The 53,006-nt window shown below is 63.8% G+C and carries 67 protein-coding genes (2 of these 67 cut by a window edge); 27 read left to right on the forward strand and 40 right to left on the reverse strand.

Translation table 11 applies throughout. The annotated features are described in order from the left end of the window. From OPU69_RS15855 to OPU69_RS15995, 29 genes are all read right to left on the reverse strand, one after another. On the reverse strand, positions 1-166 hold the 5' portion of the coding sequence (locus OPU69_RS15855; protein ID WP_498512342.1) for a hypothetical protein. The gene continues 113 nt to the left of window position 1, outside the view; only the first 166 of its 279 coding nucleotides appear in the window; the start codon lies at positions 164-166; its stop codon lies off the left edge, out of view. Beyond that, on the reverse strand, positions 163-735 hold the full coding sequence (locus OPU69_RS15860; protein WP_498512344.1) for an MT-A70 family methyltransferase: 573 nt from the start codon (positions 733-735) through the stop codon (positions 163-165). The genes OPU69_RS15855 and OPU69_RS15860 overlap by 4 nt, the downstream gene beginning before the upstream one ends. Next, positions 732-887, reverse strand: coding sequence for a hypothetical protein (locus OPU69_RS15865; protein WP_498512346.1), 156 nt, complete (start codon positions 885-887; stop codon positions 732-734). Before OPU69_RS15865 ends, OPU69_RS15860 begins: the two co-directional genes overlap by 4 nt. A 67-nt stretch (positions 888-954) precedes the next feature. Next, entirely contained in the window at positions 955-1,566 is a 612-nt protein-coding gene (locus tag OPU69_RS15870; RefSeq protein ID WP_498512348.1) for a hypothetical protein, read from the reverse strand. Next, positions 1,563-2,240: a DUF7168 domain-containing protein gene (locus OPU69_RS15875; RefSeq protein WP_498512350.1), complete on the reverse strand. Its 678-nt coding sequence runs from the start codon at positions 2,238-2,240 to the stop codon at positions 1,563-1,565. The genes OPU69_RS15870 and OPU69_RS15875 overlap by 4 nt, the downstream gene beginning before the upstream one ends. Further along, positions 2,237-2,503 carry a hypothetical protein gene (locus OPU69_RS15880; protein WP_498512352.1) on the reverse strand — a complete coding sequence of 89 codons (267 nt, stop codon included), beginning with the start codon at positions 2,501-2,503 and terminating at the stop codon, positions 2,237-2,239. The genes OPU69_RS15875 and OPU69_RS15880 overlap by 4 nt, the downstream gene beginning before the upstream one ends. After that, the gene (locus OPU69_RS15885; protein WP_498512354.1) at positions 2,500-2,667 is read right to left on the reverse strand and encodes a hypothetical protein; all 168 of its coding nucleotides are present in this window, start codon (positions 2,665-2,667) and stop codon (positions 2,500-2,502) included. The genes OPU69_RS15880 and OPU69_RS15885 overlap by 4 nt, the downstream gene beginning before the upstream one ends. After that, positions 2,664-4,739: a phage portal protein family protein gene (locus tag OPU69_RS15890; RefSeq protein WP_498512356.1), complete on the reverse strand. Its 2,076-nt coding sequence runs from the start codon at positions 4,737-4,739 to the stop codon at positions 2,664-2,666. Before OPU69_RS15890 ends, OPU69_RS15885 begins: the two co-directional genes overlap by 4 nt. A gap of 5 nt (positions 4,740-4,744) precedes the next feature. Beyond that, complete coding sequence (locus OPU69_RS15895; protein ID WP_498512358.1) at positions 4,745-6,304, reverse strand: terminase large subunit domain-containing protein; 1,560 nt, start codon at positions 6,302-6,304, stop codon at positions 4,745-4,747. Further along, positions 6,301-6,720 (reverse strand): hypothetical protein, encoded by a 420-nt coding sequence (locus OPU69_RS15900; RefSeq protein WP_498512360.1) that lies wholly within the window; start codon positions 6,718-6,720, stop codon positions 6,301-6,303. Before OPU69_RS15900 ends, OPU69_RS15895 begins: the two co-directional genes overlap by 4 nt. Continuing rightward, complete coding sequence (locus tag OPU69_RS15905) at positions 6,717-7,055, reverse strand: ubiquitination-like system serine protease family protein (protein ID WP_498512362.1); 339 nt, start codon at positions 7,053-7,055, stop codon at positions 6,717-6,719. Before OPU69_RS15905 ends, OPU69_RS15900 begins: the two co-directional genes overlap by 4 nt. After that, positions 7,052-7,294, reverse strand: coding sequence for a DUF2312 domain-containing protein (locus OPU69_RS15910; protein ID WP_446653077.1), 243 nt, complete (start codon positions 7,292-7,294; stop codon positions 7,052-7,054). Before OPU69_RS15910 ends, OPU69_RS15905 begins: the two co-directional genes overlap by 4 nt. 13 nt (positions 7,295-7,307) lie before the next feature. Further along, positions 7,308-7,841: a phage protein Gp27 family protein gene (locus OPU69_RS15915; protein WP_446653078.1), complete on the reverse strand. Its 534-nt coding sequence runs from the start codon at positions 7,839-7,841 to the stop codon at positions 7,308-7,310. A 1-nt stretch (position 7,842) separates the two neighbouring features. After that, positions 7,843-8,133, reverse strand: coding sequence for a hypothetical protein (locus OPU69_RS15920; RefSeq protein WP_446653079.1), 291 nt, complete (start codon positions 8,131-8,133; stop codon positions 7,843-7,845). Then, positions 8,130-8,528, reverse strand: coding sequence for a hypothetical protein (locus tag OPU69_RS15925; RefSeq protein WP_498512365.1), 399 nt, complete (start codon positions 8,526-8,528; stop codon positions 8,130-8,132). The genes OPU69_RS15920 and OPU69_RS15925 overlap by 4 nt, the downstream gene beginning before the upstream one ends. Before the next feature lie 107 nt (positions 8,529-8,635). Continuing rightward, positions 8,636-9,136 carry a hypothetical protein gene (locus OPU69_RS15930; RefSeq protein WP_498512367.1) on the reverse strand — a complete coding sequence of 167 codons (501 nt, stop codon included), beginning with the start codon at positions 9,134-9,136 and terminating at the stop codon, positions 8,636-8,638. Between the two features lie 3 nt (positions 9,137-9,139). Then, positions 9,140-9,847 carry a regulatory protein GemA gene (locus tag OPU69_RS15935; RefSeq protein ID WP_498512369.1) on the reverse strand — a complete coding sequence of 236 codons (708 nt, stop codon included), beginning with the start codon at positions 9,845-9,847 and terminating at the stop codon, positions 9,140-9,142. Continuing rightward, positions 9,844-10,155 carry a LexA family protein gene (locus OPU69_RS15940; RefSeq protein ID WP_498512371.1) on the reverse strand — a complete coding sequence of 104 codons (312 nt, stop codon included), beginning with the start codon at positions 10,153-10,155 and terminating at the stop codon, positions 9,844-9,846. The genes OPU69_RS15935 and OPU69_RS15940 overlap by 4 nt, the downstream gene beginning before the upstream one ends. Next, positions 10,152-10,367 carry a hypothetical protein gene (locus tag OPU69_RS15945; RefSeq protein WP_498512373.1) on the reverse strand — a complete coding sequence of 72 codons (216 nt, stop codon included), beginning with the start codon at positions 10,365-10,367 and terminating at the stop codon, positions 10,152-10,154. Before OPU69_RS15945 ends, OPU69_RS15940 begins: the two co-directional genes overlap by 4 nt. Next, positions 10,367-10,672, reverse strand: a complete 306-nt coding sequence (locus OPU69_RS15950; RefSeq protein WP_498512375.1) for a hypothetical protein — start codon at positions 10,670-10,672, stop codon at positions 10,367-10,369. The genes OPU69_RS15945 and OPU69_RS15950 overlap by 1 nt, the downstream gene beginning before the upstream one ends. Further along, positions 10,669-11,253, reverse strand: coding sequence for a host-nuclease inhibitor Gam family protein (locus OPU69_RS15955; RefSeq protein ID WP_498512377.1), 585 nt, complete (start codon positions 11,251-11,253; stop codon positions 10,669-10,671). The genes OPU69_RS15950 and OPU69_RS15955 overlap by 4 nt, the downstream gene beginning before the upstream one ends. Before the next feature lie 2 nt (positions 11,254-11,255). Beyond that, positions 11,256-11,474, reverse strand: a complete 219-nt coding sequence (locus OPU69_RS15960) for a hypothetical protein (RefSeq protein ID WP_498512379.1) — start codon at positions 11,472-11,474, stop codon at positions 11,256-11,258. After that, positions 11,471-11,614, reverse strand: a complete 144-nt coding sequence (locus OPU69_RS15965) for a hypothetical protein (protein ID WP_498512381.1) — start codon at positions 11,612-11,614, stop codon at positions 11,471-11,473. Before OPU69_RS15965 ends, OPU69_RS15960 begins: the two co-directional genes overlap by 4 nt. Next, positions 11,602-12,018, reverse strand: a complete 417-nt coding sequence (locus OPU69_RS15970) for a hypothetical protein (protein WP_498512383.1) — start codon at positions 12,016-12,018, stop codon at positions 11,602-11,604. Before OPU69_RS15970 ends, OPU69_RS15965 begins: the two co-directional genes overlap by 13 nt. 2 nt (positions 12,019-12,020) lie before the next feature. After that, positions 12,021-12,653, reverse strand: a complete 633-nt coding sequence (locus OPU69_RS15975) for a hypothetical protein (RefSeq protein WP_498512385.1) — start codon at positions 12,651-12,653, stop codon at positions 12,021-12,023. Next, positions 12,650-13,468 carry an AAA family ATPase gene (locus OPU69_RS15980; protein WP_498512387.1) on the reverse strand — a complete coding sequence of 273 codons (819 nt, stop codon included), beginning with the start codon at positions 13,466-13,468 and terminating at the stop codon, positions 12,650-12,652. Before OPU69_RS15980 ends, OPU69_RS15975 begins: the two co-directional genes overlap by 4 nt. Positions 13,469-13,492: 24 nt before the next feature. After that, a complete protein-coding gene (locus tag OPU69_RS15985) occupies positions 13,493-15,319 on the reverse strand; it encodes a DDE-type integrase/transposase/recombinase (RefSeq protein ID WP_498512389.1) in 1,827 nt (608 codons plus the stop codon). Then, positions 15,316-15,972, reverse strand: a complete 657-nt coding sequence (locus OPU69_RS15990) for a hypothetical protein (protein WP_498512391.1) — start codon at positions 15,970-15,972, stop codon at positions 15,316-15,318. The genes OPU69_RS15985 and OPU69_RS15990 overlap by 4 nt, the downstream gene beginning before the upstream one ends. Further along, positions 15,969-16,178: a helix-turn-helix domain-containing protein gene (locus OPU69_RS15995; RefSeq protein WP_498512393.1), complete on the reverse strand. Its 210-nt coding sequence runs from the start codon at positions 16,176-16,178 to the stop codon at positions 15,969-15,971. The genes OPU69_RS15990 and OPU69_RS15995 overlap by 4 nt, the downstream gene beginning before the upstream one ends. A 3-nt stretch (positions 16,179-16,181) precedes the next feature. Between OPU69_RS15995 and OPU69_RS16000 the strand changes: the two genes are divergently transcribed. Further along, complete coding sequence (locus OPU69_RS16000; RefSeq protein WP_498512395.1) at positions 16,182-16,901, forward strand: LexA family transcriptional regulator; 720 nt, start codon at positions 16,182-16,184, stop codon at positions 16,899-16,901. A 155-nt stretch (positions 16,902-17,056) separates the two neighbouring features. Further along, complete coding sequence (locus OPU69_RS16005; protein ID WP_498512397.1) at positions 17,057-17,680, forward strand: putative phage head morphogenesis protein; 624 nt, start codon at positions 17,057-17,059, stop codon at positions 17,678-17,680. Between the two features lie 394 nt (positions 17,681-18,074). On the opposite strand, the gene OPU69_RS16010 is transcribed toward OPU69_RS16005, so the two are convergent. Together OPU69_RS16010 and OPU69_RS16015 are read right to left on the reverse strand one after the other, a co-directional pair. Next, positions 18,075-18,830 (reverse strand): hypothetical protein, encoded by a 756-nt coding sequence (locus OPU69_RS16010; RefSeq protein ID WP_498512399.1) that lies wholly within the window; start codon positions 18,828-18,830, stop codon positions 18,075-18,077. A 3-nt stretch (positions 18,831-18,833) separates the two neighbouring features. Then, positions 18,834-19,274, reverse strand: coding sequence for a hypothetical protein (locus tag OPU69_RS16015; protein ID WP_498512401.1), 441 nt, complete (start codon positions 19,272-19,274; stop codon positions 18,834-18,836). 160 nt (positions 19,275-19,434) lie between these two features. Between OPU69_RS16015 and OPU69_RS16020 the strand changes: the two genes are divergently transcribed. The 18 genes from OPU69_RS16020 to OPU69_RS16105 all read left to right on the forward strand — a co-directional run bounded on the left by OPU69_RS16020 (position 19,435) and on the right by OPU69_RS16105 (position 37,519). Continuing rightward, entirely contained in the window at positions 19,435-20,442 is a 1,008-nt protein-coding gene (locus tag OPU69_RS16020) for a hypothetical protein (protein ID WP_498512403.1), read from the forward strand. A gap of 75 nt (positions 20,443-20,517) precedes the next feature. After that, the gene (locus OPU69_RS16025) at positions 20,518-20,850 is read left to right on the forward strand and encodes a DUF2190 family protein (protein WP_498512405.1); all 333 of its coding nucleotides are present in this window, start codon (positions 20,518-20,520) and stop codon (positions 20,848-20,850) included. A gap of 88 nt (positions 20,851-20,938) precedes the next feature. After that, on the forward strand, positions 20,939-21,880 hold the full coding sequence (locus OPU69_RS16030; RefSeq protein ID WP_498512407.1) for a hypothetical protein: 942 nt from the start codon (positions 20,939-20,941) through the stop codon (positions 21,878-21,880). Between the two features lie 87 nt (positions 21,881-21,967). Continuing rightward, positions 21,968-22,324: a hypothetical protein gene (locus OPU69_RS16035; RefSeq protein WP_498512409.1), complete on the forward strand. Its 357-nt coding sequence runs from the start codon at positions 21,968-21,970 to the stop codon at positions 22,322-22,324. Then, positions 22,324-23,025: a phage protein Gp36 family protein gene (locus OPU69_RS16040; protein ID WP_498512411.1), complete on the forward strand. Its 702-nt coding sequence runs from the start codon at positions 22,324-22,326 to the stop codon at positions 23,023-23,025. Before OPU69_RS16035 ends, OPU69_RS16040 begins: the two co-directional genes overlap by 1 nt. Continuing rightward, positions 23,022-23,525, forward strand: coding sequence for a phage virion morphogenesis protein (locus tag OPU69_RS16045; RefSeq protein WP_498512413.1), 504 nt, complete (start codon positions 23,022-23,024; stop codon positions 23,523-23,525). The genes OPU69_RS16040 and OPU69_RS16045 overlap by 4 nt, the downstream gene beginning before the upstream one ends. Beyond that, positions 23,522-23,938, forward strand: a complete 417-nt coding sequence (locus OPU69_RS16050; protein ID WP_498512415.1) for a phage tail terminator protein — start codon at positions 23,522-23,524, stop codon at positions 23,936-23,938. Before OPU69_RS16045 ends, OPU69_RS16050 begins: the two co-directional genes overlap by 4 nt. Further along, a complete protein-coding gene (locus OPU69_RS16055) occupies positions 23,938-24,270 on the forward strand; it encodes a hypothetical protein (RefSeq protein WP_498512416.1) in 333 nt (110 codons plus the stop codon). The genes OPU69_RS16050 and OPU69_RS16055 overlap by 1 nt, the downstream gene beginning before the upstream one ends. Beyond that, a complete protein-coding gene (locus OPU69_RS16060) occupies positions 24,263-25,201 on the forward strand; it encodes a phage tail tube protein (RefSeq protein WP_498512418.1) in 939 nt (312 codons plus the stop codon). The genes OPU69_RS16055 and OPU69_RS16060 overlap by 8 nt, the downstream gene beginning before the upstream one ends. A gap of 99 nt (positions 25,202-25,300) precedes the next feature. Further along, complete coding sequence (locus OPU69_RS16065; RefSeq protein WP_498512420.1) at positions 25,301-25,687, forward strand: hypothetical protein; 387 nt, start codon at positions 25,301-25,303, stop codon at positions 25,685-25,687. Positions 25,688-25,728: 41 nt separating this feature from the next. Continuing rightward, positions 25,729-26,028 carry a DUF1799 domain-containing protein gene (locus OPU69_RS16070; protein WP_498512422.1) on the forward strand — a complete coding sequence of 100 codons (300 nt, stop codon included), beginning with the start codon at positions 25,729-25,731 and terminating at the stop codon, positions 26,026-26,028. After that, positions 26,025-29,669, forward strand: coding sequence for a hypothetical protein (locus OPU69_RS16075; protein WP_498512424.1), 3,645 nt, complete (start codon positions 26,025-26,027; stop codon positions 29,667-29,669). Before OPU69_RS16070 ends, OPU69_RS16075 begins: the two co-directional genes overlap by 4 nt. Further along, a complete protein-coding gene (locus OPU69_RS16080) occupies positions 29,666-33,724 on the forward strand; it encodes a hypothetical protein (RefSeq protein ID WP_498512426.1) in 4,059 nt (1,352 codons plus the stop codon). The genes OPU69_RS16075 and OPU69_RS16080 overlap by 4 nt, the downstream gene beginning before the upstream one ends. Positions 33,725-33,749: 25 nt before the next feature. Continuing rightward, positions 33,750-35,312, forward strand: coding sequence for a tail fiber domain-containing protein (locus OPU69_RS16085; RefSeq protein WP_498512428.1), 1,563 nt, complete (start codon positions 33,750-33,752; stop codon positions 35,310-35,312). Further along, positions 35,309-35,680 carry a hypothetical protein gene (locus tag OPU69_RS16090; protein WP_498512430.1) on the forward strand — a complete coding sequence of 124 codons (372 nt, stop codon included), beginning with the start codon at positions 35,309-35,311 and terminating at the stop codon, positions 35,678-35,680. Before OPU69_RS16085 ends, OPU69_RS16090 begins: the two co-directional genes overlap by 4 nt. After that, complete coding sequence (locus tag OPU69_RS16095; protein ID WP_498512432.1) at positions 35,677-36,432, forward strand: hypothetical protein; 756 nt, start codon at positions 35,677-35,679, stop codon at positions 36,430-36,432. Before OPU69_RS16090 ends, OPU69_RS16095 begins: the two co-directional genes overlap by 4 nt. A gap of 47 nt (positions 36,433-36,479) precedes the next feature. Next, positions 36,480-36,764 (forward strand): DUF7940 domain-containing protein, encoded by a 285-nt coding sequence (locus OPU69_RS16100; RefSeq protein WP_498512434.1) that lies wholly within the window; start codon positions 36,480-36,482, stop codon positions 36,762-36,764. Continuing rightward, positions 36,761-37,519: an N-acetylmuramidase family protein gene (locus OPU69_RS16105; RefSeq protein ID WP_498512436.1), complete on the forward strand. Its 759-nt coding sequence runs from the start codon at positions 36,761-36,763 to the stop codon at positions 37,517-37,519. The genes OPU69_RS16100 and OPU69_RS16105 overlap by 4 nt, the downstream gene beginning before the upstream one ends. Positions 37,520-37,836: 317 nt before the next feature. On the opposite strand, the gene hisF is transcribed toward OPU69_RS16105, so the two are convergent. The 4 genes from hisF to hisB are packed head-to-tail and all read right to left on the reverse strand — an operon-like array spanning position 37,837 to position 40,538. Next, positions 37,837-38,604, reverse strand: coding sequence for an imidazole glycerol phosphate synthase subunit HisF (hisF, locus tag OPU69_RS16110; protein ID WP_498512438.1), 768 nt, complete (start codon positions 38,602-38,604; stop codon positions 37,837-37,839). Beyond that, entirely contained in the window at positions 38,601-39,335 is a 735-nt protein-coding gene (gene hisA / locus OPU69_RS16115; RefSeq protein ID WP_273303936.1) for a 1-(5-phosphoribosyl)-5-[(5-phosphoribosylamino)methylideneamino]imidazole-4-carboxamide isomerase, read from the reverse strand. The genes hisF and hisA overlap by 4 nt, the downstream gene beginning before the upstream one ends. Then, the gene (hisH, locus tag OPU69_RS16120) at positions 39,332-39,952 is read right to left on the reverse strand and encodes an imidazole glycerol phosphate synthase subunit HisH (RefSeq protein WP_498512440.1); all 621 of its coding nucleotides are present in this window, start codon (positions 39,950-39,952) and stop codon (positions 39,332-39,334) included. Before hisH ends, hisA begins: the two co-directional genes overlap by 4 nt. Next, positions 39,945-40,538 carry an imidazoleglycerol-phosphate dehydratase HisB gene (gene hisB / locus OPU69_RS16125; protein ID WP_060976967.1) on the reverse strand — a complete coding sequence of 198 codons (594 nt, stop codon included), beginning with the start codon at positions 40,536-40,538 and terminating at the stop codon, positions 39,945-39,947. The genes hisH and hisB overlap by 8 nt, the downstream gene beginning before the upstream one ends. A gap of 119 nt (positions 40,539-40,657) precedes the next feature. Here hisB and OPU69_RS16130 point away from each other — a divergent pair, with 119 nt between their 5' ends. The 4 genes from OPU69_RS16130 to gmk all read left to right on the forward strand — a co-directional run bounded on the left by OPU69_RS16130 (position 40,658) and on the right by gmk (position 43,734). Continuing rightward, positions 40,658-41,131, forward strand: coding sequence for an SspB family protein (locus OPU69_RS16130; RefSeq protein WP_498512443.1), 474 nt, complete (start codon positions 40,658-40,660; stop codon positions 41,129-41,131). A gap of 34 nt (positions 41,132-41,165) precedes the next feature. Continuing rightward, a complete protein-coding gene (gene fumC, locus OPU69_RS16135; protein ID WP_498512445.1) occupies positions 41,166-42,563 on the forward strand; it encodes a class II fumarate hydratase in 1,398 nt (465 codons plus the stop codon). A gap of 69 nt (positions 42,564-42,632) precedes the next feature. Further along, positions 42,633-43,016, forward strand: a complete 384-nt coding sequence (locus OPU69_RS16140) for a hypothetical protein (RefSeq protein WP_498512447.1) — start codon at positions 42,633-42,635, stop codon at positions 43,014-43,016. A 61-nt stretch (positions 43,017-43,077) separates the two neighbouring features. Further along, positions 43,078-43,734, forward strand: coding sequence for a guanylate kinase (gene gmk, locus OPU69_RS16145; protein ID WP_060976964.1), 657 nt, complete (start codon positions 43,078-43,080; stop codon positions 43,732-43,734). A gap of 6 nt (positions 43,735-43,740) precedes the next feature. Here gmk and OPU69_RS16150 read toward each other — a convergent pair whose 3' ends face one another. From OPU69_RS16150 to OPU69_RS16170, 5 genes are all read right to left on the reverse strand, one after another. Beyond that, positions 43,741-44,397, reverse strand: a complete 657-nt coding sequence (locus OPU69_RS16150; RefSeq protein ID WP_498512449.1) for a DUF4197 domain-containing protein — start codon at positions 44,395-44,397, stop codon at positions 43,741-43,743. A gap of 134 nt (positions 44,398-44,531) precedes the next feature. Next, the gene (locus OPU69_RS16155; protein ID WP_060976962.1) at positions 44,532-45,332 is read right to left on the reverse strand and encodes an SDR family oxidoreductase; all 801 of its coding nucleotides are present in this window, start codon (positions 45,330-45,332) and stop codon (positions 44,532-44,534) included. A gap of 2 nt (positions 45,333-45,334) precedes the next feature. Beyond that, positions 45,335-46,477, reverse strand: a complete 1,143-nt coding sequence (locus tag OPU69_RS16160; RefSeq protein WP_060976961.1) for an acyl-CoA dehydrogenase family protein — start codon at positions 46,475-46,477, stop codon at positions 45,335-45,337. Between the two features lie 109 nt (positions 46,478-46,586). Next, positions 46,587-47,723, reverse strand: coding sequence for an acyl-CoA dehydrogenase family protein (locus tag OPU69_RS16165; RefSeq protein ID WP_498512452.1), 1,137 nt, complete (start codon positions 47,721-47,723; stop codon positions 46,587-46,589). Between the two features lie 138 nt (positions 47,724-47,861). Next, positions 47,862-49,043, reverse strand: coding sequence for an acyl-CoA dehydrogenase family protein (locus OPU69_RS16170; RefSeq protein ID WP_498512454.1), 1,182 nt, complete (start codon positions 49,041-49,043; stop codon positions 47,862-47,864). A 313-nt stretch (positions 49,044-49,356) separates the two neighbouring features. Between OPU69_RS16170 and OPU69_RS16175 the strand changes: the two genes are divergently transcribed. The 3 genes from OPU69_RS16175 to OPU69_RS16185 all read left to right on the forward strand — a co-directional run. Beyond that, a complete protein-coding gene (locus tag OPU69_RS16175) occupies positions 49,357-50,790 on the forward strand; it encodes an MFS transporter (RefSeq protein WP_498512456.1) in 1,434 nt (477 codons plus the stop codon). 26 nt (positions 50,791-50,816) lie between these two features. Further along, positions 50,817-52,106 (forward strand): acyl-CoA dehydrogenase family protein, encoded by a 1,290-nt coding sequence (locus OPU69_RS16180; protein WP_498512458.1) that lies wholly within the window; start codon positions 50,817-50,819, stop codon positions 52,104-52,106. Between the two features lie 171 nt (positions 52,107-52,277). Further along, positions 52,278-53,006, forward strand: the 5' portion of a protein-coding gene (locus tag OPU69_RS16185; RefSeq protein ID WP_498512460.1) for a Zn-dependent alcohol dehydrogenase. 354 nt of this gene lie beyond the right edge of the window; the window shows 729 of its 1,083 coding nt (coding positions 1-729); it begins with the start codon at positions 52,278-52,280; its stop codon lies beyond the right edge, outside the window.

Raw genomic sequence — 53,006 nt, forward strand, 5'->3', positions numbered from 1 at the left:
GCTCCGTTTCGATCTCAGCCAAGCTCTCGAGAAGGCTCGCCAGCGAATAGGAATCGGAGGTTTCAAGCTCGATCCGAATGACGGTTTTCCCGCGTGGCCCACTCGTCGTGCTGGCGCTGTATTTCTTGAGCAGTGTGCGCTCGGGATCCCAATGAATAAAGCTCATGACACACCTCCAAACTTCTCGACCTGGTTGCCCCATGCTTCCCAGCCAGGCCGCTTAGTCCTGGCGAACAGCTCGATGCGCGGGCGATCGCCGAACAGGCGGACAATGTCGTCGGCGATGCGATCGGGCTTGCGGCTGTGTTCGCGGCGCGGCTCGACGACCAGCTGGCGGACGCCGGCATCAAGGCGCGGCAGGCTGCCGGTCATGCCGAGCAGGCAGATTTCCGGGTTGGCGCGGGTGTAATAGCCGGTGCTCATGGCATAGCCTTCGCCCGACGGGTTGAGCTTTGCCCAGGTGAACCCGACCGTCGCATAGCGGAAGCCCCAGCGGCGCAGCGTTTCGAACGCTTTGTCGAGCAGCGGATCAATGGCCCACAGAAAGCAGGCGCAGTTGCGGCTGGCCAGCTCGCCCACTGGCAGCGCTGCGATCTCCTCCCAAGGCATGGTGTCATAATGCTGGTTGGGATTGCGATCCTCGCCCTTTTCCGACCAGTTGTCGAAGCTCCAAGGCGGATCGGCATAGATGATTTCGAAGCCGAACATCGGGAGATGGGCGAAGGGGCTCGTCACGCCGCGATCGTCCAGGATATGTGGACGGCGTAAGGAGCCGGCACGCGCTGCACCCGGCTGGCTCGTTCAAGCCGCTTCATCTGTCGCAAGACCCATGGGGTCTCCACCCGGAAGCCTTTCGATCGGAGCCAGTTTTTGATGACATAGGTCATGATGGGGCCTCCCCGTTCGCTGATTACGGCAAGGATATCGTCATCGGTGGGTAGGGCGTTGGTGAGATCAGCCGACGACATTGATGTTGCCCCTAATCACGCTGAAACTGATCGCTGCGATCCAAGGGTTAGCGTCCCATGCGCCCTCGCCGTTGATGCTGTCCCAAAGATCGCGATACCAGTCGATCGGGAACACCAATCCAGCTGGCCAACCCTCTGCAATTGCACCCGCCTCGCTAATGTCCTGCAGCCGCTCGACACGAACATCGGTGACAGTCAGGGTGAGGCGGCTGGCCCATTTCGGCATATGGCGGGCGTGGCGATATCGTCCGTGAACATCGCAGTTGTCGCGATCATTCTCGTACCAGACCGGAGTATAGCCACCGCCAACCATCTGGCTCGGCTTCAATTCGTCGGCGACCTTGCTGGTGCGCCATGCCTCGCGGACCCATAGCCGATCGCCGACTTTGTAATGGACCGGCAAATGGTCATGACGGAAGTCGCACCAACAGCCATCTTCCCGGCGAAAGTGCCAGTCGTAACCGGGAGTGTCGCTAGGGCCGAACTCACTGAACCGCCGATAGCCGGTCAGTTTTAAGACCCGCCGCGTCTGGGTCTTGCGACCTGCCAGCAGTGCGTCCACCATTGGGGCGCTGAATAGAATGCTGCGGTCGCTCATGCTGCCTGCCCCAGCAAGGCGGGACCAGCAGAGCCGCTCACGCCGTGGTTCAGAGTGACATCGCCAGCGCTTTGATGGCCCTGCCACCAATCGTTGCTGAGAGCCTGACCCTTCACAGCCGCACTGCGCGCGCCAACCGACACCAGGCCGGGGTGCTGCACCGCCAGCCAACGCTCGATCGCAGGGTCTTCCTGGCGCTCAGGCGCGATGTCCTTGACCTTCTGGACCACGCCCCATGCCCAGCCTTGCGAAAACACGTCCGCGCGCTGGCGCTTGCGACCAGGCTTGCAGCGTTTCAGCTTGATGCGAATGTATTCGCTGCGCGCGATCTTGAGCTGCCGGAACAGCATGGTGAATGCGTAGGAGGCGATTGTCGGCGTGGGGCCACGGCCAACGAACACACGGTCTCCGGCACCATCGAGAAACGAAATGGTGCCAAGCGCACGATTGACAGCGGCGTTCAGATGACATTCCCAGACGGACGGGCGAATGTTGCGGGTGGATCGGGCCGTTGCCTCCTCGATCTCCGCCATCGCCAGATCGTCTACCGAAATGCCGTAAACTTCCATGAGTTCGCGGGCCTTTGCGAGTGCCGCTGCGGCCTCATGCTCATTGGCCGATCTGGCCAATTGCAGGCACTTCCTGATCTTGAGCAGTAGCTGTTTATCGATCATGACACGCACTCCCATCCAAGCCGCTCACGCGCGGCGCGTTGCCAGTTTCGCAGGGCTTCGGAGGGTGCATCCAGGTGCGTTGGCTCACAGGTAGCGGAGATGCCAGCGAGGCGGAAGGTGAAGGCGTCTTCGCCCTGTTTGGTCCAGCCATCGCCGAGCTGCATCTGCACTGAATAGATGACGCTGATCGCGGGCAACTGCCGCGTCAGGCCTTCCACCATCCCGAGAGCATAGGCGATCTGAGGCTGGGTGGCGCGGGTCATTTGCGACCCTTGCCCTTACCACGCGCGCGGCGTTTCGCGCGCTTGCTCAGCGGCTCTGCAGTCGTGACATGGACGATGTCGCGCTTGCGGCGCCGGCCCCGCACCGACGCTGTAGATCTGCGCGAATATGCGCCCAGGAAAGTCAAGAGATAGCCGATGCTCATTCCGCCTGGCCCTCCCGGTTCTCTTCGGCCAGGCGCAGGGCGAACGCGGCGCGCTCGATGCTCTCGCGGAGCGGAGCGTCGTTCATCAGCGCGGTCGCCTCGGTATCGAGCAGCTTGAGCAGCTCATCGGCGGTGGCGGCGGCAGCGATGCGGGTGAAGATCGAGCCGGTCATCGCAGCGCTGACGCGATCGTCCTCGGCGGCGATCAGCTCGTCGATCAGCGCATTTTCGGGCGTCTGCTCGACATAGTCCGGATCGCCCTCGGCCAGGTCGACGCTGCGGATGCCGCTGGACCAATCGTCATCGATCGGCTCGAAGATCTCCGGGCCGAACAGCAGCTCGCCGGTGAACGGCTCGACCTCGGCCAGATCGACCTCGCCGGGGTCATAGGTGAAGGTGACGTGCGGCAGATAGGTCGGGAAATCCCAGCTCGCGCCGGCCTCGCGCATGGTGCGGTGGCGGTTGGCGAGATAGCCGTCCCAGAAATGCAGTACCACTGCGCCCTGGTCGCCCAGGCGATCGACGACGCGCGGGCCACCCGGCATGACGCGCAACGGCTCTCGGTAGAATCCGAAATCGTCGCCCATGCTGAACCAGTTCACCGGCTTCTTCGAATAGGCCACGGTGACATGCATTTCGGCGGGATCGACCACCGTCCTGAAGCCCTGTTTCCTGGCCCATGCAACGAGCTTGTCGGCGTTGAGCAGCTTGCGGTGGACGTAGAGCGGGCGCGGATCGTCGGCTGCGAACTCGGTAACCGGCTGGAGCGGCTCGCGGCGGTTGTCCTCGAGCAGCAGCTGCTGATCGGCGGCGGGATCCGGATCGGCCGGATTTGGCGTTGGCGGCTCGGCCTGCTTCACGCGGACATAGCCATCGCCATAGGTGTCCTGGAAGCTCTCGTCATCACGCTCCCAGCCCAGTACCTTCAGCAGCCCATCGGTCTCCGCCTCGAGCTTGGTGTTGGTCTCCGCCTCGACATCGCGCATCACGCGCGGTGAAGCGACATCGGGGCCATAGTTGAAATCGGTCCACCAGCGGGCCGGGCCAAGGTTGAAGCTGTCGGACAGCAGATCCGCGTCCGACTTCACCACTTCCAGCTTCACGTCGGCATGCACCTCGGCCTGGCTGCGCGAGGAGCCGTCCTGGGTGGTCATGGTCTGGCTGAGCACCACCTTAGCGATGCACTCGTCCATGTAGCGGCAAAGCTGCTCGTAGTCCGCCACGCCGCTCTTGGCGACCTGCAGCAGATCGATGACCATGCGGTCTGGGATGGCGATGCCGGTATCGGTCTGGATCGCCCGGAGCGCGGCGAGCAGATTGTTGACCTGGTGCTGCGGCGTGCCGGCAGGATATTTGCCGATGGCAGTTGGCGCGCCGAACTTGTCGAGGAAGTTGTTCCAGAAGCGCAGGCCGTTGCGCTTGAACAGCGTCGGCCAATATAGCCATTCGGCCAGACCGCGCCCGTAGATCTCGTCATCGTCGCTGGCGCCAGCGGTCGCCACCCAGAACTTGCGATCGGGCAGCGTCTCGCCATTCCAGTTGACGCGCGTGATCAGCCGGAGATTGCCGGCATCGTCATAGCGGAAGCGGCGGGCATGGCGCACGCGCAGATCCGCGAACTGAAACAGGCCGTCGCGGACCTCCCACAGGCATTCTGCGACCGAATAGCCGTAGAAGGTCGCAAACAGCATCTTGCGGGTGACGCGGTCCCACCCGATCCGATCGATGTTCTCGCTGAGCCTTTCCGCCGCCTCGACCGATCGGGGATCGTCCTCGTCACCCGGCAGCACGTTCCAGTTGCGCGACACAACCGCGCCTATGCGCTGCTGCAGTGTCGACATGACCTGGTCGTCTTCCAGGATGACGTCGTAGACGCCCCAATCGATCGCCATGCTGATACGCGGATCGCGCGGCTGCTGCAGGCCGCTGACGAACGGCTTGGTGATGTCGCGCCCGTCCGACGTCGTGGCGATCGGGCGCATCAGCGCCTGCATGGTGCCTGTCGGCTCGCTGGTCCGACGCGCGATCGCGCGGGTGGTGCTGGCGGAAAATGGTCTGGGCCTGCGGGCCATGGTCGTTACCTCACAAATCCGGCGCGGCGACCGGCAGTGCCGAACCCGCGCGAGGAGACAGGCCCTGGGGCCATCTGGGTGCTGCGCTGGCCCGCCGAGTAGAATTCCATCGGGCCGATATTCTCATCGGATGCCGCCACGAAGTGCATCAGCGCGATCGCATCGTCGCCGTGGCGCTTGCCGCTATCGCCATCGGCCTTGCTGACCTTGCCGCGATCCGGAATCATCGGGATGCCGCGCACAAGCTTGATCATGCGCAGATCGTCCATCACGCCCTCATCCCAGGGGATGAGCAGCATGCGATCCTCGATCGCCGCGCGCAGCTTGGGCATGAAGGCGAGATAGGTCTTTTCGGAGGTCTGGACGGCCTCGACGCGGTCAAAGCCCCAGCGCTGTTGCATCGCCTCGGCCAGCGCCGAGCCGTTGCCACGCGCATCCATCTTGCCGCAGGCGAACATCGGCACGCGCGAGATGATCCAGTTGAGGATCAGCTCCTGGTCCTTGAAGGGCACGTTGCGCATTTCGAGCAGGAAGCGCGCAACGCGGCGCATGCTTTCGTCTCGCTGGCCGAAGACGACCGGTGATACGTCGCCGTTGCGGGCAAAGTCCTGGCCAAAATAGGTCGGGCGGGTCGGGTCGAAATCCAGCAGCCAGGGCGCAACCTCGCGTTCCAGGAACTCGGTGATCCAGCTGGTGCGATATTCGTCGTCATGGCGCTCAAAGCCATCCGGGCAAGCTAGGCGGATGACGGGCAGCTCGTGTGACATGGCCAGTTCGATCGTCGCGCGGGCAAGATAGATGCCCGAGCCGCGCGACGGGATGACGTCCAGTTCCTGCTCGGCAGCAGCGCCATAGCGCTTGCGCAGCGATGCTTCCCATGCCGCCTCGGCCTCGGGCGACCATTTCTGGCCGGTGCGCAGGCAGATGCGCTGGAAAAGGCCCTGGCGCAGGGCATCTTTGAGGGTCACCCGCTGGACGACGCCTTCGCGCTTGCCGCTGCGGATATCCTCGATCAATTCGTTATAGGCATTGTCCGCGCCGTTGTGCGTGGAGATGACGACGACGCTGCCGCCCCACATGGTGAGCGCCATCGCCGCGTCGAGCAGGTCCTGGAATTGGTCATGGAAGGCCGCTTCATCGATCAGCACCTTGCCCTGCATACCGCGCAGCGATCGCGGCTTGGACGACAGCGCGACGATCTTGTGGCCGGAGGGCAGATCGATCCGGAAGGCGTTGATGCCTTCGTCCGAGCCATCGTTATGCAGGAACTCCTTCGGCTCGACCGCCAGCTGGTCGAATGCCTGGAGGAACTCGGCGCAATAGCCGATGAACTCGCGGGTCATGTCCTTGTTGTAGGCGATGTAGAAGAAATCTTGCCCGCCCTGGGCCGGAGCCGCCGTGAGGACAGCATCGGCTGCGAATGCATAGGTCAGGCCGGTTCGGCGCGATTTCTCGCTCACGAACAGCTGGTTTTCGGCGCTTAGCTGGATCGCCTCGACCTGATACGGCATCAGCAGCGAGGGCAGATCATCCAGCGGCGCGAGCGAGCCGACCTTGGCGCTCATTGCCGGCGACCTTTCCAGCGCTGGCGCGACTTGCGGACGTTCTGGAAAATGATGGGCTGCACCCAGGCGACTTCGCCCCTGGCAACCGATGCCAGCCAGTCGCGGACGTCGGCCTGGCCCGACTTGCCATCGAGCGCGACCAGATCAAAGTGCAATGGGTGATGAACTGCGCGGCGGGGCCGATAATGGTCCGACACCCGGATGATCCAGCATCGCTCAAGCTTGTCGGCCAGGTGCACATATTTGGTGCGCGAGCCCCGCGCCGCATTTGCCGCCTTGACCGCGCGCGAGGATTTGATCGCCAGGACGCGAAAGCCGAAGGGCTTGGCGTCCTGTGCGATCGCGAACGCCAGCGAGGCTATGTCGCCGGGTCCGTTCGCGCTCAGGCCAGCAACGATGCGGTGTGGTTCGTTCATGCATCCTCACTCCATGGGAGCATGGGCACGGTTTGACCGGCGAGATGATGAGTGCTGTCCCCGCAGAACTCCCACCGGCCATTACGGATGAAGCTATGGCAGACGTCAGGTGGATCACCCTCTTCGCGCACGAAGTTGGGGTCGACGGCTCGGCCTGTCCGGATCAGCAAACTTGGTGCAAACGTCGGCGCATCGGCGTTGCCATTGAAAGACCACGCCGCGCCATTCGCCAGAGGCTTGCTTACCGGAATGTAATGCACCTCGCTGCAGCCGGGACAGCGCGCCATGAACCCGCCTTCGAGCTGATTCAGAAAGGGACCGAACAGAACAGTCATCCCAGGCCCAGTGCGGCCTTGTAGGTGTCCAGGATCGCAGCCATTTCCTGCCGATCATGCGGCTCCATCCGGCGCAGCTGGACGATCTGGCGCATGATCTTGGCGTCGTAACCCTGCGCCTTCGCCTCGTTGTAGGTGTCGCGGATATCGTCAGCGACGCCCTTTCGCTCTTCCTCGAGCCGCTCGATGCGTTCGATGAACAGGCGGAGCTGATCGTCGGCGCTGATAGCTTCACTCACGGTCTTTCTCCCTTCAGGCTTTGAGGCCGAGCAGCTTGGTCTTCACGGCCAGGATGGTTTCTTCGGTGGCACCACGGCTGCGCAGCTCGCCCTCGGCTTCCTTGGCGGCGCGCTGGTTCTGTTCGAGGCGGATGGCACGCTCGCGCTCGGCATCGAGCTTGTCGGCGACGACAAGGTCCTTCAGCGCCTTGATGAGGCCCATGGCGTCGCCCAGCTCGAGCTTTTCCTCGCCGCCCATGCGCGCCGCGATGATCGAGAGGTTGTTGCGCGCCAGATGCAGCAGCATCCGGTTGCGCTTTTCGTTCTCATCGCCGAACTCGCTGTCGACGACTTCCGCCATACCGCGCACGGCCTTTTCGCGCTCCACCACGCGGTGCCAGTCGCGGCGGCGCTTGGCCCATCGGCCCATCGACGATCGCGCGATCTGGTGGCCGTGGCTGGCGGCCAGCTCGACCAGTGCATCGGTGGTGAACTTGCGTTTCACGGCCTCGTCCAGCTCGTCCTGGACGTCTGCCGGCAGTTCCTCGACGGAAGACCAGCGGGCCATGTCAGCGGCCTGTTCTGTGGCGGTAGATGCCGTCGACGATCAGGCGGCTGGCCGCGACATCCTCGCCGTCGGGAAGGATCTCGGCGAGCAGGTAACGCGGCACCTCCTCGACCCGGACAAAGCCCTCGTTGGCCAGCCAGCGCAGCTCTTCGGCAACGTCGCGCCGCGCGACGCGGTGACCGACCTCGGCCAGCAGCGTGGCGAGGTGGTGATCATTATGCTCGCCGCCGATCTCGGCCAGCAGATCGATAATGGCGCGGCGCACCAGCGGACGGATGGCGGGCGCGATCATGATTTGCCGAGTCCTTGCTGGACCAGCGTGTGCAAATAGTCGTTCTGTGTTTCGAGCTGGTGTTGCATCGCCCTGACGGACGATTCCACCGAGCCGAGCCGGTCGCGAATGTCGGAGATGGAGTTGGCGAGGCTTGCCCGGGTCGGCTCCCTCTCGAGATCGCGAACCACATTGTCGATGCGGTTTTCGTTGGTCGTGATGCGCGTGACGAGGCCTGAAACCTGATCGGTGAGGTCCCTGAGCTCGGTTTCATGTTCCTTCAGGTCCGCGCGCGATGGGAACTTGGTCTGCAGCCAGGCGAAGCCGCCCAGCAGGATCAGTGGCGTCATCGTGGCGGCGATCGGCCAAAGGGTCTGGATGATCTGCCACCAGCTCACGACTGCACGCTCCAGCATTCGGATTGTGCGCTGGCGAGAATTGCGGAATGCATTGGATGGGCCTCATCGAAAAACGATGAGGCACTGCTAAGCGGGATAGCTCGCGCGACTTGGGGTGAGCCAGCTCACAGGGGCTTGCCATCCCAGGGTTCGAACATCTCGATCTGGCGAGGGTCGCGCAGGCTCGGGCGGCGCAAAGGCTCTGCGACTGCAGCCTCCCGGCTCCGGTTCACGAGCTGCGAAACATAGGTCCTGGCGGTGCCGAGGATCCGGGCTGCTTCGGCGACAGTCATATCGCCATTTCGCACGGATGCAATCACCGGCGCGCGGCGTGCCTCCGTGAGCGCTGCCCTGGCGACAGGAACCTCGATCTCCTGTCGGCCATAGACATGGCTCATGATGCGGGTCAGCCTGGCGTCCAGAACCTCGCGCAGGCAGTTTCGTTCCGGATCGGCCGAGACATAGATTTGCTGCCCGCCAAAGCGCTCGACGATGCGCATAGCGTGATAGGCACCGATATGGTCCGCCATCTCGACGAGCTGAGCGGGCCACCGCCGGGTCATCGCGACATCGCGCGGGATCGGCAGATCCTCAAGCCGCATACCAGGGAAATAGGCGACCGACATCGATCAGCCCTCCGCCTGGGGCTTCTGGTCGCGACGCGGCATCTTCGCGCGCCACTTGCGGCCCAGGAATCGGATGGCGTCGTCCATCTCGCGCACGGACCAGTGGTGCAGGTTCGCCCGCGATCCGATCTCGAGCCGCGCCAGCTCGATCGGGAACATCATGGCGCGGTCGGCGCATAGCTCAGCCAGGCGCTCGATCACGGCCACCCGCTCGCCATGGGCGGGCGAATAATCGGGGATGGTTAGCTCCATGGCGCGGATGTCCGCAGGGCATGGCCAATGGACGCCGACGCGCGCCGCCCAGGCCTTCAGCCCCTCGATCACCGAGGCCGAGTGCCGATGGTCGACAAAGCGGAGCGCCGCGAGGCCGGTCTGGCGATTCACGAAGCTGTCCAGCGCCGCGTCGCCCGGCTCGTCGATCTCGCCCAGCCAATAGAGGCTCCACCAAAGCGCCTTGATCTTGCCCAGGTGCGGACGATCGGCGCGTCCGGCCTTCCATCCGCCGTTGAGCGCATCGAGCAGCTTGCCGAGCTGCCCATCGCTGAGTCCGGACAGCGACCGTTGGCCGCTTACCTGCTCGATGCGATCGCGGCGAGCGTCCTCGTCCAGGCCGAGCCGATTGCACGCGGCCATGATCGCGCGGATCTTGCGCGTTCGCGGATCGCTACCGGGTGCGCGGCGCGTGCGGGAGGGCCGGGACGCGGCGGTCATGCCGAGCTACCTTGAGCTTTGACATCTGCAGCGAGCTTCCCGCGCCGCTGAAGCTCCATTTCGAGTGCCTGAGTCGGGTATGGCCTCAGGTCGATTTCCACCGGTGCCTCTACGGGCACATAGCGACCATGGTAATCGTCGAGCTTGCGCAGATACCCGTATTTGACAAGCGTCTGGATCCTCGTGTGGATCCCCGAGGTCGATTTGAGGCCTTCAATCGCCATGAGCTCGCGGATGCCAGGACCGCGACCATGTGCGTCGTAAAAGGCCCTGATGTTGTCGAGCGTTCGTAGTTGGTTCTCTGTCATCGACGGAAATCCATCTTTCGAGATTGCGGTGCCAAAACGCCCGCGCCGCGAAGCTCGAGATTGTCCTGGTGCAAAATCTGGTTCGTTGTGCGGCTGGCCTGGAAGCTGCGGATCAGTGCCCGAATGATTTCAGCGGAGCGTTTGTCGCCGCTGCGGTCGAGACGGGCAGCAAGAGCCTGGGCTTCGCGAAGGCTGGCGCTGTGGCGCGACATCAGTTGACGCTCCCGGTTGCCTGCGTGATGGCGGCATTGTGCCAGCGCACCGCATCCGCCAGCATGTCGCAGAACTGGTCGATCGCGTCGGAGTCCATGCACATCGTGGTCTGGGAGCCGTCCTCGACCAGTGACAGGATTATCATCGGCGTGCCGTTGACATATTTGGTCGCGATGCCTGCTGCCTTCTTCACCTCATCGCCATTTTCATCGAAGATTGATTGAGCAGGGCCCGAAGCGATCGCCGCGCGCATCAGCCGGATGGCGACGCTGATCGGGACACCAGTGGCGGGTGCGGTGGTCATGCTGCACCTCCCTCGACATCGACCAGCTCGGGATCGGCCTCACGCTTGCCGGCGCGATCGATGAAGAACTGATCGGCCTGGGAGACGCCCGCGCCCAGGGCAGCGAGACGCTCCGCCATGGGGTCGTCCTCGCCCTTGCGCAGGGTCTTGATGATCGCCTGCTTGTCGAGCTCGAGCTTGGTGCGGATGAAAGGTTCGGCATTTGCCTCGAGCGCGGCGCGGATCTTCTCGATGAAGTCTTCCTGCTTCACGCCCTTGGGCAGTTTCAGCGACGGCGTGTTTGTTCGCTCGCCGATGATCGCGCCAGCAAGCTCGATCGACTTGCGCTTGCCCTCGGTCAGCTGATCCTTGGCGACGGCCCACCAGGCGTGCAGCTGCTTGAACAGTTCCTTCTGCGCCTGCTCGAGCGGCGCGACCATGGCATCGCGTGCGCCCTCGATCTGCTGGATCGAGGCATCGGCATCGGCCTTGAGCTGGTCGACGGTGGCCTGCATGGCCATGTACTTGTCGATGGTCGCGGTCGCTTCCTGGATCGTCTGCGGGGCGACTTGGGTGGGTGCCTTGCGGCGGGCAGCAGCCATGGTCAGTTCCTTTCAGGCTCAAAGTCGGTGGGTGTCGGGATGTCGGGCGAGACGAGCGGGATGGCGGTGCCGCACAGGGCGCATTCGGCCATGGTGCGACCGACCTCCCATTGGCGACCGCCGCAGCCTGGGCAGACATTGTCGCCGGTGCTGCGGTAGAGGACGAGGTAACCGCGCTCACTCTGGACAGCGCGATAGTCGGTGCAGATCGGCGCGGTCATGAGCCTGCTCCTGCCGGTGCGGTCACCACGATCAGCGCGGTGCCAAGGAAGATCGCTGCCGCTGTCGGCAGGATGACCGTCAGGACGAAGCCCAGCGGGCTGTAGCCCTGCTCGGCGATCTTGGCGGTCAGGCGGCGCATGACGCGGCCTCCTGGCCAACCGCCTCGGTCGGGCTGTCGGTGTTGTTCGGGCAGCGCGGGCAGTTGACGGTGTAGAGATGCTCGAAGGTGTTTTTCGGCGCACCTTTCCGCCTGCGGTTGTTCATGCAGGAGGCAAGCGGGATGCTGTCGTTCCAGATCGGGCAGAGGACGTCTTCGTTGCCCCAGGCCGCGCGGACCAGGCGTTCGGCCTCCTCATAGCTGCCCGCATAATCGCGGTTGAGAATCCGGCTGACATAGCTGGCGTTGCGGTTGATCTTCTCGCCCGCCTTGCGCTGGTTGGTTGCGTCGGCGGCTCCGGCCAGCAGGCGCACCCAGGCAGGCATGTCCTCGCCCCAGGCAGCGGTCGCGCGCTCGATATTGGTCAGGGTAACCTTAACGGACATGGTTAACGCTCCTGGTCAAAAAAAGGGGCGGCAGGCTTGCGGCGGGCGGCGATCGGCATATGCAGCTCTGCTCCGGAATTGTGGTCGAGCAGGCGGGTGTGGGGCTGGCCGTTGATGGTCGCCCTTCCGATCGAGGGATGATGCGGCCCGGTATCGAGAACGATCCGGTAGCGGCGGTGCGGCTCGCCGGGCTGGTCGAGGCGCTCGAGGAACCCCGCTCGCACCAGCTGCGCGAGATAGGCCACAGTCGTTTTTTCGGTCGCCTCGGCGGCGATCAGCAGCATCGGCAGATCGAAAGTCTTGAGCACCCGGATCGCCGTCCAGATGCGCTGGCGCATCGACCTGGGCGTGAAGCGGACGGGCAGCTTCTTCGCGTCGCGGATGGTCGGCGGCGCGTCCTGCGCGGCGGCAATCTTGGCCATTTTGAAAAGTCCTGTCCGTTCGACCGAGACGATCAGCCCGTCCTTCTTCCAGGCGCGCAGTTGCCGTGCGACGATCGCAACATCGATGTCGGTGCGGCGCACCAGGTCGGTGATGGAAAGCGGCTCTGCCGCGTGGCGAAGGTGGCTCCAGAGGCAGGCCGCAGGATCGGGCGCACGCTGAGGGTTGAGCAGCCGGGGCGTGATGAAGTTCATGCGTATGCTCCCTGGATGCGGCGGGCCTGGACATCGCCAGTCATGATCGGGCGATTGCCCCACCATGCCAGGTCCGCATGGTCGTGGCCGGAGGCCAGCGCTTCACGCTCGGCCTCGTTGAGGTTGTTGACGATGCGGCGGGTGCAGCCCTTGCAGGCCTCCAGGAACCGCAGGGCGAGGTCATCGCTGACGCGGACGCGGCGGCAGTAATGGTCACGAAGCTTCAGCGCATCCTGCTGGGTCGCAGGCTGCGCTGCCGTCATCACCCGGATCCGGTTGTCGAACCGCTCCCACTCCTTCAGCTTTGAGGGCAGCGCCTCCTCGCCGATCATCATGATGGCGATCGCGGTCGCGTCGTGAATATCGCGGATGATCTCGACCGACTGGCGCTTCACGAGGAAGTCCATCTCATCGATGACCAGCGGGCGCGGATGGATGGTCAGCTGCTCGATGATCTGGTCGAGGATCGCAGGCGCGGTGCGTGCCAGCTTCACGATGCCGAGCGAGGTTGCAATCGCCTCCAGCAGCGTGCGCTGGGTCCAGACCGATTTGGCGCAGACATAGCTGGCATTGGTGCGCGCGGCGGCAAAGGCCGCGCCGACCGACTTGCCATAGCCGGAATAGCCGTAAAGCAGCCCGAGCCGCGGCGAGTCCCGATTGCCCGCCATGCAGTCCATGATCGTGCGGAGCGCCAGGCCCATATTGGTGAGCTGGGCCTGTCCGCCGACGATAGGCGCTGCCGCCCCCGGTATCAGCTGGAGGTGACTATCACCTCCTCCTGTATTGGCGCTGGAAACTGCGCTGCTGTGGGTCATGGTCGGTTCCTCCTGTTCTTGTGGTCAGCTGGCCTGGCCCGACATGCGGTCGGGGCCTGGGGTGTCGGTGGACGCGCGCGAGGGGCGCGGCTCGAATTCGGCGATCATGATTTTTTCGACCTGGTATTCGGTCGATGCTGCGTAGGCGCGGGCTGCGCGCAGAGCGGCTTCGTCGACCTGTTCGCCGCGCTGTGCCGCGCCCAGGACGGCGTCGGCCCGTGCGACCTTCTCGGCAGTGGTCAGCTGGGCAAGCGGGCTGGGTTGGCTGACGATCGCCGGGCGCGGAGCGCGGGCAGTTGATGGCGCGGGCGGAGATGTGATGCTGTCGATCGCGGGCGTGCTGTGACGATGCGTGGGCATCGGCAGCGAAGTGACCTTGCCTGCAGCCTCGGCATCGGCGCGCATGATGTCCTGCGCGGCCCGCTCCAGGCTGTAGCGACGCATCCTTCCGCGCATCTCGGCGCGCTGGATCTTCATCCATTGGTCCTGATGCAGGCGGGCCTGGCGCGCGAATTCCTGTTCGCTGAGGCCGGCGCGCTCGTAATTGACGGCGATGTCGATGAACCGGCTGTCTTCGTCGAAAACGAACAGCGCGCCGAGGTCGTCTTCGTCGCGGCGGACCAGCACAGTCTGGCCCACATAGCCCGCCAGCGCTGCACACCAGTAGCGACCGCTCTTCCACTGAATGCCGCGCTTGCCGACCATGCGCGGGCCGACCTCTGCCGAGAGCGCGATCCGCAGGACATCCTCGCTCGGCGCGGCAGCAGCGCTGGCAGGCGAGCTTTGCCATTTCGCCATCGGCGTCATCTTGAGCGAGCTGTGGACGTTCAGATGGTAGACGCCATCGGTCCAGGCATCGATCGCTGCCTGCAGCTCGGCGGCGGACATGCCAGCCTCGATCACGGCGCGGCCCGTTTCCTTGCGGGCGCGGGCGCGCAGGGCTTGGGCCTCGGCGACATTGTGACCGATGAAGCCGGGATAGATTTCGGCTCGCTGGCGGGTGAAGGTGCCGAAGACGCGCTCGATGAACGGTTTGCGCTCCGGGCTGGCGGGCGGGCACGGGCGATGCTCGATGCCCAGAATTTCGAGGGCGCTGACGATCGATCGGTTGATGAAGCCGCTGCCCTGGTCGGTGATGATCGCCTCGGGCATCACGCCCCAGGCGCGGATCGTGCCGATCAGCAGGTTGCGGACGCTCTGCGCGCTTTCGGAATCGCAGACCATGAAACGGACGCGGCGCGAGAAGCGGTCAATCAGGCCCAGCACGGCCTTGCGGCCATCGGTGGTCATCACGTCGGCAGGCGTGGTGTCGATTTCCCAGACCTGGTGCGCAGCGGTGACCGTGGCCGACATGTTGCCGATTGAGACGCGGTGCTTTCCCTTGAACTGGTCAGGGTTGCGGAACGAGGCGATCAGCGCGGTGCGGCGCTGCTCGAAGTCCTTGATGAACCGGCGCAGCGTGCGGCCCGTTGGAAGCTCGGTGAAATCGGCTTTCAACGCGTCCAGGATCACGGTCGATGACAGCTTGCGCTGGCACAGATAGGCCTCGACCGCCGATGCCACCTCGGGATGCTCATCCCACCAGCTGGGCCGACCGCGACCGCGCCGGTTCTCATTGGCAGCGCGGGGCGTGTCCGATCGCTTGGCTGCTTCGCGCGCCAGCAGATCTGCGCGCGCCGCTTCAGGCAGCGCGGCGATCGAGAAATGCCGACCGCCCAAGGTCGCCGGACGCTCGAGATAGTCCCAGCCTTCCGCCAAGGCGCGCTCGCGGATGCGATAGGCAGAGCTTGGAAGACCCTCAAGTTTGAGGTCCGCGATCTGCTGTGCAGTGAGGTGCGTCCGGGCCTTCATGCGGGGTCGCCCCCGATCCGGCGCAGCAGCTCGATATGCGCGCGCACATGAGCCTGGAGGCGGTTGCGGATGTCTTTGCCGACGGGGAGGCAGTCGACGGCGACGGTGAAGCTCTCTGCGGAAGCGATGGCATCTGTAAGCGAGATCACTGCTGCCGAGGCTGGGCGGTTGTTAGCAGAGGTTTCACCGACCCGGTCAAGCCATGACAACCCAGAAGGCGGAGTGCTCGATGGTTGAGCATTATCGCTGGCGATCCGTTGATAATGCGTCGGCCATTTGCTGGCGGTTGCTGGCCACAGATAAATCGGGTCAAAACCGAGCGCCACGGCGGAGCGCAGCGCCAGCGTCATCTTGGTTGATGAGCCTCCCAAAGCCTTGACGCAGAGAGGATCATAACCTTTCGCCGCCGCTGCCTCAGCTAGCGCAGCTGGCCGATCGTACGGCGCGTGTTTCCTGATTTCACTGTCTGCCACGCCGAGGAAGCATGCGAAGTCTGGCCAGATCAAGCGCCAATGGACGTTGCCATTGCTGGCTCGACGACCGGAGCAGATTCTGAAGCCATCCATCGCGGGAGTGCGGTTCAGCTCTGTCTCATTCCGAGATGGAACAAAAACGGTGCGATCTAGGTACGCTTTGTGGTAGGTGACACTCATGCAGCGCCACCTCGCTTCGATTCCACGCGGCTTTCGTCCGCAAGAGCGCCTTCGATCGCCTTGGATACCCGCGCGCTTTTCCGCCCCCGCAGTACGTCGCTTACTGACTTGCTGGGAATTCCTGCAGCACGCTCAAACGCAGAAACGGTACCGAACCGCTTTCGTAGAGCCGCCTTGGTGTCTTCCGGGTGCATCGTGAGGGGCATGCGGTGTTTTCCGAAGTAAAAGCCGAAAATTCGGATAATCCGAAAAGTCGGAGAGGTCAACAGCTAAATCCGGCTGATGGGGTTGGCGCGCGCATTGTGGCCGCGTTGAACGGACGGCCGCGAAAGTGGCTGGCTGAACGTGCAGAGATTCCGGAGAGCACTGTCAGCGACTACATCGCCCGTGGGATCGCCAAGGCTGGTGCAGCGGTTGGGATTGCGCGCGCTTTGAATGTCAGTGTCGATTGGTTGCTGACGGGCAAAGAGCCAGCGTTTAGCGCAGAATTAGCCGAAGACTCGGAAGTGATCCCTATTCCTGCTGTTAAAGACCTGGCGGCATCAGCTGGGCCAGGGTCGGTGATCGAGCCTTTCGAGATGACGGGCGATGCCGCTCCTTTCCCGGCCCATTGGCTACGGAAACAGTTTGGGCAGATCGACGGTCTCAAGCTGATACAGGTACGAGGTGTCAGCATGGAGCCATTGATTGCCGATGGCGCTTGGGTGCTGATGGACGTCAACCGCAAGGGTATGTCGCCCGGCGTTTATGTCGTCCGGCTCGATGATGCTTTGCAGGTGAAGCGACTGGAGTGGCGCAACAAAAATTGCGTGACGTTGATTAGCCAGAACCCGGCAATGAAGCCCATAGAAATCGATTTGGCAGGCGATGGCGACCCAAGGGATTTTGCCGTTATCGGCAAGGTGCTTCTGACCGGTAACTTCGTGTGAGCTTCCCTGCGTCGCTCGATGAGCTTCCCTCTGATTGGCGCGAAGCAATTTCTGAGCGAAGGTTGGTCTGGGAGGGGGGCTATGACCCCGCACTCGAATCTGTTCGAGACCGGTATGCTTGGAAAACGCCCATCGACGCTTGGTACATGGCCTTCATGTGGCTGTTCTACAGTCGCGATCCGCAGGAGTGGAGCGAGACGCACTACGCGTTCGTGATGCCAGACAATTGGTGTGACATCGTAATTGAGCCCGCTCCACCACGGCCATTGCCTAGCCTGCGTTCGGCGCTGGCCTGGCGATTTGCGCATTTCTATGGCGTGCCGTTTACCGACCCGGCGGTAACGGCCAGCGTTGAATACGCGTTTTCCAAGGATCATCGAGCTGGGCCGATCGGCTACCTAGCTGCTACCGCAAATCGGCTGTGGCTGGCAGGCAGTCGTTGGCGGCGATACCAGCGGCAGTCCGATTTGTTCCCGCTCCTGAGGCTGAGGGCGGATGATCACCTGTCTGCACAGACCGGCGTGGCAATGCTGCACGGTGTTACACTACCCATCGAGCATGAGTTCTGGTCTGCATGCTTCCCGCCCAATCATGTGACGAATGTCGGATTGGTCGAGCAGGTGAGCCTTTCGGCCGTCAGCCGGCGCGGATATGCCGTCACGGCCGATTTGCGGGAAGATTGGAGATCGCTGATACCGGCGGGCTTCGATCGAAACTTCGCGGCCCGTTGGACCGACGTGATCGATCCAGGCATGGTCCAGATGTCGGAGCCAATTTAAGCCCCGTGGAGCGCGATCGACACCCCGTCCGCACCCTCGACACCCTAAAGCCCGCCACCATGCATGGACAGGCTGCCCATCGGCATATTCGGGGTCGTCCGTGGCTATTGACCCTAACTAGTGTCGGCTGGTGCTGCGAAGTCCTATCATAAGCGGGGTACGACTCGCTCACGAAAGGACAGGACGATGGACCACGAACAGGAAATTGCCGCGCTCAAAAAGTCCGTTGCCAGGCTTGAACATGCGCTTCACCAGCAGCTAGATCTTGTAAAAGTACTGGCTGATGAGGTGCCCCTTTTGCGAGAAAGGGTTCGCTGTCTAAATCACATTGCTGGCTCGCTCATTGCTGAGCTGGCGCGTTTCGCAAATGATCCACTCGGACGCGCGGATGAAATTATCTGTTTCCACGAGGCTTCACTTTTTGAAGCCATAAAAAATACACAGCCAGGCCAAACAGGGCTAGAATTGGTTCAGCGTAACCGCGAAGAGCAGCTGGCTGAAGTATTTGGTTATGCCCGGAGCACCGCAAAACTGATTGATGCAATGAGGTAGCAAACTGCCGTTCAGCCAGTTCACTTTGACGCAAACGCTCAGCGATCTCTGCTTTAGCCTCTGCGATCTTTGCCTCGCGTCCGTCTTCTAGCGGCGCAGGGCTGGTGGCCGCGAGGCTGGCAATGGACTCCGCCAACTCAAGATCGGCTTTGACTCGGGCGTCCAATTCGCCGGAGTCGATCATGGCATGCCTAATCGCCTGGTCAGCATTGGCGCTCGCGGCGCGCAGGGTGTCACCATAAGCGGAGGAGCTTTGGTCACGGATTAGCCGCCTTACCAAATCAATGTTGCGGCGCTGGTCGCGGAGCAACGCCAAAGTACCAAGAGAGAGGGCGAGGAGGCTGGTGAACGCGGCCATCAACACCCCTTGCGCGATCGTTGGCTGGTTCTGGAGTGCGTTGAACAGGGTGATCGCAACGCCTGGAACAAGGCTCCCCGTGAGAATTGTCGTCGCTTTGTGGATGCGCGTCAGCAGGATCTGCGGCGACATGACGAGTGAGGTGCCTTCCGGTATTGTTGCTTTGAGCTCGTCGGGAATTCTCGCAACCCGAGCCTGCAAGTCTGCGATTGCGCCATCGTCCGAATTTGCATCGCCCATGGTTCAGCCCTCCACAGCGAGCATGCCGGCAGTTGCCAGGAACGCGCAGAAACTTGCGCCACTCTGCATTTTCAGCACCTCGACATTGTCCCTGGTGAAGGCGTCGAACTCCAATGCGAACTTTCCGGTGGCGCTGAGTTCGTTGATCGTGAGCGTGTAACTGCCCGCCTTTTTCGCCTTTCTGGCGACGAAGTTGCCCTTGGTGTCCAGCATGAGCGCGACCTTGCCGGCATCGTTGTCGCGGCTGAGCTGCACCTGCATCTCGTGAAGATCGCGGTGCATCGCCAGCTTCTTCGCCAGGCCAGCGCCGATCTGGATGTTGATGTAGCGGACCTTGCCTCCGTTCTTGCGGATAACGTGGCGGGCCTGCACCTTTACGCCATCGTAAGGAAGGCTGACCGTCGACTTGGCGGGGCCGACATAAGCTATCGTGTCAAAAGCCATTTTTCGTCTCCTGTGGAAGTCCGACCAGGAGAGACGGCCCCGAGCATCGCGCTTGCCTTTTCGCCTGATCCGGGCCAGACAATAGCTGTCTGACCGATTTGCGACCCGGTGAGCCAGCTCACACCGACGGCGCTTTCCAACACGGCCTAAGCCCTGGTCCATGGATCAGGCAATTTCCTTCAGCAGCGGCGCGGGTACCATCCGCATCTTCAAGCCAGGCAGCTTCACGTCGGTGGACGGGAGCCGCCACAGCTTTTCGCGTGACGACCTGGTCCAGGCCGCTGCCGCTTATGACGCCGAGGGCGATCCCGCGCCGCTGGTGATCGGTCACCCCGCGATCGACCACCCCGCCTATGGCTGGGCCACCGGCCTGCGCCTGCAGGGCGATGAGCTGATCGCCGAGGTCGACAAGGTCGAGCCCGAGTTTGCCGAGGCGGTGAACGCCGGGCGGTACCGCAAGGTCAGCGCCTCGTTCTACCCCCCGACGCACCACGGCAATCCCAAGCCCGGCAGCTGGTACCTCAAGCATATCGGCTTTCTCGGCGCTGCTGCGCCGGCCCTGAAGGGCCTGGGCACCGTGTCGCTCGCCGAGGGCGGCACTGATGGCCTGGTCAGCTTTGCTCTGCACGAAACCCCCGAACCCGAACACAGCCAGGAGAAGTCCACCGTGACGACCAAAACCGACGACCAGACCGCCGATTTCGCCGAGCGCCAGCGCGCGCTGGACGAACGCGAGGCCGCCATCAAGGCGCGCGAAGAAGCTGCCGCCAAGGCCGCTGCAGATGCCCGTCATGCCGACCATGTCAGCTTTGCCGAAGACATGGTGTCCAAGGGCACGCTGGCCCCGGCAGGCAAGAGCCTGCTCGTCGGCGTGCTCGACCAGCTGGGCGAGAAGGTGGAGCCGGTGAGCTTTGGCGAGGCCGATGCGGACAGGATGCCGCCCGCTGCGGCGCTCAAGAAGCTGCTGGGCGGCGCAAAGCCGCTGGTCAGCTTTGCCGAGCTGGCCCCGAAGGGCGGCGACCCCAAGGTCAAGGTGGCCAATTTCGCTGCGCCTCCCGGTTATTCGGTCGATCCCGGCCAGGCCGAGCTCTTTGCCCGTGCCAAGGCGATCCAGGCCGAAAAGCCCGACATGGCCTGGATGGACGCCGTTCGCCAGGCGGAAGCCTGATGCCGCTGCGGCGCTGCGCGCCCTGAGCGGCGCGCAGGCCGCATTCAACCTCGTTTCAATCTGAAGGAAACCCTTATGCAGAGTACCCCGATCCTGACGCTGTCGCTGAACGCAGCCGCCGCGCTCTCCGCCAATCGCTTCACCACGTTCGCCGGTGCCGTGCCTGGCGCGGGCGCGAAGGCAGCGGGCGTCACGCAATATGCCGCCGCGACCGGCGACGCGGTCGCGGTCAACGTGCTGGGCACCACCAAGGTCGAGGCCGGTGGCGCGATCGCTGTCGGCGGGCCGATCAAGTCCGATGCTAGCGGCAAGGCCATTGCCCAGGGCGGCGCCGGCGAGATCCTCGGCTACGCGATCGAGGCGGCATCCGGCGACGGCAAGATCATCGAGATGCTGCTCACCCCGTAAACCCGAACCCCCAGCTGGCAGGCGCGCGCTGCCCGCCAGCTGAACCTTTCACACCAGGCGCAATCCCAGCTTATCGGAGACCCATTTCATGACTGTCGGCCAACAGATGAACGCTGCCCAGGCGCGCGTTGTCGATCCCATCCTGACCAATCACGCGCGCGGCTACGTCAATGCCGAGATGATCGGTCGCTTCCTCTTTCCCCAGGTTAGCATGCCGACCCGCGCAGCCAAGCGGATCGAGTTCGACCGCTCGAGCTTCCGCCGTCGCCGCACGCGGCGCGCGCCCGGCTCGCAGATCGCCCGGCTCGAATTCGGCTTCGAAGGCAAGCCGGTCAACCTGCATCAGGAGGCGCTGGCGAGCGTGATCCCGATCGAGCACCAGGAAGAAGCTGGCGCAATTCCGGGCATCAACCTGCAGCAGACCGGTGTGGATACGGTCCTGGCCGTGATCGCGCTGGAAAAGGAAATCCAGCAGGCTCAGGTTGCGCGCAATGCGGCCAGCTATGCCTCGACCAACAAGATCGCGCTCACCGGCGACAGCAAGTGGTCGGATCCGGACAGCGACCCGAAGACCCAGGTGTTCGACGCCAAGGAAACCATCCGCAAGCGCATCGGTCGTCGTCCTAACACGCTGGTGCTGGGCGGTGCGGTCACGAGCTCGCTGCAGAAGCACCCCAAGCTGCTCGACCATTTCAAGTTTACGAACAGCTCTTCGATCAGCATTGCAATGCTGCAGTCCTATTTCGACATCGAGACCGTCGTGTCTGGCGACGCGATCTACGACACCGACGATGTCACCACCGTGGATGTCTGGGGCGGCGATGCCATTCTGGCCTATGTGCCGCCCGAAGGCATGCGGGCCATGCCGCTGCCCAGCTACGGCTATACCTATCAGCTGGCCAATCACCCGCTGGTCGAGGCGGTCGAATGGGACGGCGACATCCGCAGCTGGAAGAACGCCGTCCTCGACGAGTTCTCGGCCGAGCTGGTCGGCGCCGACGCCGGCTTCCTGTTCCAGGCCGCATTCTGATCCTTTGATGCAGCCTGGCGTGAGGGGCGGGTTCCCTGTTCACCCGCCCCTTGCGTTCTTTCCCCTCCCGATCTGCCGGAGAAACCCATGCCTCTCTACACCGTCTTGACGCGCCTGCTGGGCCGCGAACCCAAAAGCGAAGATCTGCCCGGCTCCGTCATCGAGCTGGACGAAAACGATGCGATCGAGCTAGTCGCACTCGGCGCGCTCGAGCTGGCACCCGAAGGCGCGGTTGCCACCGATGGTTCCGACCCGATTGATGCCGCGCTTGTCCCGCTGAGCGTGAAGCAGCTGAAGGCGCTCGCGCAAGCTGCAAAGCTCGATCTGGGCACCGCAACCAAGAAGCCGGACGTCCAGCAGCTTCTGGCTGACAGCGTCGATCGCAACGATGCGGACCAGGTTGCCGCATTCATCGTCATGGCCGAAACCGCAAAGGCTGGCTGATGGTGATCCGCCGCCTCAAGAGCCCGCAGGAAACGCTGGTCGAGGATCTGGGGCCTGCCCTCAGTGTAATCAGCGTCTCCAGCGAGGCGCGCGGGCTGGTCAGCGGCGCAGCGGCGCTCGACCTGGACGACACGCTAGCTGCTGGCCGCGCCAGCCTGACGATCGGCGGCGGCAGCGATGGTGAGCTGTATCTCATCACCGCGCTGCTCGGCACCGTTGGCGGCGACCGCGATACGCAGATCGAGCTGGCCGTGCTTGACGGCAGCTGGACGATGCCGGGCGGCGGCGCGCCGATGCTGTCGATCGAGGCCTTTGTCGACCGGTTTGGCCTGGAGGAGATCATCCTGCTCACCGATGCCGGCGACGGGCGCATCGATCGCAAGATGCTGATCGGTGCGCTGGCCGACGCCCAGGCACAGGCCGAGGCCTATCTGGCCGATCGATATACGCTGCCACTGCCCAGCGTGCCGCAGCTGGTCGAGATGGCGATCGCCGATATTGCGCATGCCCGGCTGTATCGCCGCGAGCTGCCGAAGAATGTCGAGGACGCGCAGAAGATCGCGATGCGCAATCTGGAGGCTATCGGCAGCGGCAAGATCAAGCTGGGCATTGCCATGGCCCCATCGACCAGCTCGGACCCCGTGCTGGTCGCGCCGGGTAGCCCGGTCTATCCTGACCGGCTCAAGAGCTATGTGCGATGAGCGGCGTTGGGATCAACCTGTTTGATCAGCTGACGCCGGCTTTGCAACGCGCAGTCGAAGCGGTTGGCGACCTGAGTGCGCCGATGGCCGAGATCTCGGTCGACTGGCTAGAGGCGACGCGCACGCGCTTTGTGTTGCAGTTTGACCCGGCAGGCATTCCCTGGAAGCCGCGACGCGACCCGAACAACACCAAGCCATTGCTGGTCGATCGCGGCGATTTGCGCAACCAGCTCGACAACGACTTTGGTCCTGACTTCGCCGAGGTCGGTGTCCAGGCCACGGGTGGACCAGCGATCTATGCCCGCGTCCATAACGAGGGTGCGACGATCCGGCCTCGCACGGCGGGCGGCCTGCGCACCCCCTTTGGTGTGTTCGCCCAGATCGTGATCCCCAAGCGCCAATACATCGGCGCGTCAGAGAGCGACAAGGCCAACGCCGTCGAAATCCTGACCGATCATCTGAAAGCGGCCTTCAACGCCGATGCAGGGGGCGAGGCATGATCGCACTGCAGCCCATTGTCGACCGGCTCAAGCCGCTGCGCCTCGCCAAGCACGTCGACGGCGCGATCGAGTTCGCCTCGCTGCGCAGCGCGCCGACGGTGTTGCCCGCCTGGTACGTGATCCCGACCCGCGAAACGGCCAGCCAGAATGAGAGGACCAGCACGATCCACCAGCGGGTCGATGTCCGCTTTCAGGTTGTGGTCGTTCTGTCAGCCCAGGCGCGCAACCAGGACAAGGTCCGCGAAGATCTGAAGACGCATGCCGATGCAATCACCGGCGCGCTGCTGGGATGGAAGCATCCCGAGGCCAATGGCGAGTGCCATTATGATGGCGGCGCGCTGCTGCTTTCCGACGGCCAGGTTATCGCCTGGGCTGTCCAGTTCCGAACATCCCGCACCGAAAGGAAGATCTGATGAAAGGCCCGAGAAAGCCTGCCGATGATGCAAAAGCCATCGCCGCCGCCACCGCCAAGCCCGTGCCGCAGGAGGCCCCCGCCGCGACGGGAAATGAGAAAACCGAAGGCGATGCAGCGCGGGAACCTGTGAGTGGGCTCACCCCCACGAGCAACCCGGTTCGCAATGCATATGGCCTGGAACTGGACCGGTTCGGTCTGCCTGTCAACGGCCCGGCGCGTGCAGCGGTTCTGGCGCAGATGCAAGTGCCCGACCCCGCGCTGGAGCCGGGCGAGTGGGATTTTCGCGACGGCGAGCGTGCCGCCGAGGTGATGGAGAAGATTTATGGTTGATGTCCGCCGCGTCATCGCAGCCAAGGCCGAGACGACCTATGGCACCGACAGCACGCCGACCCTGGCCGATGACGCCATCGTCACCCGCAACTATTCGATCGTGCCGGTCGAGGTCGACCAGCTGCAGCGCAACCTGGACAACCGGGCCTATGGTGCGACGCCTGGCAAGCCGACCAACAAGCGCATGCGCTCCTCCTATGAGGTGGAGCTGGCAGGCTCGGGCGTTGCAGGCACTGCCGCGCCCTGGATGAAGCTGCTCGCGGCTTGCGGCATGGCCGCGCCGACGCTGGTCGCCACCACGTCTGCGACCCAGAAGTTCGCGGCAGCAGGCGCTGCGCCCGGTTCGCTCAGCGAATACAGCTGGGTCGACAATCAGCAGCGCAAGATGATTGGCGCGCGCGGCACCTATTCGCTGGATTTCACGGCGGGCCAGGTGCCGTTTGCCAATCTGCAGTTCACCGGCCTGGTGCCTGCCGCCAGCGCGCGCGTCGTCGCCGCGCCGGTCGGAGCGGACTTTACGGACTGGCAGGAACCGCTCGAGGTCAACAACGCCAATACGATCCTGATGCTCGATGGCTTTGCGGCGGTCACCCGCTCGCTCACGATCGATGCCGGCGTCGCGGTCAACCTGCGCAACCTCATCGGCGCGCGCTATGTGCGCCGGGGTAACCACAACACCACCGGCAGGCTAATGATCGAAGCGCCATCGTCGGCGACCAAGGATTATCTTGCCTCGCTGGAAAGCGGCGCGCTGATCCCGATCACGCTGACCCATGGGACCGTTGCCGGCAACATCATCGAGCTGAGCGCCACCAAGGTCCAGGTGACCAACATCACCGAGTCCGCCGAGGACGACATCCTGATGTTCAACATGGACCTGTTGTTCACCACGGATGGCGGAGCCGACGACCTGGTCATCACCGCGAAATAACCCCCCGAGCCCAAGGCGACCAGCCAGATCGGGTCGCACGGGGGTGAGTGGTCCGCTGCTCACCCCCAAACCCCACAGCGAAGCAACAGGAGACGTAGGATGTTCAAGCTAGTCAAGGAACGCCTGGTCTGGTGGCCCGTGACGGTCGCCATTCCCGCCGATGACGGCGATGTGGAAGAGCAGAGCTTCAGCCTGAAGTTCCGCGTCCGCGACGTCGACGGCAATCGTGAGCTGCTCTCGAGCGCTCCTGCGATGGCCCCCGGCGACACGGCGGACAAACCGCTGCTGTCAGAGTCCTATGCCGATTTCGTGATGCAGCTCGCAACCGACTGGAAGGACGTCGCCGTGGAGGGAGAAAAGGAGCCGCTGCCCTTCTGCCGCACCAATCTCATCGAAGCCATGAAAGTACCCGGCGCATTCATGGCCGTGCTGGAAGCCTATCGCAGCTGCTCGCTGGGCGAAAAGGCGACGCGCGCGGGAAACTGAAGGCGCTGGCGGCGCGCTGGGCGGGCGGTCGCGGTGGCGCTGTGCTGGCCGACGATGCGGCGACCGCCAATGCCAAGCTGCCCGCCTGGATGAAGCGCAAGGAAGAGACGGATGAAATCCAGCTCCTGCCCGATGAAGCTGACACAGCGCAGCTCTTCCTCGCGCTCGGCACGCAATGGCGGCGGCACGCGATGACCGGCATGTGCCTGGGCCTTGATTATGGCGTGATCCCGCCGACCGCGCAGATGCTGGGCATCGCGCTCGATCCTGTGCGGTTTCTGGACCTGCGCATGATGGAACAGGCCGCGCTCGACCAGATCGCCCGGAAGGCCGCACGATGACCCTCGTCGTTCGCGCCCGGATCGAGGTCGACAAGGGCAGCGCCCAGGCGGATCTGCGCCAGGCTTCTGAGGCGGTCAAACAGGTCGGCGATGCCAATCGCGAAGCCGCCACCGGCGCGGCGGCGCTGACGGCTGCGACCAATACCATGTCCGCTGCGCAGCGCGATGCGGCTGAGGCAGCGCGCACCGAGGCTGCAGCGCAGAGCCAGGTGGTTGAAAGCCGGCGAGCGCTGCAGCAGTCGTTGGCTGGTCTGGTCCAGCAATATGACCCTCTGACCACAGCTCAAAACCGTGCCCAGGCTGCTTTGGCCGAGCTGAACGCACTCGAGCGCCAGGGTATGGTTGGGCGCGAGGAAGCCCTGGTTCTCGCTCGGAACATTGGCGCTGAATACGACCGTACTGCTGAGGCCATCCAGCGGGCGGGCCTTGCCACCCGCCAGAACGCCGAGCTTACCGAGGACGACACCCAAGCCAAGCTCGCCAATACCGCTGCCGCTGGCCGACAGCGCGCCGCCTATCAGCAGCTTGGCTTCCAGGTCCAGGACGTGTTCCAGCAGTTCGCGCTGGGCATCAATCCGCTGGTCATCCTTGCCCAGCAGGGCGGCCAGGTGACCAGCGCCTTTGCGCTGATGGGCGAAGGCGTTGGGGCGCAGCAAACCAAGTTCACGCGGTTCATGACGTTCCTGTCCGGGCCATGGGGCGCGGCGATCCTCGGCGCGGTCACTATCGGCGGGCTGCTGGCACAGACGTTGTGGGACAACGAGGACGCTGCCACCGGCGCGACCCAGGCGAACGATGCCTATGCGTCGGCGCAGTCGCAGCTCGCGAAGGTGATGAACCTCACCACCGGTGAGATCAGCTCGCAGAACGTCGTCCTGCGCGAGCAGATCCGGCTGTTGGCGCAAAAGCAGATTGTCGAGGGGCGCAAAGCCGAGCGGGAGGCCAGGGAATCTTTAGAGGACGTTGGCCGTCCCGGGCTGTTCACGCTGTTCGGCGCTAACGACCGTCGTCGCGCGGAGTTCGAAAGCTCGACCAGGCCTGTCCGGCAGCTGACTGAGGATCTGATCAAGGGCAGAATTGCAGCAACCGAGTTCCGCAAGGAAATTGACCGCCTCGACAAGGCCGGTCGCCTCGGTGGCGAAGATGCGATCGATGTCGTCGAGCGCGGCCTGAACCTTGCGATCGCGCAGCAGGATCAGCTTGTCGGCCAGCAGATGCTGGATGCGCTGGACGGAAAAGGCCTTGCAGCCGGTCTGCGCCGCGACCCTCCCAAGGGACGGAAGGACACCTCGGGCGACAAGGCCGCGCGCGAGGCGCAGCGCCTGCTCGATTTTACGGACGCCGCCGAGGAACGGGTCCAGCGGATCAACGAGCAGTTCAACGAACAGCCGCGTCTGCTCGACCAGGCTGCAAAGGCGAGCCGTGAGCTGGACGACATCCAGAAGGACGTCGAAAAGCGGCTGAGGGATCAGCCCGACAAGGTCAAGGAGCTGACCTCCGCGATCAAGGACGCACGCGGCGCGGTCGAGGATGCGCTGTTGCGCCCGTTCCGCGAGATGGAAGATGCTGGCGATCGCCAGCTCGAGCAGATGATGCTGGTCCTGCAGGGCCGCGAGGCCGAAGCCGAGGCGCTGCAACGGATCCAGCAGTACGAAGAACGCAACGGCGCAATGACGGTCGAGCAGCGCGAAGCCATCCTCGCGCAAGTCGAGGCCGAGCGTGAGATCAACATCCTGATCGAGGAGCGCAACCGCAAGCTCTCGATCTATCTCACCACGATCGACGATGCGCGCGGGGCGCTCGAGGATCTGCTGTCCGGTGGCAATGTCGGCGATTTCCTCGACAACCTGCAGACCAGTTTCCGCCGCCTGCAGAGCCGGATCATCACCGAGGAGATTTTCGGCCCGATCGAGCGGGAGATGCAGGATTTCCTGAACGGTCGCGTCGGCCTGAAGGCCCAGAGCGAGCGCCTGGCGCAGGATCTTGAGAAGCCGGGTGTCGCCAGCGTGCGCCTGGCCAATGTAATGGACGATGCTGCCGACAAGATCGCGCAGGCCGCCTATCGCATTGCCAATCCTGGCCTTGTTGTTGCGGGTGCCAGCGATGCGCCTGCCAGCCCGGTTGCACCTGACGGCACGATCATTGTGCAAGCAGAAAGCCGGAATCCGATCACGGACCCGACCGCCCAGGAGTATTTCGACAAGCTGATCGATCGGATGATCGGCGGCATTGCCAAATCGCTCGACAGCACGCTCGGCGTCAAGTTCTTCGCTGGGTTGCAGGGTGTGCTTTCGGGCGCACTTTCAGGTTACGTCCAGGCTGGCCCCGTCGGTGCGGCGCTGGGTGCGCTTAAGGAGGTCAAGGGCCTGCCTGAGAGCCTCACCAAGACGCTCGGCGGAGCCTTTGACGGCGCAGTGGCCGGGTATCGCAATTCCCAGATCATGGATGCGCTGGGTATCGGCAACTCCAAGACCGGATCGACCCTTGGTGGCGCGCTTGGTGCCGCGACCGGCATTCCCGGCGGCGACATCATCGGCTCAATCGCCGGTGGTCTGATTGGCCAGGCGCTGAAGCCGACCAAGCGCGGATCCGCGACCATCACCAGCGTTGACGGCGACGCGACTTCGCGCGGAAACGACCAGCAACGCATCCAGGCATCGCTCGGCCTGGCAGGCAGCGTACAGCAGCGCCTGCGCCAGATCGCTGAGGAGTTCGACGCCGAGATCGGCAGCTTTGCTGTTTCAATCGGCCAGCGGGGCAAGAATTTCCGGGTCGACACCACCGGTTCGGGTAAGACCAAGACGAAGCGCGGCGCGGTCGATTTCGGCCAGGACGAGGAAGCGGCGGTTGCGTTCGCACTGCGCGATGCGATCAGCGACGGAGCGATCAAGGGCCTGTCAGCGGCTATCCAGAAGGCGCTCAACTCCAACCCTGATGTCGACAAGGCGATCAAGGAAGCGCTCAAGGTCCGCGACGTCGAGGAGCTGCTCGACGGCATCGGCGGGAAGATCCGGAAGGAAGTGCGCGACTTCGATCGCCAGGCTGACGAGCGCCTGCGCATCGCGCGCGACTATGGCTTCGACATTCTCGAGATCGAGCGGATCAACGCCGAGGAACGGTCCAAGCTGATCGAGAGCATCCTGGAGGACCGCGTCGGCGCATTGCAGGACTTGCTCAACGACCTGGTGTTCGGCGACCTGGCCGAGGGCACCTTGTCCGAGCGTCGCCAGCGCTTGCTCGAGGAGATCAGCAAGGCCGAGGCCGATGCCGCCAAGGGCATCGATGGTGCCGCCGATCGCCTGGCCGACCTCAATCGTCGCCTGATCCAGCTGTCGCGCGATGCCTATGGCACTGCCGGCAGCGAATACGCCTCCGATCGCGCGCAGGCGATCGCCAGCGCCGAGCGGATCATCCAGATCGAAAATGACCGGATCCGCGGAACTCAGGAAGCGGCTGCAGAGACCAACCGGCAGCTGGCGACGGCCAACCAGCTCAGCAACGAGCAGAACGACATCCTGGCCGAGATCAATGCTGGCATCCGCAACCTGCTCACGCTCGACGGACTGAACATTGCGGGTGGCGGTGGCGGCAACGCCGGTATCGACCTGGGCGCGATTGCGCGATCGGTGAACCTAAAATGAGCCGGGTGCATTGGGTCGAGCTTCGTCCTCGCGATCCGGCTTCAGCGGGCCTGGTGACGCTGCGTTTTGCCGGTGGGGCGCGCGAGCGCAGCTATTATCGCGAGGAGAATGGGCAGCATTACAAGGCGGGGCTCGTTGCTGCTCCCCGCTTTGCAGCCCGGATAGGTTTCGGGAAAGACGGGTTTACCGGGCAGACCGTCCCGCAAGCCAGCCGCATCCAGATTGCACCTGGCGAGGCCCAGGTCTTCGAAAGCCTGGCAGGCTATTTCTGGAAAGATGCCGCAATCACGATCGACGCCGGACCCGAGGATGCCGACGTCTTTCCCCGGCTGTTTACAGGTACGGTCGTCGGAGATTCGATTGCCGACGGGGTTTTCACCCTCACGATTGCGGACCTCTCGACCCGACTCGACAAACCGGTCTGCACCACACGCTTTGCAGGTAATGGCGGCATCGAAGGCGGCGAAGAGGCTGAGGGGCGGACCAAGCGGCGCAGCTGGGGCTTTGTCTTCAATGTCGAAGGTCGGCTGCTCGATCCGGCCAACAGCATCTATGAATTCGGCGATCCGGCATTTCCGTTCTCCAGCTGGTCTGCCTTGCGCGACAAGGGGCGTAGCGGGCCGTTCACGGTGCTGGCCTGGCAAGGCAGCATCGCGGCGACCTTTGCCGCGCTGCAAGCCAGCACGCCCGTCCAAGGCGGAGGTGTAGTTGCCCCCTCGATCGCCTGTGCAAAATGGTGGACGGAGCCAAGCGGGCCGTTGACGGCTGACTTCGTGGGAACGCCGGGCACTGGCGGTGTTATGGCTGCTGCCGCGTTGATCGATGCCATCTCTGCCAACTTCTCCGGACCGCCCGTGGCCGACAGGATCGCAGCTACGGCTCTTCGTCCCGCAGCAGCCGGCATTCATCTCGGCGAAGAAACGACCACAGGCGCGCAGCTGATCGATCGCCTGGCGCTGGGATCTTCCCTGATGTGGGTTGCTGCACCCGAAGGTGTCATCCGCCTGCTTCCCTGGACATTCGAAAATGGTGGTGCAGCGGTGTTGCAAGGTCAGTTCATTGGGCGTGAACGGGCCTATGCGCCGCACTACCGCCGCCGCGTCGGTTTCCGGGCGAATAACCGCCGCCACAGCGAGAGCGAGATCGCCGAGAGCCTCCGCTATGACGATGGTGTTTTGGGGGAGGATCTGCGGCCAGCTGAACCAGGCGCAACCAATGGCGCTGTCATCCCTACACCGGGCAGCGGTGGGGCAGGCAATATCAAGGACGAGAACGGCAACGTTCGCAACCCGGGCGATCTGCTCAACAGCGAGATCGAGTTGGAACCCGCTGGTCGCCTGACCTACCGCCCGCTGCCCGACGCGTCGCCCGTCGAACTTGGCCAGATCACCCTACCGGCTCTAGGCGCAGTGAGCGAAGCAGCAATGCGCCGCGCCGAGGATGACATCGACCAGATGGCCCGCGCGCTGGCGACGGCGTTGGATGAGGCTTCCTCGACCCGTGCGACCTTCCGCGATGCCGGTTTCTATGTTGACGCCGCCACGGGGCAGATCCGCATTCACGCGATCGAGCAGACCAGGGAACGGGTCAGCACTGCGGAAATCCGGCTCAATGCCGCCGAGGCGAACATCAACCTCAAGGCGGGCTTCAGCTACGTCAATGAGCAGATTGCGCTGGCGGTCATCGATCCCAGCCAGATTGCCGAACTGACCGACATCTTCCTGCGCCTTGGTGCCGCCGAGGTCGATATCGACGGCCTCAACGCCACGGTGGCGACGCTGGCGACTGTTACCGAACTGAGCCTTGTGGCGGGCCGCGTCACGACCGCTGAGGAAGCGATCGACGCGCTCGAGGGCACGATCAGCACCAAAGTCGATACGACCACGTTCGACCTGCTGGCCACGCGTGTCACCAATGCAGAGACGGTATTGACGGCGTTCGGCGATTCCGCCTCGATCGTCAACGCCGTGTCGGCGATCCGCCTGATCGATATAGCCCAGGAAGGCAACGCCGAGGCTGATCTGCGTGCCCTGCTGCTCGGTGATGAGGCAAAGCGGGAACAGGTCACTGCACTGGCTGCAGCGCGGCAGGAGCTTACCGCGCGCATCGTCGACGGCGATGCGGCAGAGGCGGCGCTTCGCCTTGCGCTGCAGGTGCGCGTTGGCGCGGCCGAAGCGGCGTTGGCGACAGAGAGTGTGGTCCGCGCATCTGCGGACTCAGCACTCGCCCTGCAGATCACACAATTGACCACCAGCCTGACCACGGCCACCGGCACGCTGCAGGCGAGCCTCGCAACGGCTGACCAGGCGCGGATCGATGGTGACGCGGCGCTTGCATCGTCGATCGCCACGCTGAGCGCAGATATCGACACCGAACTCGGCAATCTGGCGGCTGCTGTGGAAACCGAGGAGCAGGCCCGCGCCGCTGCCGATGGCCTGATCGCTGCAGGCCTTGCCCAGCAGGTCACCGCAGGCCGTGTCGTCGAGGGGCAGGCATCGGACCTCGCCGATCTGTTGCTCGCAGCGCTGCTCAACAACGATCAGAGCCGCCGCGATTTGAACGGAGCTGTTGCCGGCGCGCGACAGGAGATCACCGCGCAGATCGTGAGCGAGGTCGAGGCACTTTCAACGCGCATTCTGGCACTGGTCGCGCGAGTAGCGGGCAATGAGGCCAGTTTTATAAGCGAACAGCAAGCGCGCGTGACAGCGGATGAGGCGATCGTCGCATCAGTGGAGCAGCTGGAATCGCAGTTTGAAACGGATGTGGCGAGCCTAAATGCCTCGATCATCAATGAGCAGATCGCCAGAACCAATGCCGTCCAGTCGCTGGCGACATCGATCACCAATCTCAACGCCAGCTTCACCGGAGCGCTCAGCGCAGAGGCCACAGCGCGCACCAACGCGATCGCAGCCGAGGCGACCACACGGGCGCAGGCCATCTCGAGCGAAGCCACGGAACGGACCGGGGCAATCAACTCGCTGACAAGTGATCTCGGCAACGCGATCGGGCGGCTCGACGCCGAGGAATTGGCGCGTCTGCAGGGCGATCAGGCGGAGGCTCAAGCACGTGCAGCAGCACTGACCGCCGAAGCGAATGCTCGGATTGCCGCGATCCAGGCAGAGGCAAATGCGCGCGGCACGGCGCTGACAGCGGAAGAGAACGCCCGTATTGCAGCAATCAATGCGGAGCGCGAGGCACGCGAGTCTGCTGTGACCACGCTCACAGCTTCGATCAACAACGAGGCCATTGCGCGCGCTAATGCAGACGGCGCTCTCGCTGGTCTGGTCAGCACTCTCACCACCACAGTCGATGGTCAGACTGCCACGCTTACGCAGTTCGGCGCGAGCATAAACGGCCTTCTTGCGCGATGGGGATTTGAGCTGGACGTCAACGGTCTGGTGACCGGCATCGTGGCTAACAACGATGGTCGACGTGGCTCGATCGATATCGTGTCGAACGTCTTCCGTATCTGGGTACCGGGCGTGGGCGCAGTGCAGGTTTTCGCGATCGACGGCACCAACATTGTCCTCAACGGCGCTGTTCGGATCAATGGATCGCTGCTCGTCAATGGCTCGATCACGTCCACCGCGATCGGGCAGAATGCGATCTCGAACTCTGGCTTCTGGCAGACCAGCGCGGGCGGTTCCATGTCGAGCTTCGGCACCGCGACATGGCTCACCTTCGATACCGGCCAGGCAGGCGGTTCGCCCGGTAGCGGATCAAACGGCGCGTCGAATATCCCGACTTTGATCCTGCCTTGCTCGGCGGGTGGCCGCACAATCATTACCTGGAATATGTGCTCCGTTCGCAATGGCGGCGATAATGACCGCTCGGCCTGGCGGATTGTGCGCTACCGTTCAGGCTTCCCGGACGTGGTTCTTGCAGGGACCCCTGAGCTGACCATGACCCAGCGCAACGATATCCGCAGCTGGACCTGGGTCGACAACGATATCCCTGCCGACGGCACCTACACCTATGTCCTTCAGGTGCAGCGCTTGGCCGGTCAGGGCCAGATCAACGAAATGATTTTGCAAGGTTTTCACATTCGGCGCTGACCGCGTCGTCAACAGGAGTCGTCTTATGGCTTGGATCCGCACCGGCACCGTCGCCGTCAACAATGGTAGCGCCACCGTCGTCGGCACTGGCACGAACTGGCGTGCGCAGGACTTGATCGGCCAAGGTTTCGATGGCCCCGATGGCCGCACTTATGAGATCATCGACGTTCCTGCAAATGGACAGATGACGCTTGCCACCCCGTATCTGGGAGCAACCGCGACAGGCCAGCCTTACCAGATCCAGCCTTTCCGTGGGGCAGTCGGCGACCTGCTTGCTGCGACGAACAGCCTACTTGGATCGTTTGCCTTCGTTCGCGACGGCATTGGCGCGGGCCTGTTCCCGGACGGCTCTGCCGCGACGCCGGCGTTTCGGTTCGTCAATGACCAGGACACTGGTATTTATCGGGCAGGCAGCAACGTCCTTGGGATCGCAACCGGCGGTGTCGGAAGAGTGATCATCGACGGCAACGGCAATCTCGGCATCGGCAATGCTAGTTTGGGGGCAAACGCAAAGCTGGCCGTAATGAGCAGCGACGTTTACGCCGCGACCTTCAACACGACTTCGGTAACCGCCTCGAGCACTGCGATTTCAATTGGTGGTTATCTGAACGCCGGCGGCGGAACGGGCGGCACTGGCGCCATCCGCGTTTACCACAACCACGCAGCAACTGCGGTCAGTGACATGGCCTTCGAGCTGTCGGGTGGCACGGAAGTGATGCGGATTAAAGGGACGGGCAACGTCGGTATTGGGACGACAGTGCCTGCATCTCGACTTTCGGTCGCAGTGCCTGGGGGAGTGACTGCTCTCAGCCTCACCGGCGATTTTGCCGGCGGCAATACCGTCACGATCAACCCCTATGTCACCGGCGTTAGCAACGACGGCTTTGAGATTCGTGTCGGCTCGAACCGCCGCTTGTCGATTGACCCGAGCGGGCACATCCTCCCCGGCTCCGACGCGGCCCAGAATCTGGCGAGTGCCTCTCTGCGCATAAACAATTCGTACTTCGCGGCATCGCCCACGGTCACATCCGACGAGCGCGAGAAGCACTGGCGCGGCGAACTCAACGCCGCCGAGCTGCGCGCGGCCAAGCGGATCATCGGCGAACTGGGCATCTATCAGTGGAACGATGCAGTCGCCGAAAAGGGCGAGGATGGCGCGCGACTGCACTTCGGTGTCAGGGCGCAGCGGGCTTTCGCAATCCTGGAAGACGAAGGGTTGGATTGGCAGCGCTACGCTTGGTGCTGCTACGACCAGTGGGAGGAGCAGACCGAGCCGGTGATGGCCGAAGTCACCGTCACCAAGACGCGCAAGGTGATGCGGCCCAGCACGCTTCTCGATCCCGCCACTGGCCAGCCTGCGATGGTCGAGGTCGACGAGGCCTATGAAGAAACCGAGATGCAGCCGACCGGCGAAACCCGCGTCACGCTGGAAGCGGGCGACCGCCACGGCGTGCGGCCCGACCAGCTTCATTCTTGGATGATCGCGGTGCTGGCGAAGACCCAGGCCGAGCAGGAGGTGATGATCGTTTCGCAGGCGGCAGCAATTTCCAGCCTCGAAGGGCGCATTGCCTCGCTGGAGGCCGCGTGAGCCTTGTCCCGTCCACTGTTGCGGAATGGCTGGCAGGCCGCGCGATCTACGCGCAGGCCGAGGATGCGGCTTTGCGGGCGAGCTGGGGCGATGTTTCCATTGAGAGCGAGGTTCTCTCCCCCATCGCTGCGGCGACGGACGCTGCCGCTGAATCGGATCGGCAACTTCAGTTTCTGGGTCAACCGCTTGCTGAGGAGGTTATCGAAATCGCGGGCGAGCGTGTCGATTTGCTCGGCACTTGCCAGCGGATTGCCTGTGATCGCGCTGGGTATGCCGATGGCCCGGCTGTGTTGGTAATCGGCGCGGAGGAGCAAGACAGCGGGGTCACCAGATTGACGGTGCTCCGCCCAATGGGAGTTGGGGCATGACGACCGGTATCGGCATTCTCGCGCCATTGGCCATTGCGGCGATCGCGTCCAACAATGGTACGGGCGTTGCCAATCTTCTCAGTCCGTCGCCGAGAGAAGTGTGGCGTGCCAGCGCAGTCGGCAGCTCGGCGATCGATGTCGACTTCGGCGGTCCGGTCTCGATCGACACGATCTTCCTGGGGTTCACCAACGCCACGCCCGACGCAACGTGGAGCGTCGCGACCATGACCAGTTCTGGCGGGGCTGGCCTAGTCCTGATAGCTGGTGTCAGACCATTGCGAGTGCCTGGCTCAATCGGGGCACGGCAGCACGGTTTCCTTCGCCTGGATGAGCCTGTTTCGACCAGGTATCTGCGCATCACGGTGAACCAGGTCAGCGGTGCAAATCCCTTCCAAGCCGGCGTCGTCCTGGTCGGTCGCGCAATCGAGAGGCCCTATGAATATCGGGCCGGGCGCGTCGCACTGGATCTTTCGAAGAAGACCGAGCTGGTCGATGGTGGTTTCGGCATCAGCAAAGGCGCAATCGTTTCGTCCTATCTCTTCACGCTGTCTGGCCTCACGGACGAACAGGTGGAAGAGCTCTGGCAGATCGTGATGGTGGTCGGCGAGAGCTCTCCATTGTTGATCGTGGAGGGGCACGATACCCTGCGGTTCTCGCATCTCCATTATGGCCTGTTTCAGCGGCTAGAACCTTATCAACGCGAAGAGCCCGAGGACACCCGCTGGGGCTTGAGTATTCGGGATTGGGGGTGAGATGGCTCACAGGGAAAAAGCAGCCTCCAACGACGTAAGGTCAGCCCATGTTTGACCGCATCCTTTCTTTCGTCCGCAACAACATGGTTGATGACGCTCGCGACTGGTGGCGCTGGTGGTCTGTCCGCTTGCTCGCCTTGGCATTGGCGCTTCAGACGCTGCAGCTGACCTCGCCCGAGGCACTGGTGGCATTCTGGCAATCGGTGCCGCCCAGCCTTCGAAGCATGCTGCCGCCTTGGCTCAACGACCTCATCACCGTGCTGCTGATGTTCGCCGCACTTGTTGCGCGCTACTGGAAGCAGCCTGCGCCGCCCAGGTCGCCCGACGCATGAGCCGTCAACCGATCTTTGCAGCCATCCGCGCTGCGCGCGCCGGAGCCTCGTTCAACCAGAACGAGGTGGAGCAGATCGACACGCTGCTCGACAGCCTGGGGGTGGCCAGGATCGAAGCCGAAAAGATTGGCCTGACATCAGCCGATTTTGCCAATGCGGCTGCCACGCTCAAATGCACCGTGGCGCAGATCCGTGCGGTGTGGGAAGTCGAGAGCGGTGGGGGTTGGTTTCGCGATGTTCGGGCCGACATCCTCGCCGCCGATGGTCCCGGTGGCTTTATCGACGGGCCTGATCTGCCCAAGATCCTGTTCGAGGCGCATGTCTTCGATCGTGAGACCGGTGGGCGCTTCAGAGCATCGCATCCCAATCTGTCATCGGCGAAGTGGAACCGCGCGCTCTATGTCGGCGGCCAGGCCGAATGGCTGCGCCTGCACCGGGCGATGCAGCTGGATCGCCGCGCGGCGTTGCGCTCGGCTTCGGTGGGCGGCGCGCAGATCATGGGCTTCAATCACGAGCTTGCCGGCTACGCCACGGTCGAGGCGTTCTGGGACGCGATGAAGGTGTCCGAGGCGGAGCATCTGAAGGCCTTTGCAACCTTCATTCAACGCTCTTTCCTGGCCGATGAATTGCGCCTGATCAGCAACCGATCTGCCGACTGTATTCCGTTCGCGAAGGGCTATAACGGCCTCGGCTTCCAGAAGAACCAGTACCATATCAAGATCGCTTCGGCGCATCAGCGTTGGAGCGCGAAGTGACCAGTTTAGAGTTGGGTGGGCGCGTCGGTAGCTTATCCAATAATGTGATGTTTATGATTCCGCGCTCCTTCGGGCAGTCATATCCCTGGAGTGCCTTGATGATGATCCACGACACCGACAGCCCTTCCGCTTGCGGGCTGAGTTGCTCGATCCGATCTGGGTCATAGGTGATGATGGCGAATCGTCGACGCGGCATGCGCTGTGTTCGCATTTTGTTCTATATGGCGTCAACGCACCAATGGGTCAGATTTGGCCAAAATTCGCCGCGCTATTTTTGGCCAGCATTTTTGGCCAGCTACACTGCAAAAGCTGTAAAATCAGTGCGATCGCGCAGGCAATCCGGCTTCGGCCAGCGCGCGATGGGCATCGGCGATGCTGGCTTCGCCGAAATGGAAGATCGATGCTGCAAGCACCGCGCTGGCATGGCCCTGGGTCACGCCTTCGACCAGATGGCCGATATGCCCCACCCCGCCACTGGCGACGACGGGGATATCGACCTGGTCGGCTATCGTGCGGATCAGCTCGAGATCATAGCCGTCGCGCGTGCCGTCGCGGTCCATCGAGGTGACGAGCAGCTCGCCTGCCCCAAGCCGGGTCAGCTTCAACGCGTGCTCGATCGCATCGATGCCGGTTTCCTTGCGACCGCCATGGGTGAAGATTTCCCAGCCCTGGCCGTCGGCGCGGCGGCGCGCGTCGATCGAAGCGACGATGCACTGGCTGCCGAAGCGCTCGGCGATGTCGGCGACGACCTCGGGGCGCGACACCGCCGCGCTGTTGACCGCGACCTTGTCGGCCCCGGCGAGCAGCAGCGCGCGGGCATCCTCGGCGCTGCGCACCCCTCCGCCAACGGTGACCGGCATGAAGCAGACTTCGGCAGTTCGGCGAACGACATCGATGATGGTCCCGCGCGCCTCATGGCTTGCCGAAATGTCGAGAAAGCATAGCTCGTCGGCCCCGGCGGCGTCATAGGCGCGCGCCTGTTCGACCGGATCGCCCGCATCGCGCAGATCAACGAAGTTCACGCCCTTGACCACGCGGCCATTGGCGACGTCGAGACAGGGGACGACGCGGACGCGAACGCTCATCCGCGCGACGCCATGGCGATCGCGGTGGCGAGATCGAGGCGGCCATCGTAGAGCGCGCGGCCCGTAATGACGCCTTCGATGCCGTCTTCGGCGTGGAGACTGAGCAGATGAATGTCGTCGAGCCCCTTCACCCCACCGCTGGCGATCACCGGAATGTCGGTGGTGCGGGCGAGTGCGACGGTCGCATCGATGTTGCACCCCTTGAGCAGCCCATCGCGCCCGACATCGGTGAAGAGGAGGCTGGCGACACCGGCGTCCTCGAAACGGCGCGCCATGTCGGCGACGGGAACGTCGGAGACATCGGCCCAACCATGCGTCGCGACCATGCCGTCGCGCGCATCGACCGCAACGACGATGCCACCCTCATAGGCCTTGGCCATGTCGCGCACGAATTCGGGATCGGTCAACGCCGCCGTGCCGATAACGACGCGAGCTACGCCGAGGTCGAACCAGCCTTCGACAGCGGTGCGGGTGCGAATACCGCCGCCGAGCTGGAGATAGCCGGGAAAGCTCTTGATGATCGATTCCACCGCGCTGCGGTTGACCGCTTCACCGGCAAAGGCTCCGTCCAGATCGACGACGTGCAAATGCTGGGCACCCGCTTCCGCAAAGAGCTGCGCCTGGGCTGCGGGATCGTCGCCATAGACCGTCGCGCGGTCCATATCGCCTTCGGCAAGACGAACCACCTGGCCGCCTTTCAGGTCGATCGCGGGAAAGACGATGATGCTCATGACACGGTCCAGTCGAGAAAGCGGCGGAGCAGATCGAGGCCATAAGCCTGGCTCTTTTCCGGATGGAATTGCACGCCCAGGATGTTGCCGCGCGCGACGGCGGCGGTCACCGGGCCGCCATGATCGGTGACGGCGGCGACATCATCAGCATCGGCAGCGGCAAAATGGTAGCTGTGCAAGAAATAGGCCTCGCCCGGCACAATCAGGGGCGCGCCATCCGAGGGCGTGACATCGTTCCATCCCATATGCGGGACCTTGATCGATGGCGTCGCGTCCATCGCGCGCACTTCGCCCGCAATCCAGCCGAGCCCCGCATGCGTGCCATGCTCGAGCCCGCGCGTCGCGAGCAGCTGCATGCCGACACAGATGCCGAGAAACGGCACCCTGTCGCCGCGCACCCGGTCTTCGAGCGCATCGATCATGCCGGGGATGGCGGACAGCCCGTTCATGCACGCGGCAAAGGCACCGACGCCGGGCAGGACGATGCGGTCGGCCGCACGCACCAGCGCGGGATCATCGGTCACCGCGATATCGGCGGCACCGGCGGCCTTCAGCGCATTGTGCACACTGTGCAGATTGCCCGCGCCATAATCGATCAGCGCGACCCGATCAGCCACCCAATATGCCCTTTGTCGAGGGCACCGCGCCCTGCTTGCGCGGGTCGATCTCGACCGCGGCGCGCATCGCACGGGCAAAGCCCTTGTAGATGCTCTCGCAGATATGGTGGTTGTTCGCTCCGTAGAGCAGCTCGATATGCAGCGTCAGCCCTGCGGTCTGTGCGATCGAGTGGAACCAGTGCTCGAACAGCTCGGTATCCATCTCGCCCAGGCGCGGCTGCGTGAAACCCGCCTTCCAGACGAAATAGGGTCGGCCCGAGATGTCGACCGCGACACGGCTCAGCGTCTCGTCCATCGGCGAATAGGCATGGCCATAGCGGACGATGCCGCCCTTGTCGCCCAGCGCCTGGGTGAGCGCCTGGCCGATGGCGAGCGCGCAATCCTCGGTCGTGTGGTGCTGATCGACATGCAGATCGCCCTTGATCCGGCAGGTCAGGTCGATCAGCGAATGGCGCGAGAACTGCTCGACCATGTGATCGAGAAAACCGATGCCGGTCGACACGTCGAACTGGCCTGTCCCATCGAGGTTCAACTCGACGAAAATGTCGGTTTCGTGGGTCTTGCGTTCTATCCGGGCGGTGCGCATGCTGCGCCCTATAATCAGCTTGCGGAGACGCGCAACATTTTTGCCACTTGTTGCAGCGTGCTGTCGTGCGGGCCATTAGCGCCTTGACCCTGAACGAATGTCGGTCCAACAAATTGGGCATGAGTGACGATGCGCCCGACAGCCTGATTCCCTACGACGAGATCGTCCAGGAAGCCCTGCGCGCAGTCGTCGGCCGCGTGCTGGGCGAAGTCGAATCGAATGGTCTCCCCGGCAGCCATCATTTCTACATCACGTTCAAGACGCGCTCGCCCGGCGTGGACATTCCGCGCCATCTCGTCGAGCGCTTCCCGGACGAGATGACGATCGTCCTCCAGCAGAAATTCTGGGACCTGAAGGTCGAGAAGACAGGCTTTTCGGTGGGGCTGAGCTTCAACCGCGTGCCCGCGCACCTGTTCATCCCGTTCAGTGCGATCACCGCATTTGTCGACCCGGCGGTCGATTTCGGCCTGCAGTTCCAGGTTTCGGGCGATACGCCTCCGCCCGAGCCGTACGAAGCGGCGGAAAATGATCATCCCGGCGGCGATGGCGACGGATCCAACGTCGTCAGCGTGGATTTCGGCAAGCGCAAATAGCGGCTTTGAGGGCCGCCTTTCACGGACAGGGCCTTTGACAGACATCGATACCCGCATCGAAAGCGACTCGCTGGGCGAGATCGCGGTCCCGGCGAGCTGCTATTGGGGCGCTCAGACGCAGCGCAGCCTCGAGAATTTCCCCTTCGCGCCGCACGAGCGCATGCCGATCGGCATCGTGCATGGCCTCGCGGTGGTCAAGCAGGCGGCGGCGCGCGTGAACCGCGACCATGGCCTGCCCGCAGAGCTCGCCGATGCGATCGAGAACGCGGCGGCCGAAGTCGCCTCCGGTGCGCTCGACGATCAGTTCCCGCTGACCATCTGGCAGACCGGCAGCGGCACGCAGAGCAACATGAACGTCAACGAGGTGATCGCGGGCCGCGCCAACGAGCTGCTGACCGGCCAGCGTGGCGGCAAGGCGCCGGTGCACCCCAACGATCATGTCAACAAGAGCCAGTCGTCGAACGACGCCTTTCCGACCGCGATCCATATCGCGGCCAGCCTGGCGGTGCAGACGCGGCTGCGCCCTGCCCTCGACCGGCTGACGGCTGCGCTGGCGGAAAAGGCGGCTGCCTGGGACCATATCGTCAAGATCGGGCGCACCCATTTGCAGGACGCGACTCCGCTGACCTTGGGCCAGGAATTTTCCGGCTATGCCAACCAGCTCTATCGCTGCGGACGACGGATCGAACCGGCGATAGTGGCGGGCACCTATCGGCTCGCGATCGGCGGCACCGCGGTCGGCACCGGCCTCAATGCCCCCAAGGGCTTCGCGCAGGCGATGTGCGAGGCGATCGCCGAGATCACCGGCCATCCCTTTCACCCGGCGGAGAACAGCTTCGAGGCGCTGGCCAGCAACGACCCGCTGGTGCACTTGTCGGGCACACTCAATACGCTGGCGGTGGCGCTGACCAAGATCGCCAACGATATCCGCTTGCTCGGCTCGGGCCCGCGCTCGGGCCTTGGCGAGCTCGAGCTTCCCGCCAACGAGCCGGGCAGTTCGATCATGCCTGGCAAGGTCAATCCGACCCAGTGCGAGATGCTGACCATGGTGGCAGCGCAGGTGATGGGCAACCATCAGGCGATCACCATCGGCGGGCTGCAGGGGCATATGGAGCTCAACGTGTTCAAGCCGCTGATCGGCGCGAACGTGCTGCGGTCGATCGATCTACTGGCGACGGGGATGGAGGGCTTTGCCGAGCGCTGCGTCGAGGGGATGAAGGCCAACGAGTCGCGGATCGCCGAGTTGGTGGATCGCTCGCTGATGCTCGTCACCGCGCTTGCCCCGGTTATCGGCTATGACCATGCCGCGAAGATCGCCAAGCACGCGCACGAGCACGGGCTGACGCTCAAGCAGGCGGGGCTGGCACTGGGGCTGGTCGACGAGGCGACGTTCGATGCGCGTGTCCGCCCGCAGGACATGATCGGTCGCTGACTGGTTGCGGGAACGCTCCTGCGGCGGCAGGCGTTTGAGGTCGGAGCCCAAATCAGCTATGGATGTGCCATGACCAACCCCGTGAACAACAGCCCGTCCACCCCCGAAACGCCTGCAAGCACCGCGCCGGTGGTGAACGCACCGGCACCGGTCGACGGGACCGGCGTCACCGCTGCGCCACCCGCCGCCCGCCCGCATTGGACGGTCGGTGCCTGGAATGGCGCGAGCCGCCTGATCACCACAGCGGCCAATGACGAGCTGGTGCGCAACATGATCGGTGCCAAGGCGCGCAGCCAGATTGCCGCAACGGTGTTCGGCGGCACGGTCATGGGCGCCATTGCCGCGCGCATTGCCACCCGCTCGGTTCCCGGTGCGCTGCTCGTCGGCGGAGCGCTGCTTGCCAAGGCGGTCTATGACCAGCGCAAGGATAAGGGCAAGCTGCCCAAGGCGTGAGCGCCGAATTGTAACACACAAACTGGTTGACCTTTGGCGGCGGCTTTGGCCATGAGCCGCCATGGTCAACACCGTTATCCAAGCCCCCCTTGCCCGCCGCGGCCTGCTTTTCATCCTGTCTTCGCCATCTGGCGCGGGCAAATCGACCATCGCGCGGATGCTTCTCGAGCAGGACGGACATATCGCACTGTCGGTGTCGGTAACCACGCGCCCGCCGCGCCCCGGCGAGGTCGATGGCAAGGATTATCATTTCATCGACGAGGCCGAATTCCATCGCCTGGTCGAGGAAAACGCATTGCTCGAATGGGCCAAGGTGTTCGGGCATTATTACGGAACGCCCAAGGCCCAGGTGAAACAGGGTCTTCGCGACGGGCAGGACTTCCTCTTCGACATTGACTGGCAGGGTACGCAACAGCTGTATCAGCGCGCCGAGGGCGATGTCGTGCGCGTGTTCATCCTGCCGCCGTCGCTCGAGGAATTGCACCGCCGCCTCCGCAGCCGCAACACCGACAGCGAAGAGGTGATCGCCGGGCGCATGGCGCGCGCGCAGGACGAGATCAGCCATTGGGACGGCTATGATTTCGTCGTCATCAACGACAATGTCGAAAGCTGTTTCGACAAGGTCCGCCAGATTTTGAACTCGGAACGGATGCGCCGCGCGCGCCAGACCGGGCTGATCGATTATGTCCGCGACCTGATGAACGCGCCCGCCCCCTGAGGCAGCTTACATCACCCGGTCGAGCAACTTCTTGCCGGACTTGAGCGGGTTCTTCCGGAAATTGGCTTCCTCGCGTCCGATATAGGTGAAGATGCCCGACATTGCCTGGTCGGTGACGCTATCGATCAGGCCGTCGCGGCTGAGATCGACGCCTGCCAGCGCTCCCAGAACCCCGCCGGTACCGCTGCTGCCAAGACTGTCGAGCTGCTTGAAAGCGCCGGTCCGGCCCAGCGCATTGCTCACCAGCGGCCGCATTTTCTGCCGCAGCACCTCGCCCGAGGTGCGCCGGAGATATTGCGTGCCTGCGGTATCGCCGCCCGCGACGATGCCGACGCCATCGGCCAGCGTCATCGAATCGATCGCCGAGCGGAACACCGGCTTGGCCTCCTGCGCCGCAAGCCCGGCGGCATCGTTGAGCGATTTGACCAGATTGTTGGTGATGCCCGCCCGGTCGGTGAGCCGCATCAGCTTGGTCGCCTTTTGCAGCGGGCCGGGGAGGAGGATGCGCACAGCCTGGTCCGCATAGAAGGCACCGGGCTGTCCGAGCTGATCGAGCGCGCTGTCCGATGCATTGCCAAGCAGGCTCTTCATCGATCCGCCGAGTGAGGGAGAGGATTTGCGGGATTGCGCCTCGGCGATCGGACCGGTCGCAACAACTGCCATGCTTAGGCCGATTGCCATCGCCACGTTGCGCATTCCCATCACACAGCTCCCCATGAATATTTCCAGGCACTGTGCATGAAAACGGCACGCGCAACCAGTGCGCGCGCCGTGATTTTACGTCCTGTCGGGACCGATCAATGGCCTTCGGGATCGTAACCACCCTGCGGGACCGAAGCATTGACGATGCCGCCATCGACCGGGATGGTCGTGCCGATGACGTAATCGCCCGCGCGGCTGGCGAGGAAGATCACCGCGCCCGAAATGTCCTGCCAGTCGCCGACGCGCTTGTTGGGGATGCCGCTGGCCACCTTGTCGCCATAATCGCGCGCGGCCTTGTTCATGTCCGACGGAAACGCGCCGGGGCCGATGCCGGTGACATAGATATGGTCGCGCAGCAGGCGGACCGCCATGCGCTTGGTAAGCTGGATCAGAGCCGCCTTGCTCGCCTGATAGCTATAGGTTTCCCACGGATTGACCCGCATGCCATCGACCGAGGAGATGTTGATCACCTTGGCCGGGGTTTCGGCGCTGGCACCGGCCTTGAGCAGGCCATGCAGCGCCTGGGTCAGGAAGAAGGGCGACTTGACGTTGAGGTCCATCACCTTGTCCCAGCCGATTTCGGGAAAATCCTCGAACTCTGCACCCCAGGCAGCGCCGGCATTGTTGACCAGAATGTCGAGGCGGCTCTCGTGCTCGGCGAGATTCGCGGCGAGCTGGCGTGCGCCCTCGACGCTGGAGACGTCGCAGGGCAGCGAGATGCAGTTGGGGCCCAGCTCCTCGGCGGTCGCATCGCAGGCGGCGGCCTTGCGCGCCGAGATATAGACCTTGGCGCCAGCGGCGATCAGGCCCTGTGCGATCATCTTGCCGATGCCGCGCGAGCCACCGGTGACGAGCGCCACCTTGCCCTTGACCGAAAACAGATTTTCAATGCTCATGTTCATCCCTCCGAACGCAAGGCTTCCCTTGCAATGATGGTCCGCTGAATCTCGCTGGTTCCCTCGTAGATGCGGAACAGGCGGACATCGCGGTAGAAGCGTTCGATGCCATAGTCGGCGATATAGCCCGCGCCACCGAAGATCTGGACCGCGCGGTCGGCGACGCGGCCGACCATCTCGGAAGCGATCAGCTTGGCGCAGGCGCAGTCCTCGGTGATGCGCTCGCCGCGGTCCTTGGCCCTGGCGGTCTGCAGCACCAGCGCCTTGGCCGCCTTGCACTCGGCCACCGAGTCGGCGATCATCGCCTGGATCAGCTGGAATTCGGCGATCGGCTTGCCGAACTGCTGGCGCTCCCTGGCATAGGCGATGCTGTCCGCGATCAGCCGCTCGGCCGCCCCGACGCACACCGCCGAAATGTGCAGCCGCCCGCGATCGAGCACCCGCATCGCGACCTTGAAGCCGTCACCTTCCGCGCCCAGGCGATTTTCCACGGGCACGCGCACATTGTCGAAATTGACGTCGCAGACATGCGCGCCCTGCTGGCCCATCTTGCGCTCGGGCTTGCCGACCGAAAGGCCGGGCAGATTGCGCGGCACCAGGAACGCGGTGACCCCCTTGGGTCCGGGCCCGCCGGTGCGCGCCATCACCGTGAACAGGTCAGCCTTGTCGGCATTGGTGATGTAACGCTTCGAGCCGTTGAGCACATAGGCGTCGCCATCGAGCTCGGCGCGGGTCTTGACCGAGCCGCTGTCCGATCCGACATCGGGCTCGGTCAGCGCGAACGAGGTGATGATCTCGCCGCTGGCGATCAGCGGCAGGTACTTCGCCTTCTGCGCCTCGTTGCCGTCCATCACCAGCCCCTGGCTGCCGATGCCGACATTGGTGCCGAAAGTGGAGCGCATCGCGGGCGACGTACGCCCGAGTTCGAAGGCGATGCGGACCTCCTCCTCCATGTTGAGGCCGAGACCGCCATAATCCTCGCTGATCGACAGGCCGAACAGGCCAAGCTCGCGCATGTCCTGCACCAGATCGTCGGGGATTTCGTCGGTTTCGGAAACCTGGGCTTCGAGCGGACGCAGGCGTTCGGCAACGAAGCGGCGGACGCCCTCTAGCAGCGCGTCGAAAATTTCGGGATCGAGTGCCATGCAAATACTCCCCTCTCCTTTTGGGGGCGGGGCTGGGGGGGGCATAGCTGCGCCACCCTTGAATTCCCCACCGCAACCCCTCCCCTCAAGGGGAGGGGCTAGAGGTTGATCAATATCCGAAGATTTCTGCCACGCGGCCTGCGTGGAAGTTCGCATCGCCCATGAACTCGTTGAGCGCTCGGTCGCGTTTCATGTAGAAGCCGATATCGTATTCGTCGGTCATGCCGATGCCGCCGTGCATCTGCACGCCTTCGCGGACCGCCAGATTGGCGCTGCGTCCGGCCTTGGCCTTGGCGACCGACACGAAGATGTCGGCGCTGTCCTGGCCCTCGTCGAGCAGCTGCTGCGCCTTGAGCACGGCGGCGCGGGCAATTTCCATCTCGCTGTAGAGGTGCGCCGCACGGTGCTGCAGCGCCTGGAACTCGCCGATCAGACGGCCGAACTGCTTGCGCTGCTTGAGATAATCGACGGTCATGTCCATCGCGCCCGATCCGACGCCGACCAGCTCGGCGGCAGAACCTGCGCGCCCCGCCTTGAGCAGCGCGGTAAGCACCTGCCAGCCCTGATCGACCTCGCCGATCACCGCATCACCATCGACCTCGACACCGTCGAGCGTGACATGCGCGGCCATCGAGCTGTCGACCAGCCGGGTGTTGTCGACGCCCAAGTTGGCAGCGTCCTTGTCGACGACGAACAGCGTGATCCCGTCGGTCTCGCCCGGAGCTCCGGCGGTGCGGGCAGCGACGATCAGCGCGTCGGCGCTCGCGCCCTGTACGACGAACTGCTTCTTGCCAGAGAGCTTGAAGCCGTTGCCCGATTTCTCCGCCTTGGTCGCGATCTGCGCCGGGCGATGCTTGGCATGCTCGTCGATCGCCAGCGCCAGCACGGTCTCGCCCGCGAGGATGCCGGGGAAGAACTTGTCCTTGAGGTGCTGGCCACCATGGTTGAGCGCGGACACGCCCGCGACCGCCGTGGTCAGGAACGGCGAAGGCGACAGATTGCGACCGATTTCTTCGAGCACCACGCCGGCCTCGACATGGCCCAGGCCAAGCCCGCCATCGTCTTCGCCGATCAGGATGCCGGTAAAGCCCATCTCGCCGAACTGCTTCCACAGCGCGTGGCGGAAACCGTCCTTGCAGCCCTCGTCGCGCAGCTTGCGCATATGGCCGACCGGGGCTTCGGTTTTTAGAAATTCGCGCGCGCTGTCGCGCAGCATGGCTTGGTCTTCGTTGAGGAACATGGGCATGGGATTATCTCGCTGTGTTCTGATCATCGGTTTCCCGCGAAGGCGGGAACCCATCTCCTGCCGGTGCACCAAGTGCCACGCTCGGGGAGATGGACCCCTGCCTCCGCAGGGGACCGACCAAAAAGGGCTACGGGCGGTTCACGCCCCCGGCAAATCCAGGATGCGCTTGGAGATGACGTTGAGCATCACCTCGCTGGTGCCGCCCTCGATGCTGTTCGCCTTGGTGCGCAGCCAGTTGCGCGCCTTGGCACCGCCCTTGCTGGCTTCGCTTTCCCATTCGAGCGCGTCCGAACCATTGCCCGCCATCACCAGCTCGTGGCGACGCTTGTTGAGTTCGGTCCCGGCGTATTTCATCATGTTGGGCTGGGCGGGATGGCCCTTGCCCGCCTTCATCTCGTCGCCGAAGCGCTCGGCCATCGCCTTGAACGCCAGCGCATCGACATCGAACTGCGCAAGTTCGGCACGCAGGATGCCGTCGTCGAGCTGACCGAGGCCATTGGTGCCGATCGAGTTCTTGAGCTGCGCGCCGAGCGAAGGCGCGCCATCGCCGAGACCCCCGCCCGAGATCATCTCGCGCTCATGGCCCAGCAGATACTTGGCGACATCCCAGCCGCGGTTGAGTTCGCCGACAATCTGGTGCTTGGGCACCACGACATTGTCGAAGAAGGTCTCGCAGAACGGCGAATTGCCGCTGATCAGCTTGATCGGCTTGGTGGTGACGCCGGGCGTCTCCATGTCGAACAGCAGGAACGAGATGCCCTGATACTTGTTCGTCTTGTCGGTGCGGACCAGGCAGAAGATCCAGTCGCACTTGTCGGCATAGCTCGTCCAGATTTTCTGGCCGTTTACCACCCAGTGATCGCCCTTGTCCTCGCCATAGGTCTGCAAGCTGACGAGGTCCGATCCCGAACCCGGCTCAGAATAACCCTGGCACCAGCGGATTTCGCCGCGCGCGATCTGGTTCAGATAATGCACCTTCTGCTCTTCGGTACCGAAATGCAGAAGCGCGGGGCCGAGCATCCAGATGCCGAAGCTCGACAGCGGCGGACGTGCGCCGATGCGCGCCATTTCCTGACGCAGGATCTTGGTCTCGGCGGCGGTCAGACCCGCTCCGCCATAGGCCTTGGGCCAGTCGGGCACGGTATAGCCCTTGGCGACGCAGCGTTCGAGCCACAGCTTCTGCGCTTCGTTCTTGAACTGCCAGTTGCGTCCGCCCCAGCATACGTCGTCATCGCCGCGCACCGGCTCGCGCATTTCGGCGGGGCAATTTTCCTCCAGCCATGCGCGCACTTCTGTCCTGAACTGATCGAGATCGCTCATCGTCATCCTCTCTGCGCCTGTATTCCCAATAGGGTCCCAAAGGGCGGGGCCGGGAAGCTTTTCCTGCGGCCAAAACCGTCCGTCGCGGGCCAGTCTATGGTGGACGCAAGGCGGCTGCAAGCCTGTTGAATCCTAGGCCGGATGCCGTAACGTCACCCTCACGGCAGTTGACGTTTACGGTAGCTGCCATATGGTATTGGCCCAAGGACACGAACGGGAGAGAATCAATGCAGCGGGCCATACCGGCCATCGCAACGCAGGTGCATCGGCACCGGGCGGACGGGCTGCTCGGCGGCGGGCGCAGCTCCATCGCATGACCGTTGCTGGAGTCCCTCCCCTGCCTGCGGCCGCGCAAAAGGTGTCGATGGGCACCAAGCTCGCCTTCGGATTCGGTTCGGTCGCCTATGGCATCAAGGACAACGGCTTTGCCGTCTTCCTGCTGATCTATTTCAACCAGGTCATCGGCATGCCCGCCGAGCAGGTTGGCCTCGCCGTCGCGCTGGCGCTGGTGGCCGATGCGTTCTTCGATCCCTTTGTCGGCCACCGGTCGGATGCGACGCGCAGCCGCTGGGGTCGCCGCCATCCCTGGTTGTACGGCGCAGCGCTGCCGATCGCGCTGTCATGGCTGCTGCTGTGGAATCCGCCCGAATGGAGCAATGGCGCGCTGTTCTTCTACCTGATCGCGGTGGCGATGGCGGTGCGTTTCTCGTTCTCGGCCTATGAGGTCCCGGCGCTCGCCATGCTGCCCGAGATGACCCGCGATTATCACGAGCGCACCGAAGTGCTGCGCTACCGCTTCCTGTTCGGCTGGATGGGCGGGCTGGTGATGCTCTACGCGGCCTACGCGCTGCTGCTGGTGCCCGAGCCGGGTTTTGACAATGGCGTGCTCAACCCCAATGGCTATCACCGCTATGCGTTGGTCGGATCGGTGGTGATGATCGTTTCGGTAGTGGTCTCGGCGCTGGGCACGCACCGGCTGCTCGCGCACCCCAATACCGATGCCCCCGCCGCGCATTCACACGGTTTCAGGGACTTCATTGCCGCGCTGCGCTTCAAGCCGTTCCAGCTGCTGCTCGCCGCCGGAATGTGCGCCTTTGCCAATCAGGGACTGTTTTTCGCGCTACAGAACTATCTGATGCTGTACGTCTGGGAATTCGAACAGAGCGTGTTCAACATCTACCCGTTCGTGCTGTTCCTGGGGGTCGCGGTCGCCTTTTTCATTGTTGGCCCCGCCTCGCGCCGGCTCGAAAAGCCGCGGACCGCCGCGATCGCCTCGCTGCTGTCGCTGATGTTTGCCACCGCGCCCTATTGGCTGCGGCTCGCAGGGCTGTTCCCTGCTACCGGGGGCGGCATGGCAACGGTGCTGATCCTGTCGCTGATCGCGCTTTCGATCACCTTCGGCATCTGTGCGATGATGATGATCAGTTCGATGATCGCCGATGTCACCGACGCGAGCGAGGCCGAGACCGGCAAGCGCACCGAAGGCATCTTCTTTGCCGGTTTCTTCTTCATGCAGAAATGCATCGGCGGGCTCGGTATCCTCGCCTCGGCGCTGATCCTCGCCATTGCCGGCTTCCCCGACAATGCCCAGCCGGGCCAGGTCGCGCCGGACGTGATCGACCGGCTCGCACTGACCTTTGCCATTGCCACCACGCTGATCGGCCTCGTCTGCGCCTGGCTGTTCACCCGCTTTCCCCTGGGCCGCGCCGATCACGAAGCGCGCCTGGCCCAGATCGCCCAACCCTGATGAGTTTCACGAAAGGAAGATGAGCCATGGATTTTGACCTTACCGAACGCCAGGCCTATTGGCGCGACCGCGTCCGCGCGCATATCGAAGCGCATGTCCGCCCGCGCGTGAAGGACTATTACGCGCAGCAGGCCGAGGGCGGCCGCTGGAAGGTGCTGCAGGTCATCGAGGACGAAAAGGCCAAGGCCAAGGCTGCCGGTATCTGGAACCTGTTCATGCCGCCATCGAACCCCAACCTGCCGCATGTCGATGACAGCTTCGAATTCGACGGTCCCGGTCTCACCAACCTCGAATATGCGCTGTGCGCCGAGGAGATGGGCCGGGTGGAGATGGCGAGCGAGATCTTCAACTGCTCCGCGCCCGACACCGGCAACATGGAAGTGCTGCACCGCTATGGCACCGCTGCACACAAGGAACAGTGGCTGAAGCCATTGATGAACGGCGAGATCCGTTCGGCCTTCCTGATGACCGAGCCGCAGGTCGCCTCGTCCGATGCGACCAATATCGAAACCTCGATCCGCCGCGAGGGCGACGAATATGTCATCAACGGCCGCAAATGGTGGTCGTCGGGTGCGGGCGATCCGCGCTGCAAGATCGCGATCGTCATGGGCAAGACCGATTTCGAGGCCAAGCGCCACGCGCAGCAGTCGATGGTGCTGATGCCGCTCGACGCGCCCGGCGTGAACATCCTGCGTCATCTGCCGGTGTTCGGCTATGACGATGCGCCGCACGGCCATATGGAAATCGAACTCAAGGACGTGCGCATCCCGGCGAGCAACATGCTGCTCGGGGAAGGCCGCGGCTTCGAGATCGCGCAGGGCCGCCTTGGACCGGGCCGCATCCACCACTGCATGCGCACCATCGGTGTCGCCGAAGAGGCGCTGGCCAAGATGGTTCGCCGCCTCCAGTCGCGCGTTGCGTTCGGCAAGCGGATTTCGGAGCATTCGATCTGGGAACAGCGGATTGCCGAAGCGCGCATCGATATCGAGATGACTCGCCTGCTCTGCCTCAAGGCGGCGGACATGATGGACAAGGTCGGCAACAAATACGCCAAGGCCGAGATCGCGATGATCAAGGTGGCCGCTCCCCGCATCGCGCTCAAGGTGATCGACGATGCCATCCAGGCGCATGGCGGCGCGGGCGTCAGCGAGGATTTCGGCCTCGCCAAGGCCTATGCGCACATGCGGACGCTGCGTCTCGCCGACGGTCCGGACGAGGTGCACAACCGCACCATCGCACGGCTCGAAATGGGCAAGCATGGCGCCAACGATGCCGAGGGTGGCTTCACCTCGGGCGATCTGGGCGTAGCGCGCTGACGATCAGGCCCTCTCCCCTTCAGGGGAGAGGGAAAGTTTTGCTTTAGCGGAGCAGGGAGAGGGGCAAGCGTGCGTTAGGCCGCATCCCCTCTCCAACTGCGCCTAGGCAGCAAGCTGCCAAGGCTTCGTTTCCTCTCCCCTGAAGGGGCGAGGAGCAATGGAGAGAGACCCATGAAAGCTGCCATCTGTTTCGAACCGGGCAAGCCGCTCGAGATCCGCGACGTCACCATCGACAAGCCCGGCCCGCGCGAGGTGCTGATCCGCACCGCGGCGACCGGGGTGTGCCGATCCGACCTGCATTTCGTCGATGGCAGCTATCCCGCCCCCCTGCCCTTCATCCCCGGCCATGAAGCTGCCGGCATTGTCGAGGCGATCGGCGATGGCGTGACCACGGTGAAACCCGGCGATGCCGTGGTCACCTGCCTCAGCGCCTATTGCGGCCATTGCGAATTCTGCGTCACCGGGCGCATGGCCTTGTGCATCGGCCAGGATACCAAGCGCGCTCCCCATCAGCACCCCCGGCTCAGCCTCGACGGCGCGCCCGTCAACCAGCTCCTCAACCTGTCCGCCTATGCCGAACAGATGCTGGTCCACGAGCACGCCTGTGTCGCCATCAACCCCGACATGCCGCTCGACCGAGCCTGCGTGATCGGCTGCGCGGTAACGACGGGCGCGGGCGCGGTGTTCAACGCAGCGGACGTGACGCCGGGCGAGACGGTCGCGATCGTCGGCTGCGGCGGCGTCGGCCTGGCGGCAGTGAACGCAGCCAAGATCGCGGGCGCGGGCCGCATCATCGCGATCGATCCGGTGGCCGACAAGCGCGCGCTCGCCGAGAAGCTGGGCGCGACCGATTGCATCGATTCGAGCGCCGATGGCGCGGCCGAACAGGTGATCGAACTG

The organism is Blastomonas sp. 34TW, from assembly GCF_059803595.1.

What these genes read in the sequence shown, in the direction of transcription:
- OPU69_RS15955 (WP_498512377.1), bottom strand. Translation starts at nt 11,253, where the DNA reads ATGGCTGCTGCCCGCCGCAAGGCACCCACCCAAGTCGCCCCGCAGACG.
- OPU69_RS15980 (WP_498512387.1), bottom strand. Translation starts at nt 13,468, where the DNA reads ATGACCCACAGCAGCGCAGTTTCCAGCGCCAATACAGGAGGAGGTGAT.
- OPU69_RS16010 (WP_498512399.1), bottom strand. Translation starts at nt 18,830, where the DNA reads ATGGGCGATGCAAATTCGGACGATGGCGCAATCGCAGACTTGCAGGCT.
- OPU69_RS15965 (WP_498512381.1), bottom strand. Translation starts at nt 11,614, where the DNA reads ATGCGCCGCCTGACCGCCAAGATCGCCGAGCAGGGCTACAGCCCGCTG.
- OPU69_RS16095 (WP_498512432.1), top strand. Translation starts at nt 35,677, where the DNA reads ATGACGACCGGTATCGGCATTCTCGCGCCATTGGCCATTGCGGCGATC.
- OPU69_RS16075 (WP_498512424.1), top strand. Translation starts at nt 26,025, where the DNA reads ATGACCCTCGTCGTTCGCGCCCGGATCGAGGTCGACAAGGGCAGCGCC.
- OPU69_RS16045 (WP_498512413.1), top strand. Translation starts at nt 23,022, where the DNA reads ATGAGCGGCGTTGGGATCAACCTGTTTGATCAGCTGACGCCGGCTTTG.
- OPU69_RS16040 (WP_498512411.1), top strand. Translation starts at nt 22,324, where the DNA reads ATGGTGATCCGCCGCCTCAAGAGCCCGCAGGAAACGCTGGTCGAGGAT.
- hisA (WP_273303936.1), bottom strand. Translation starts at nt 39,335, where the DNA reads ATGAGCATCATCGTCTTTCCCGCGATCGACCTGAAAGGCGGCCAGGTG.
- OPU69_RS16085 (WP_498512428.1), top strand. Translation starts at nt 33,750, where the DNA reads ATGGCTTGGATCCGCACCGGCACCGTCGCCGTCAACAATGGTAGCGCC.
- OPU69_RS16100 (WP_498512434.1), top strand. Translation starts at nt 36,480, where the DNA reads ATGTTTGACCGCATCCTTTCTTTCGTCCGCAACAACATGGTTGATGAC.
- OPU69_RS16065 (WP_498512420.1), top strand. Translation starts at nt 25,301, where the DNA reads ATGTTCAAGCTAGTCAAGGAACGCCTGGTCTGGTGGCCCGTGACGGTC.
- OPU69_RS16160 (WP_060976961.1), bottom strand. Translation starts at nt 46,477, where the DNA reads ATGGCACTCGATCCCGAAATTTTCGACGCGCTGCTAGAGGGCGTCCGC.
- OPU69_RS15890 (WP_498512356.1), bottom strand. Translation starts at nt 4,739, where the DNA reads ATGGCCCGCAGGCCCAGACCATTTTCCGCCAGCACCACCCGCGCGATC.
- OPU69_RS16140 (WP_498512447.1), top strand. Translation starts at nt 42,633, where the DNA reads ATGACCAACCCCGTGAACAACAGCCCGTCCACCCCCGAAACGCCTGCA.
- OPU69_RS15900 (WP_498512360.1), bottom strand. Translation starts at nt 6,720, where the DNA reads ATGAACGAACCACACCGCATCGTTGCTGGCCTGAGCGCGAACGGACCC.
- OPU69_RS15930 (WP_498512367.1), bottom strand. Translation starts at nt 9,136, where the DNA reads ATGTCGGTCGCCTATTTCCCTGGTATGCGGCTTGAGGATCTGCCGATC.
- OPU69_RS15880 (WP_498512352.1), bottom strand. Translation starts at nt 2,503, where the DNA reads ATGACCCGCGCCACCCAGCCTCAGATCGCCTATGCTCTCGGGATGGTG.
- OPU69_RS15995 (WP_498512393.1), bottom strand. Translation starts at nt 16,178, where the DNA reads ATGCCCCTCACGATGCACCCGGAAGACACCAAGGCGGCTCTACGAAAG.
- OPU69_RS16025 (WP_498512405.1), top strand. Translation starts at nt 20,518, where the DNA reads ATGCAGAGTACCCCGATCCTGACGCTGTCGCTGAACGCAGCCGCCGCG.
- hisF (WP_498512438.1), bottom strand. Translation starts at nt 38,604, where the DNA reads ATGAGCGTTCGCGTCCGCGTCGTCCCCTGTCTCGACGTCGCCAATGGC.
- OPU69_RS16005 (WP_498512397.1), top strand. Translation starts at nt 17,057, where the DNA reads ATGTGGCTGTTCTACAGTCGCGATCCGCAGGAGTGGAGCGAGACGCAC.
- OPU69_RS15945 (WP_498512373.1), bottom strand. Translation starts at nt 10,367, where the DNA reads ATGTCGCGCCACAGCGCCAGCCTTCGCGAAGCCCAGGCTCTTGCTGCC.
- gmk (WP_060976964.1), top strand. Translation starts at nt 43,078, where the DNA reads ATGGTCAACACCGTTATCCAAGCCCCCCTTGCCCGCCGCGGCCTGCTT.
- OPU69_RS16050 (WP_498512415.1), top strand. Translation starts at nt 23,522, where the DNA reads ATGATCGCACTGCAGCCCATTGTCGACCGGCTCAAGCCGCTGCGCCTC.
- OPU69_RS16180 (WP_498512458.1), top strand. Translation starts at nt 50,817, where the DNA reads ATGGATTTTGACCTTACCGAACGCCAGGCCTATTGGCGCGACCGCGTC.
- OPU69_RS15950 (WP_498512375.1), bottom strand. Translation starts at nt 10,672, where the DNA reads ATGACCACCGCACCCGCCACTGGTGTCCCGATCAGCGTCGCCATCCGG.
- OPU69_RS15970 (WP_498512383.1), bottom strand. Translation starts at nt 12,018, where the DNA reads ATGTCCGTTAAGGTTACCCTGACCAATATCGAGCGCGCGACCGCTGCC.
- OPU69_RS15960 (WP_498512379.1), bottom strand. Translation starts at nt 11,474, where the DNA reads ATGACCGCGCCGATCTGCACCGACTATCGCGCTGTCCAGAGTGAGCGC.
- OPU69_RS15905 (WP_498512362.1), bottom strand. Translation starts at nt 7,055, where the DNA reads ATGACTGTTCTGTTCGGTCCCTTTCTGAATCAGCTCGAAGGCGGGTTC.
- OPU69_RS15885 (WP_498512354.1), bottom strand. Translation starts at nt 2,667, where the DNA reads ATGAGCATCGGCTATCTCTTGACTTTCCTGGGCGCATATTCGCGCAGA.
- OPU69_RS15920 (WP_446653079.1), bottom strand. Translation starts at nt 8,133, where the DNA reads ATGATCGCGCCCGCCATCCGTCCGCTGGTGCGCCGCGCCATTATCGAT.
- OPU69_RS16170 (WP_498512454.1), bottom strand. Translation starts at nt 49,043, where the DNA reads ATGAGCGATCTCGATCAGTTCAGGACAGAAGTGCGCGCATGGCTGGAG.
- OPU69_RS16030 (WP_498512407.1), top strand. Translation starts at nt 20,939, where the DNA reads ATGACTGTCGGCCAACAGATGAACGCTGCCCAGGCGCGCGTTGTCGAT.
- hisB (WP_060976967.1), bottom strand. Translation starts at nt 40,538, where the DNA reads ATGCGCACCGCCCGGATAGAACGCAAGACCCACGAAACCGACATTTTC.
- OPU69_RS15915 (WP_446653078.1), bottom strand. Translation starts at nt 7,841, where the DNA reads ATGGCCCGCTGGTCTTCCGTCGAGGAACTGCCGGCAGACGTCCAGGAC.
- OPU69_RS16155 (WP_060976962.1), bottom strand. Translation starts at nt 45,332, where the DNA reads ATGAGCATTGAAAATCTGTTTTCGGTCAAGGGCAAGGTGGCGCTCGTC.
- OPU69_RS15935 (WP_498512369.1), bottom strand. Translation starts at nt 9,847, where the DNA reads ATGACCGCCGCGTCCCGGCCCTCCCGCACGCGCCGCGCACCCGGTAGC.
- OPU69_RS16175 (WP_498512456.1), top strand. Translation starts at nt 49,357, where the DNA reads ATGACCGTTGCTGGAGTCCCTCCCCTGCCTGCGGCCGCGCAAAAGGTG.
- OPU69_RS15865 (WP_498512346.1), bottom strand. Translation starts at nt 887, where the DNA reads ATGACCTATGTCATCAAAAACTGGCTCCGATCGAAAGGCTTCCGGGTG.
- OPU69_RS15985 (WP_498512389.1), bottom strand. Translation starts at nt 15,319, where the DNA reads ATGAAGGCCCGGACGCACCTCACTGCACAGCAGATCGCGGACCTCAAA.
- OPU69_RS16035 (WP_498512409.1), top strand. Translation starts at nt 21,968, where the DNA reads ATGCCTCTCTACACCGTCTTGACGCGCCTGCTGGGCCGCGAACCCAAA.
- OPU69_RS15895 (WP_498512358.1), bottom strand. Translation starts at nt 6,304, where the DNA reads ATGAGCGCCAAGGTCGGCTCGCTCGCGCCGCTGGATGATCTGCCCTCG.
- OPU69_RS16105 (WP_498512436.1), top strand. Translation starts at nt 36,761, where the DNA reads ATGAGCCGTCAACCGATCTTTGCAGCCATCCGCGCTGCGCGCGCCGGA.
- OPU69_RS16165 (WP_498512452.1), bottom strand. Translation starts at nt 47,723, where the DNA reads ATGCCCATGTTCCTCAACGAAGACCAAGCCATGCTGCGCGACAGCGCG.
- OPU69_RS15940 (WP_498512371.1), bottom strand. Translation starts at nt 10,155, where the DNA reads ATGACAGAGAACCAACTACGAACGCTCGACAACATCAGGGCCTTTTAC.
- OPU69_RS16150 (WP_498512449.1), bottom strand. Translation starts at nt 44,397, where the DNA reads ATGGCAGTTGTTGCGACCGGTCCGATCGCCGAGGCGCAATCCCGCAAA.
- OPU69_RS15870 (WP_498512348.1), bottom strand. Translation starts at nt 1,566, where the DNA reads ATGAGCGACCGCAGCATTCTATTCAGCGCCCCAATGGTGGACGCACTG.
- OPU69_RS15925 (WP_498512365.1), bottom strand. Translation starts at nt 8,528, where the DNA reads ATGCTGGAGCGTGCAGTCGTGAGCTGGTGGCAGATCATCCAGACCCTT.
- OPU69_RS16080 (WP_498512426.1), top strand. Translation starts at nt 29,666, where the DNA reads ATGAGCCGGGTGCATTGGGTCGAGCTTCGTCCTCGCGATCCGGCTTCA.
- OPU69_RS16055 (WP_498512416.1), top strand. Translation starts at nt 23,938, where the DNA reads ATGAAAGGCCCGAGAAAGCCTGCCGATGATGCAAAAGCCATCGCCGCC.
- OPU69_RS15875 (WP_498512350.1), bottom strand. Translation starts at nt 2,240, where the DNA reads ATGATCGATAAACAGCTACTGCTCAAGATCAGGAAGTGCCTGCAATTG.
- OPU69_RS16020 (WP_498512403.1), top strand. Translation starts at nt 19,435, where the DNA reads ATGGATCAGGCAATTTCCTTCAGCAGCGGCGCGGGTACCATCCGCATC.
- OPU69_RS15990 (WP_498512391.1), bottom strand. Translation starts at nt 15,972, where the DNA reads ATGAGTGTCACCTACCACAAAGCGTACCTAGATCGCACCGTTTTTGTT.
- OPU69_RS15975 (WP_498512385.1), bottom strand. Translation starts at nt 12,653, where the DNA reads ATGAACTTCATCACGCCCCGGCTGCTCAACCCTCAGCGTGCGCCCGAT.
- OPU69_RS16060 (WP_498512418.1), top strand. Translation starts at nt 24,263, where the DNA reads ATGGTTGATGTCCGCCGCGTCATCGCAGCCAAGGCCGAGACGACCTAT.
- OPU69_RS16015 (WP_498512401.1), bottom strand. Translation starts at nt 19,274, where the DNA reads ATGGCTTTTGACACGATAGCTTATGTCGGCCCCGCCAAGTCGACGGTC.
- OPU69_RS16130 (WP_498512443.1), top strand. Translation starts at nt 40,658, where the DNA reads ATGAGTGACGATGCGCCCGACAGCCTGATTCCCTACGACGAGATCGTC.